The sequence below is a fragment of the Flavobacterium filum DSM 17961 genome (assembly GCF_000425465.1).
GTDB classification, from domain to species: domain Bacteria; phylum Bacteroidota; class Bacteroidia; order Flavobacteriales; family Flavobacteriaceae; genus Flavobacterium; species Flavobacterium filum.
In genome coordinates this window covers 1-54,359 of the sequence record NZ_AUDM01000017.1, presented here as the reverse complement: position 1 = coordinate 54,359, position 54,359 = coordinate 1, and the positions used below count along the sequence as shown (strand labels likewise).

The 54,359-nt window shown below is 33.9% G+C and carries 53 protein-coding genes, 1 tRNA gene and 2 pseudogenes; 50 read left to right on the top strand and 6 right to left on the bottom strand.

The annotated features are described in order from the left end of the window. The 10 genes and pseudogenes from H601_RS15635 to H601_RS0111135 all read left to right on the top strand — a co-directional run. Nucleotides 1–296 (top strand): annotated as a pseudogene (locus H601_RS15635) (hypothetical protein); the annotation flags it as partial. A 198-nt stretch (nt 297–494) separates the two neighbouring features. Next, a complete protein-coding gene (locus H601_RS0111180; protein WP_026711598.1) occupies nt 495–896 on the top strand; it encodes a hypothetical protein in 402 nt (133 codons plus the stop codon). 137 nt (nt 897–1,033) lie between these two features. Next, a complete protein-coding gene (locus H601_RS0111175) occupies nt 1,034–2,194 on the top strand; it encodes an RHS repeat domain-containing protein (RefSeq protein WP_026711597.1) in 1,161 nt (386 codons plus the stop codon). A 2-nt stretch (nt 2,195–2,196) separates the two neighbouring features. After that, nucleotides 2,197–2,739 carry a hypothetical protein gene (locus H601_RS0111170; RefSeq protein WP_026711596.1) on the top strand — a complete coding sequence of 181 codons (543 nt, stop codon included), beginning with the start codon at nt 2,197–2,199 and terminating at the stop codon, nt 2,737–2,739. An 815-nt stretch (nt 2,740–3,554) separates the two neighbouring features. After that, a complete protein-coding gene (locus H601_RS0111160; RefSeq protein WP_026711594.1) occupies nt 3,555–3,986 on the top strand; it encodes a MarR family winged helix-turn-helix transcriptional regulator in 432 nt (143 codons plus the stop codon). A gap of 144 nt (nt 3,987–4,130) precedes the next feature. Then, nucleotides 4,131–6,521, top strand: a complete 2,391-nt coding sequence (locus H601_RS0111155) for a 3-hydroxyacyl-CoA dehydrogenase/enoyl-CoA hydratase family protein (protein ID WP_026711593.1) — start codon at nt 4,131–4,133, stop codon at nt 6,519–6,521. A gap of 7 nt (nt 6,522–6,528) precedes the next feature. Next, nucleotides 6,529–6,750 (top strand): hypothetical protein, encoded by a 222-nt coding sequence (locus H601_RS0111150; protein WP_026711592.1) that lies wholly within the window; start codon nt 6,529–6,531, stop codon nt 6,748–6,750. A 6-nt stretch (nt 6,751–6,756) separates the two neighbouring features. Continuing rightward, the gene (locus tag H601_RS0111145) at nt 6,757–7,941 is read left to right on the top strand and encodes an acetyl-CoA C-acyltransferase (RefSeq protein ID WP_026711591.1); all 1,185 of its coding nucleotides are present in this window, start codon (nt 6,757–6,759) and stop codon (nt 7,939–7,941) included. A 61-nt stretch (nt 7,942–8,002) separates the two neighbouring features. Continuing rightward, complete coding sequence (locus tag H601_RS15630; RefSeq protein ID WP_051220728.1) at nt 8,003–8,404, top strand: four helix bundle protein; 402 nt, start codon at nt 8,003–8,005, stop codon at nt 8,402–8,404. A 131-nt stretch (nt 8,405–8,535) separates the two neighbouring features. Beyond that, nucleotides 8,536–10,326, top strand: a complete 1,791-nt coding sequence (locus tag H601_RS0111135; RefSeq protein WP_026711590.1) for an acyl-CoA dehydrogenase family protein — start codon at nt 8,536–8,538, stop codon at nt 10,324–10,326. Between the two features lie 56 nt (nt 10,327–10,382). On the opposite strand, the gene H601_RS0111130 is transcribed toward H601_RS0111135, so the two are convergent. Continuing rightward, complete coding sequence (locus H601_RS0111130) at nt 10,383–11,111, bottom strand: biotin--[acetyl-CoA-carboxylase] ligase (RefSeq protein ID WP_026711589.1); 729 nt, start codon at nt 11,109–11,111, stop codon at nt 10,383–10,385. 89 nt (nt 11,112–11,200) lie between these two features. Between H601_RS0111130 and rsfS the strand changes: the two genes are divergently transcribed. The 7 genes from rsfS to H601_RS0111095 all read left to right on the top strand — a co-directional run bounded on the left by rsfS (nt 11,201) and on the right by H601_RS0111095 (nt 16,777). Next, nucleotides 11,201–11,572 carry a ribosome silencing factor gene (rsfS, locus tag H601_RS0111125; RefSeq protein ID WP_026711588.1) on the top strand — a complete coding sequence of 124 codons (372 nt, stop codon included), beginning with the start codon at nt 11,201–11,203 and terminating at the stop codon, nt 11,570–11,572. A 26-nt stretch (nt 11,573–11,598) separates the two neighbouring features. Then, the gene (gene ftsH, locus H601_RS0111120; RefSeq protein ID WP_026711587.1) at nt 11,599–13,551 is read left to right on the top strand and encodes an ATP-dependent zinc metalloprotease FtsH; all 1,953 of its coding nucleotides are present in this window, start codon (nt 11,599–11,601) and stop codon (nt 13,549–13,551) included. Between the two features lie 115 nt (nt 13,552–13,666). Beyond that, a complete protein-coding gene (locus H601_RS0111115) occupies nt 13,667–14,269 on the top strand; it encodes an LUD domain-containing protein (protein ID WP_026711586.1) in 603 nt (200 codons plus the stop codon). 1 nt (nt 14,270) lies between these two features. Further along, nucleotides 14,271–15,077 (top strand): phosphatidate cytidylyltransferase, encoded by an 807-nt coding sequence (locus tag H601_RS0111110; protein ID WP_026711585.1) that lies wholly within the window; start codon nt 14,271–14,273, stop codon nt 15,075–15,077. Next, nucleotides 15,067–15,717, top strand: coding sequence for a phosphatidylserine decarboxylase family protein (locus H601_RS0111105; RefSeq protein WP_026711584.1), 651 nt, complete (start codon nt 15,067–15,069; stop codon nt 15,715–15,717). Before H601_RS0111110 ends, H601_RS0111105 begins: the two co-directional genes overlap by 11 nt. Nucleotides 15,718–15,720: 3 nt before the next feature. Then, nucleotides 15,721–15,993: an acyl-CoA-binding protein gene (locus H601_RS0111100; protein WP_026711583.1), complete on the top strand. Its 273-nt coding sequence runs from the start codon at nt 15,721–15,723 to the stop codon at nt 15,991–15,993. Nucleotides 15,994–16,117: 124 nt separating this feature from the next. Then, a complete protein-coding gene (locus tag H601_RS0111095) occupies nt 16,118–16,777 on the top strand; it encodes a superoxide dismutase (RefSeq protein ID WP_051220730.1) in 660 nt (219 codons plus the stop codon). Between the two features lie 48 nt (nt 16,778–16,825). On the opposite strand, the gene H601_RS0111090 is transcribed toward H601_RS0111095, so the two are convergent. After that, on the bottom strand, nt 16,826–19,459 hold the full coding sequence (locus H601_RS0111090; RefSeq protein WP_026711581.1) for a valine--tRNA ligase: 2,634 nt from the start codon (nt 19,457–19,459) through the stop codon (nt 16,826–16,828). A gap of 156 nt (nt 19,460–19,615) precedes the next feature. On the opposite strand from H601_RS0111090, the gene H601_RS0111085 reads away from it, so the two are divergent. The 4 genes from H601_RS0111085 to H601_RS0111070 all read left to right on the top strand — a co-directional run bounded on the left by H601_RS0111085 (nt 19,616) and on the right by H601_RS0111070 (nt 23,218). Continuing rightward, the gene (locus H601_RS0111085; RefSeq protein WP_026711580.1) at nt 19,616–20,047 is read left to right on the top strand and encodes a DUF1573 domain-containing protein; all 432 of its coding nucleotides are present in this window, start codon (nt 19,616–19,618) and stop codon (nt 20,045–20,047) included. 1 nt (nt 20,048) lies between these two features. Next, nucleotides 20,049–21,761 (top strand): PNGase F N-terminal domain-containing protein, encoded by a 1,713-nt coding sequence (locus H601_RS0111080; RefSeq protein ID WP_245571649.1) that lies wholly within the window; start codon nt 20,049–20,051, stop codon nt 21,759–21,761. 92 nt (nt 21,762–21,853) lie between these two features. Further along, complete coding sequence (locus H601_RS0111075) at nt 21,854–22,987, top strand: TlpA disulfide reductase family protein (protein WP_026711578.1); 1,134 nt, start codon at nt 21,854–21,856, stop codon at nt 22,985–22,987. A gap of 150 nt (nt 22,988–23,137) precedes the next feature. Further along, nucleotides 23,138–23,218, top strand: a tRNA-Tyr gene (locus H601_RS0111070). A 117-nt stretch (nt 23,219–23,335) separates the two neighbouring features. Here the strand turns inward: H601_RS0111070 and H601_RS0111065 are convergent. Next, a complete protein-coding gene (locus tag H601_RS0111065) occupies nt 23,336–24,166 on the bottom strand; it encodes a hypothetical protein (RefSeq protein ID WP_026711577.1) in 831 nt (276 codons plus the stop codon). A 228-nt stretch (nt 24,167–24,394) separates the two neighbouring features. Here H601_RS0111065 and rplS point away from each other — a divergent pair, with 228 nt between their 5' ends. The 6 genes from rplS to H601_RS0111030 all read left to right on the top strand — a co-directional run bounded on the left by rplS (nt 24,395) and on the right by H601_RS0111030 (nt 32,054). Then, entirely contained in the window at nt 24,395–24,745 is a 351-nt protein-coding gene (gene rplS / locus H601_RS0111055; protein WP_026711576.1) for a 50S ribosomal protein L19, read from the top strand. 453 nt (nt 24,746–25,198) lie between these two features. Beyond that, entirely contained in the window at nt 25,199–27,421 is a 2,223-nt protein-coding gene (locus H601_RS0111050) for an NADP-dependent isocitrate dehydrogenase (protein WP_026711575.1), read from the top strand. Nucleotides 27,422–27,591: 170 nt separating this feature from the next. Next, the gene (locus H601_RS0111045; protein ID WP_026711574.1) at nt 27,592–29,970 is read left to right on the top strand and encodes a TonB-dependent receptor; all 2,379 of its coding nucleotides are present in this window, start codon (nt 27,592–27,594) and stop codon (nt 29,968–29,970) included. A gap of 4 nt (nt 29,971–29,974) precedes the next feature. Beyond that, nucleotides 29,975–30,796, top strand: a complete 822-nt coding sequence (locus H601_RS0111040; RefSeq protein WP_026711573.1) for a DUF4249 family protein — start codon at nt 29,975–29,977, stop codon at nt 30,794–30,796. A 159-nt stretch (nt 30,797–30,955) separates the two neighbouring features. Further along, nucleotides 30,956–31,333: a GxxExxY protein gene (locus H601_RS0111035; RefSeq protein ID WP_026711572.1), complete on the top strand. Its 378-nt coding sequence runs from the start codon at nt 30,956–30,958 to the stop codon at nt 31,331–31,333. A gap of 58 nt (nt 31,334–31,391) precedes the next feature. Then, entirely contained in the window at nt 31,392–32,054 is a 663-nt protein-coding gene (locus tag H601_RS0111030) for a thiamine diphosphokinase (RefSeq protein ID WP_026711571.1), read from the top strand. A gap of 53 nt (nt 32,055–32,107) precedes the next feature. Here the strand turns inward: H601_RS0111030 and H601_RS0111025 are convergent, their stop codons facing one another. Continuing rightward, a complete protein-coding gene (locus H601_RS0111025) occupies nt 32,108–33,553 on the bottom strand; it encodes a hypothetical protein (protein ID WP_026711570.1) in 1,446 nt (481 codons plus the stop codon). A gap of 185 nt (nt 33,554–33,738) precedes the next feature. On the opposite strand from H601_RS0111025, the gene rlmF reads away from it, so the two are divergent. The 12 genes from rlmF to H601_RS16170 all read left to right on the top strand — a co-directional run bounded on the left by rlmF (nt 33,739) and on the right by H601_RS16170 (nt 46,390). Next, a complete protein-coding gene (rlmF, locus tag H601_RS0111020; protein ID WP_026711569.1) occupies nt 33,739–34,692 on the top strand; it encodes a 23S rRNA (adenine(1618)-N(6))-methyltransferase RlmF in 954 nt (317 codons plus the stop codon). A gap of 42 nt (nt 34,693–34,734) precedes the next feature. Beyond that, nucleotides 34,735–34,965, top strand: coding sequence for a hypothetical protein (locus H601_RS0111015; RefSeq protein WP_026711568.1), 231 nt, complete (start codon nt 34,735–34,737; stop codon nt 34,963–34,965). Continuing rightward, nucleotides 34,950–35,246, top strand: a complete 297-nt coding sequence (locus H601_RS0111010) for a type II toxin-antitoxin system RelE/ParE family toxin (RefSeq protein WP_026711567.1) — start codon at nt 34,950–34,952, stop codon at nt 35,244–35,246. Before H601_RS0111015 ends, H601_RS0111010 begins: the two co-directional genes overlap by 16 nt. 23 nt (nt 35,247–35,269) lie before the next feature. Continuing rightward, complete coding sequence (gene uvrB, locus H601_RS0111005; RefSeq protein WP_026711566.1) at nt 35,270–37,258, top strand: excinuclease ABC subunit UvrB; 1,989 nt, start codon at nt 35,270–35,272, stop codon at nt 37,256–37,258. 377 nt (nt 37,259–37,635) lie between these two features. Then, entirely contained in the window at nt 37,636–38,538 is a 903-nt protein-coding gene (locus H601_RS0110995) for a DUF1963 domain-containing protein (RefSeq protein WP_026711565.1), read from the top strand. Nucleotides 38,539–38,781: 243 nt separating this feature from the next. Further along, nucleotides 38,782–39,366: an ATPase gene (locus tag H601_RS0110990; RefSeq protein WP_026711564.1), complete on the top strand. Its 585-nt coding sequence runs from the start codon at nt 38,782–38,784 to the stop codon at nt 39,364–39,366. Continuing rightward, complete coding sequence (locus H601_RS16660; RefSeq protein ID WP_169628268.1) at nt 39,353–39,505, top strand: hypothetical protein; 153 nt, start codon at nt 39,353–39,355, stop codon at nt 39,503–39,505. The genes H601_RS0110990 and H601_RS16660 overlap by 14 nt, the downstream gene beginning before the upstream one ends. Before the next feature lie 276 nt (nt 39,506–39,781). Next, the gene (locus tag H601_RS0110980; protein ID WP_026711563.1) at nt 39,782–40,912 is read left to right on the top strand and encodes an ATP-binding protein; all 1,131 of its coding nucleotides are present in this window, start codon (nt 39,782–39,784) and stop codon (nt 40,910–40,912) included. A gap of 25 nt (nt 40,913–40,937) precedes the next feature. Then, nucleotides 40,938–41,411: a DinB family protein gene (locus H601_RS0110975; RefSeq protein ID WP_026711562.1), complete on the top strand. Its 474-nt coding sequence runs from the start codon at nt 40,938–40,940 to the stop codon at nt 41,409–41,411. A gap of 403 nt (nt 41,412–41,814) precedes the next feature. Next, entirely contained in the window at nt 41,815–44,706 is a 2,892-nt protein-coding gene (locus tag H601_RS16175; RefSeq protein ID WP_026711561.1) for a hybrid sensor histidine kinase/response regulator transcription factor, read from the top strand. A 128-nt stretch (nt 44,707–44,834) separates the two neighbouring features. Continuing rightward, nucleotides 44,835–44,993 carry a hypothetical protein gene (locus H601_RS16655; protein WP_169628267.1) on the top strand — a complete coding sequence of 53 codons (159 nt, stop codon included), beginning with the start codon at nt 44,835–44,837 and terminating at the stop codon, nt 44,991–44,993. 2 nt (nt 44,994–44,995) lie between these two features. Next, nucleotides 44,996–46,390 (top strand): hypothetical protein, encoded by a 1,395-nt coding sequence (locus H601_RS16170; protein ID WP_026711560.1) that lies wholly within the window; start codon nt 44,996–44,998, stop codon nt 46,388–46,390. A gap of 30 nt (nt 46,391–46,420) precedes the next feature. On the opposite strand, the gene H601_RS0110955 is transcribed toward H601_RS16170, so the two are convergent. After that, a complete protein-coding gene (locus H601_RS0110955) occupies nt 46,421–46,855 on the bottom strand; it encodes an Hsp20/alpha crystallin family protein (protein WP_026711559.1) in 435 nt (144 codons plus the stop codon). A 476-nt stretch (nt 46,856–47,331) separates the two neighbouring features. On the opposite strand from H601_RS0110955, the gene H601_RS15610 reads away from it, so the two are divergent. The 11 genes from H601_RS15610 (at nt 47,332) to H601_RS0110900 (ending at nt 54,027) form a co-directional block, all read left to right on the top strand. Next, nucleotides 47,332–47,568, top strand: a complete 237-nt coding sequence (locus H601_RS15610; RefSeq protein WP_035655871.1) for a tyrosine-type recombinase/integrase — start codon at nt 47,332–47,334, stop codon at nt 47,566–47,568. Nucleotides 47,569–47,761: 193 nt separating this feature from the next. Beyond that, the gene (locus H601_RS16385) at nt 47,762–47,983 is read left to right on the top strand and encodes a beta propeller repeat protein (RefSeq protein WP_245571648.1); all 222 of its coding nucleotides are present in this window, start codon (nt 47,762–47,764) and stop codon (nt 47,981–47,983) included. A gap of 78 nt (nt 47,984–48,061) precedes the next feature. Further along, nucleotides 48,062–49,105, top strand: a complete 1,044-nt coding sequence (locus H601_RS0110940) for a hypothetical protein (protein WP_245571647.1) — start codon at nt 48,062–48,064, stop codon at nt 49,103–49,105. A 218-nt stretch (nt 49,106–49,323) separates the two neighbouring features. After that, nucleotides 49,324–50,136: a restriction endonuclease gene (locus H601_RS0110935; RefSeq protein WP_211223548.1), complete on the top strand. Its 813-nt coding sequence runs from the start codon at nt 49,324–49,326 to the stop codon at nt 50,134–50,136. A 527-nt stretch (nt 50,137–50,663) separates the two neighbouring features. Beyond that, complete coding sequence (locus H601_RS0110930) at nt 50,664–50,897, top strand: hypothetical protein (RefSeq protein ID WP_026711556.1); 234 nt, start codon at nt 50,664–50,666, stop codon at nt 50,895–50,897. 81 nt (nt 50,898–50,978) lie between these two features. Further along, nucleotides 50,979–51,716: a hypothetical protein gene (locus H601_RS0110925; RefSeq protein WP_026711555.1), complete on the top strand. Its 738-nt coding sequence runs from the start codon at nt 50,979–50,981 to the stop codon at nt 51,714–51,716. A 144-nt stretch (nt 51,717–51,860) separates the two neighbouring features. Next, complete coding sequence (locus H601_RS0110920; RefSeq protein ID WP_026711554.1) at nt 51,861–52,124, top strand: DUF2024 family protein; 264 nt, start codon at nt 51,861–51,863, stop codon at nt 52,122–52,124. Further along, nucleotides 52,121–52,477, top strand: a complete 357-nt coding sequence (locus H601_RS0110915) for a gamma-glutamylcyclotransferase family protein (protein WP_026711553.1) — start codon at nt 52,121–52,123, stop codon at nt 52,475–52,477. The genes H601_RS0110920 and H601_RS0110915 overlap by 4 nt, the downstream gene beginning before the upstream one ends. Beyond that, nucleotides 52,474–53,079: a MarR family winged helix-turn-helix transcriptional regulator gene (locus H601_RS0110910; RefSeq protein ID WP_026711552.1), complete on the top strand. Its 606-nt coding sequence runs from the start codon at nt 52,474–52,476 to the stop codon at nt 53,077–53,079. The genes H601_RS0110915 and H601_RS0110910 overlap by 4 nt, the downstream gene beginning before the upstream one ends. Then, nucleotides 53,076–53,810 (top strand): YggS family pyridoxal phosphate-dependent enzyme, encoded by a 735-nt coding sequence (locus H601_RS0110905; RefSeq protein WP_026711551.1) that lies wholly within the window; start codon nt 53,076–53,078, stop codon nt 53,808–53,810. The genes H601_RS0110910 and H601_RS0110905 overlap by 4 nt, the downstream gene beginning before the upstream one ends. A gap of 25 nt (nt 53,811–53,835) precedes the next feature. Beyond that, nucleotides 53,836–54,027 (top strand): hypothetical protein, encoded by a 192-nt coding sequence (locus tag H601_RS0110900; RefSeq protein WP_026711550.1) that lies wholly within the window; start codon nt 53,836–53,838, stop codon nt 54,025–54,027. Nucleotides 54,028–54,089: 62 nt separating this feature from the next. Here the strand turns inward: H601_RS0110900 and H601_RS16380 are convergent. After that, a pseudogene (locus tag H601_RS16380) lies at nt 54,090–54,359 on the bottom strand (group II intron reverse transcriptase/maturase); the annotation flags it as partial.

Below are 54,359 nucleotides of genomic sequence, written 5' to 3'. Positions count from 1 at the left end.
CAGCAGTCAGTTGCAAAGAAAAACCTTTTTTAAACTTATACAATAGAACCTTTGAAAAGCATGGAGTAAAGATGAAAAGCTACGTTGCTGTTCAAAAAAAATTATTGATAATTATTTACTCTCTTTGGAAAAACAATCAAGAATATAATCCTCAAATTTATAATATTCAAGAAAAGGAACAAGAACTTTCTTCTGTGCTTACCTTTGAAAAAAACATAAAAAATAGCCCCAAACAAGTTGAGGCTATACAAGGTAAACATCCAGTGAAAGATCACAGTGTGCTTCCTCTATGCTAATACAAATTTAATAAAAAAAAGATCTAATAAAATTTGGTTTTGAAGATAGTACCTCCCGACTTTGCGGATTTTTTTTAACATTTATTGCCATCTAATATATAACAACATAAATGAGATTGATGCTTTCTTATAGTTTTACACTACTCCTAAAACCTCCTCCAACTCATCATTGCCAATACCTATGACGAACTGGGTCAATTGATTTCAAAACAAGTGGGTGGACCAGACGTTCAAAATGAAATTGGTTATCAAAAAATTGATTATCGTTACAACATCAGAGGATGGCTAACCCACATCAACAATATTGAAGATTTAAGAGAAAACGGAGCTTTAAATCATGATTTATTTGCATTTAAAATCAATTACAATGAAGTGACTGAATCGGACAATGGAGATATCAACGTTGTTCAATCCACTTTTGGTAACACCGTAAAACCACTCTTTAACGGTAACATAGCCGAAACCTATTGGAAAACCAGAACCGATGATATCCTGCGAAAATACAGTTACAGCTACGATGATTTGAACCGATTAAAGAAAGCCTATTTTCAGAAACCGCTCCCGCCCGAATCCTTTCGGGTGGTTCTAGCAAATAATTAAAAGTTTTTATTACTTTTGAAATAAAGTAAAAGTCAGATCAATTAGTTTTATTTTTTGCAGGCGTTAAAGTAGGCAAAACAGTTTACCAAGGCAGTGAAGACCCGGTTGTAACCGATTATTTAGGCGGTTTTCAATATGTGAAGAATGAATTACAATTCTTCCCTCACCCGGAAGGATATGTAAGTGTGGTAAAATTTGGAACGGAAACCTTAGTAATTAACTATGCGTATCAGTACAAAGACCACCTTGGCAACATCCGCTTAAACTATGGAAAAGACCCTGAAACCAACGTTCTTAAAGTATTGGAAGAAAACCACTATTACCCTTTTGGTTTAAAACACCAAAATTACAACACGGGTAGAAAGCAATACGGCAAAAAAGAAGACGAACTTACAGCTTTGCAAATACCCGGTTTAGTATTGCCAACGGAGGAAAAACCGATGGTGTATAAGTATAAGTATAAGTATAATGGGAAGGAGTGGCAAGACGAGCTAGGGCTTAACATGTACGATTACCATGCACGAAATTATGACCCTGCAATTGGTAGATGGATGAATATTGACCCGTTGGCTGAAAATAGCAGAAGGTGGACACCATATAATAACGCTTACAATAATCCATTAGTTTTTGTAGATCCAGATGGTATGCAAGCAAAATGGTATGATGAGAAATCTGAAAAAACTGCACAAAAAATAGAAAAGAAAATTGATGCAAAAATAATGGATTTAGAAAAAAAACTTAATTCTATAACAAAAAAAAATGGTGATATTGGGGATACAAATGATAGAATCAAAGAATTAAAGAAGTCGAAAGAAGATTTAACTAGTATGAGAGATAATCCAAATATTGAATTTAAATATGAAGCTACTAAAGAAGGAGAAGCTAAAACCTCAGCAAGTGCAGACGGTAAAACTGTAACAATGAAAATTACTAATAAAACTGATATTCATGAGACGAGACATGGCGGACAATATAGTAGAAATGAAATTCGACAACAAGGTGACTTTCCACATGGTTATGGTGTATCAAAAGAAGTTGATGCATATCGTGCTCAGTATGCATTTGATGGTGTGCTAAATTATGTTTCTGCTAATACAACAAATAGAGAAGGCCAACTTAATCAAATGTCCTTTATGGGAGGTATCCCTTTTAATTCCTTACCATATAAAAATACTATTAGCAATATAAATCAAATTAATGCAAATGTCATTAATGATATTGGAACATTTTCAAACAATGGTATTATAAATGCTTATCCCCCAATCGGAATTGAAGAAACATATTTTAACAACAATTGAAAATGAGATTTTTAATATATTTATTGATTGTTTTTATAATTTCTTGTAAAAGTTCAAACTTCAAAGAAAAAGGCAAGTACATATTTGAAAATGATTTTATAACAAGAGAAATACATTTTATTAATGATACTATTTGTGAATTTAAGCAAGTGTATAAATGTGAAGATTTAAATAAAAATTTTAAAGAGTTTAAAACTATTTATAGATATTTTTATAATGATACAACCATTATTACTTCTGAAAACAAAAAATTAAATCTTAAACTATTACATTTAAAAAAACCAAATTTAGAAAGTTATAATTTTATAGGGTTTAAATATATTGAAATACCAATTCAAAATTCTAAATGTTATTTTTTGAATGATAAATCAAGAGAGGAGTTGACTGAAAATATTACTTATGAAAAAACTTTAAAAATTAAAAGAAAAATGACAATCTATGAATCAACAAATAGAATATATGATATAGATGCTTTTTCTTTATTAATTAAATCTAAAAATAAATTGAAATTCAATAATGAAGTTTACATTTTATCCTTGAAATGATTTGTAAAACATCCGCTCCGCATTCTATGATAAAAAACAACTAAAAATTGTTAAAATTATGATGCAAACCAAACTCCGCAAAGTATTCAGAACAAATACCCTATGAAAAGCTCCGCAAACGTCTTCAGACTTTGCGGAATTTTTTTTATATTTTAAATAACAATAGTAATGGTTTTTTATCATAGAATGCTGAGCTTTGCTACTAAGCAGACTTTGCTTAGCAAGGAAGTAAAAATTTTCCATACCTCTGATAATATCAAATGATACTATCATGTCAAAACCCCGATCCTGCATTCTATGACAAAAAACAATTAAAAATATCCAATTAATACTATTCTATAATATAAAGTTCACAAAAAAATCAATCAAAAAATAAATTCACAAGAGAGATTATAAACGATGAAATTATTTTAAATTTGTTCTGAAAACCGTTTACAGAAATTAGCACTAAAAAAATAAATTTGTACCTCGCTTGTATCTCATTTCTTTTAAGCCCTTTAAAATAAATATTTTTAATTTCTGTATCGGGAAGTAAAATTTCATTTTTTTTGAATTTACATTCTATCTATTTTTTGTACATATAATAATTCTCAATTGGTTTGAAAATCATGTGGATTAATCATTTTTATTTTAATCAACACTAAATTATTTATAATACCTATTCATTTTTACCAATTCAAATTGCTTTTCACAATTATATTTCCTTCTCGTCTCTACTTTTAATACCATTACAATTTTACAAAAATGTTAAATTTTAAAAAATACTATGCGTGCATAATAAATTTTTATTATCTTTGAAAACGTTTGCGTAAAATATGAAAGATAAAACGATAGATTATATTCTTCGAGCGACTTGGCAATCGGTTGCTAGAATGTACAACGAAGAAGCATCAAAATTCGATGGTTCAATGGCAATTGGATTTGCGTTGCTTAGCATTGACAAAGAAGAAGGAACACCTTCCTCCTACATCAGTAACCGAATGGGAATGGAAGCAACCAGTTTAACCCGAACGCTAAAAACATTAGAAGAAAAAGGACTAATCATTCGCAAAAAAAATCCGGATGATGGTCGTGGGGTTCTTATTTATTTGACTGAATTAGGCAAAGAAAAAAGAGAATTATCCAGAAATACCGTATTGAAATTTAATGAAGTCATTCGTCAAAACGTTTCCGATGAAAAATTACAGAATTTTATTGAAGTCGCAGAGGTCATTACGGAATTGATAAATGAGAAGAAGATTTTTTAGAAAGAAAATAGAACAAAGAGAAAAGAAAATAGACAGTTATGTTTATATTTTTCTAATTTTTAAAACTGTTTAAAAAAAATAAAACAAACAAAACCAGCGGAAATTCGTAACTCGTAATCCGAAACCCGCAATAAGAAATAAAAAATGAAAAGAACAATCAAAAAAGTGGCAGTCATCGGTTCCGGAATCATGGGCTCCGGTATTGCGTGTCATTTTGCCAACATTGGTGTTGAAGTACTTTTGTTAGACATCATTCCAAATGCGTTAACAGAACCGGAAGAGAAAAAAGGGCTCACTTTAGAAAGTAAAGTAGTTCGCAACCGCATCGTAAATGACAGTTTAACGAATGCTCTAAAGTCCAACCCCTCGCCTATTTACAGTCAGAAATTCGCCAACCGAATTACTACCGGAAATACTACGGATGATATGCCGAAAATTACCAATGTAGATTGGATTATCGAAGTGGTCGTAGAACGTTTAGATATAAAAAAACTTGTTTTTGAGCAAGTTGATAAATATAGAAAACCGGGAACATTGGTAACTTCAAACACTTCTGGAATTCCGATTCAATTTATGAGCGAAGGTCGTTCTGATGATTTCCAACAGCATTTTTGCGGAACGCATTTCTTCAATCCGGCTCGTTATTTAAAATTATTTGAAATCATTCCGGGACCAAAAACGAGTCAATCCGTTTTAGATTTCCTAACCAATTACGGTTCTCAATTTTTAGGAAAAACATCGGTCGTTGCCAAAGATACTCCGGCCTTCATCGGTAACCGAATTGGAATTTTCGGTATCATGAGTCTGTTTCACCAAGTGAAAGAAATGGGCCTAACCATTGAAGAAGTTGATAAATTAACCGGTCCGGTAATTGGTCGTCCAAAATCGGCAACCTTTAGAACGGTTGATGTGGTTGGTTTAGATACCTTGGTTCACGTAGCTAACGGAATTTACCAAAACTGTCCAAATGATGAAGCTCACAATTTATTCAAATTGCCTGCTTTCATCGACAAAATGATGGAGAACAAATGGTTGGGAAGCAAAACCAAGCAAGGATTTTATAAAAAAGTAGATAAGGATATTTTATCGTTGGATTTGGATACGATGGAATATCGCCCAAATAAAAAAGCGTCTTTTGCTACTTTAGAATTAACGAAAACTATCGACAAACCAATTGATCGTTTCCGTGTTTTGGTGAAAGGAAAAGACAAAGCCGGTGATTTTTACAGGAAAAATTTTGCCGCCATGTTTGCCTATTGTTCCAACAGAATTCCTGAAATATCCGACGAATTATATAAAATTGATGATGCCATGAAAGCCGGATTCGGTTGGGAAAATGGTCCGTTTGAAATTTGGGATAGCATTGGTGTCGCCAAAGGAATTGAAATGATGCGTGCAGAAGGCTATGAACCGGCCACTTGGGTCACTGAAATGGTGAAATCTGAAAACGCTTCTTTCTATACCGTAAAAAATGGAGCAACCTATTTTTATAACATCCCAACAAAATCACAAGAAAAAATTCCGGGTCAAGATGCATTTATCATCTTAGATAATATTAGAGAGAGTCAAAAAGTATGGGCTAATTCAGATGCCACGATTCATCATTTAGGTGACGGAATTTTGAATTTAGAATTCCATTCTAAAATGAATACCATTGGTGGTGGCGTTTTACAAGGCATCAACAAAGCCATCGATTTGGCGGAAAAAGAATACAATGGTTTAGTCATTGGTAACCAAGGAGCAAATTTTTCTGTGGGAGCCAACATCGGAATGATTTTCATGATGGCTGTTGAACAAGAATATGATGAATTGAACATGGCTATCAAAATGTTCCAAGACACAATGATGCGTTGCCGCTACTCCTCTATTCCGGTTGTCGTTGCTCCACATGGAATGACCTTGGGTGGTGGTTGCGAAATGACGATGCATGCTGACCGCGTAGTAGCTGCCGCAGAAACTTACATTGGTCTTGTTGAATTTGGAGTTGGTGTAATTCCAGGTGGTGGTGGTTCTAAAGAAATGACCTTGCGTGCCGCTGATTTATTCCGTAAAAACGATGTAGAATTAAATGTGTTGCAAGAATATTTCCTTACCATCGGAATGGCTAAAGTAGCTACTTCTGCTTATGAAGCTTTTGATTTCGGTATTCTTCAAAAAGGAAAAGATATTGTGGTGGTGAATCGTGACAGACAAATTGCGGTGGCCAAACAAATTGCTTTGCAAATGGCAGAACAAGGTTACACACAACCAATTCAACGCAAAGACATTAAAGTTTTAGGTAAACAAGCGTTGGGAATGTTCTTAGTGGGAACTGACCAAATGCAAGCCGGAAAATACATTTCGGAACACGATAGAAAAATTGCCAACAAACTAGCGTATGTAATGGCTGGTGGTGATTTATCAGAACCAACATTGGTGACTGAGCAGTATCTGTTGGATATTGAACGAGAAGCATTTTTGAGTTTATGTACTGAGAGAAAAACTTTAGAGAGAATTCAATTTATGTTGACAAAAGGGAAGCCTCTGAGAAATTAAATTAATAATGGCTCAAGTAACTATGAAGAGTTGGAGATATGGAATGAAAAAAATATCTCTAACAAAATTACAGACAGAATTATTAAATATTTCTTTAAAAGAGGCCCATGAAAATGTGACTAAGCTTCTCGATAATATTGAGGTAATATTAGATATTGAAGACCTGAATTTAGCTTTAAATTTTATAAAAAGAGCAGAAGAAATTGGAGTTAATTGTATTTTAAATTAAGATAAAATGAACAAAACAGCATACATCGTAAAAGCATACAGAACCGCAGTCGGAAAAGCACCAAAAGGAGTATTCCGTTTTAAAAGACCAGATGAATTGGCGGCAGAAACTATTCAGTTCATGATGAACGAATTACCCGATTTCGACAAAAAACGCATCGACGACGTAATGGTCGGCAACGCTATGCCCGAAGCTGAACAAGGACTAAACGTAGGTCGCCTAATTTCCTTAATGGGATTAAAAGTGACTGATGTTCCGGGTGTAACGGTGAATCGTTATTGTGCTTCAGGTTTGGAAACAATTGGAATGGCAACTGCCAAAATTCAATCGGGAATGGCCGATTGCATCATCGCCGGTGGTGCCGAAAGCATGAGTTTTATTCCGATGGGTGGCTACAAACCTACTCCGGATTATTCCGTTGCGGCAAATGGAAATGAAGATTATTACTGGGGAATGGGTTTAACGGCGGAAGCAGTAGCGAAACAATTCAACGTGTCGCGTGAAGACCAAGATGAGTTTGCATTTCATTCCCACCAAAAAGCTTTAAAAGCTCAAGCAGAAGGAAAATTTGACAAACAAATCGTACCGATTACTGTTGAGCAAACCTTTTTGAATGAAAACGGAAAAAAAGAAACCAAATCCTATACCGTTACTAGAGACGAAGGACCACGTGCGGATACCAACAAAGAAGCATTAAGCAGATTGAAACCTGTATTTGCTGCTGATGGTTCAGTTACAGCAGGAAATTCATCTCAAATGAGTGATGGTGCGGCTTTCGTATTAATTATGAGCGAAGAATTAGTAACCGAATTAGGCATCAAACCTATTGCTCGCTTAGTCAATTTCGCATCAGCTGGAGTTGAACCCAGAATAATGGGAATCGGTCCGGTAAAAGCCATTCCGAAAGCCTTAAAACAAGCAGGATTAACTTTAAATGATATTGATTTAATTGAATTGAATGAAGCTTTTGCATCACAATCTTTGGCTGTAGTTCGTGAATTAGGTTTAAATCCTGACATCGTAAACGTGAATGGTGGAGCCATTGCATTGGGTCATCCACTTGGTTGTACGGGTGCAAAATTATCCGTTCAATTGTTCGATGAAATGCGATTAAGAGGAAGTAAATACGGAATTGTGAGTATGTGTGTGGGAACTGGTCAAGGAAGTGCTGGAATTTTTGAATTGTTATAAAAAGAGAATAGAATATAGAGAATAGAATATAGACTTTGAAAAGAACTTAAATGGAAGATTAATGAGGCATAATTATAAAAATTTGAAAGTTTGGCAACTAGGTATTGAGATTGCTAATGATGTTTCGGATATTTTATTAGAATTTCCCAAACATGAACGATATGATTTGAGTTCACAAATGAGTCGATGTTCAGTTTCTATTCCAAGTAACATAGCAGAAGGTTCATCAAGAACTGATAAATCTTTTAGTCATTTTGTTGACATTGCACTTGGTTCTTCTTTTGAATTAATTACACAACTTATTGTTGCAAAACACAGAAACTGTATAAATGAAGAAAAGTTTGATAAAATGGAAAAGAAAATTGAAGAATTTCAAAGAATGACGATGTCTTTTCAAAATGGATTAAAGAAAAATATATTTTCATTTATACCTCCTTTTTTCTATAACCTATTCACTTTTTAATAACCGGAAAAATCTATTCTAAAAACTCTATTTTCTATTCTCTATATTCTATTTTCTATATTCTATTTTCTATTCTCTATATTCTATTTTCTATTCTCTATATTCTAAAAAAACTATAAAAACATAAAATAATGAACGACATAACAAGAGGAGGACAATTCCTAGTAAAAGAAACCAAATGTGAAAATGTATTCACACCCGAAGATTTCTCAGAAGAGCAAATCATGATGCGTGATTCGGTACAAGAATTTGTGGACAAAGAAATTTGGGCCAACAAAGACCGATTTGAAAAGAAAGATTATGCATTTACAGAAGAAATGATGCGTAAAGCCGGAGAAATGGGCTTTTTAAGCGTTGCAGTTCCCGAAGCGTATGGCGGAATGGGAATGGGATTTGTGGATACCTGTTTAGTATGCGATTACATTTCGGGGGCAACCGGTTCATTTTCAACCGCTTTTGGTGCTCACACCGGAATTGGAACCATGCCAATTACTTTATACGGAACCGAAGAACAAAAGAAAAAATACGTCCCAAAATTAGCCTCAGGTGAATGGTTTGGAGCGTATTGTTTGACTGAACCGGGAGCTGGTTCTGATGCGAATTCAGGAAAAACAAAAGCTGTTTTATCTGAAGACGGAACACATTACAAAATCACCGGACAAAAAATGTGGATTTCCAATGCCGGTTTTTGTTCGCTATTTATTGTTTTTGCTCGCATTGAAGATGATAAAAATATCACTGGTTTCATTGTAGAAAATGATCCATCCAATGGAATCACGATGAACGAAGAAGAACATAAATTAGGTATTCGTGCTTCTTCTACACGTCAAGTTTTCTTTTCTGACACCAAAGTTCCGGTTGAAAATATGTTGGCCGCTCGTGGTGAAGGTTTCAAAATTGCTATGAATGCATTGAATGTAGGCCGAATCAAATTGGCAGCCGCTTGTTTGGATGCTCAACGCCGTGTGACTTCAAACGCAATCAATTATGCCAATGAAAGAATTCAGTTTAACACGCCAATTTCACAATTTGGAGCTATTCGTTATAAATTAGCGGAAATGGCAACTTCTGCCTATGCCGGTGAAAGTGCAACTTATCGTGCAGCAAAAGACATCGAAAACCGAATTAAAATCCGCGAAGCTGAAGGTGCATCGCATCAGGAAGCAGAATTAAAAGGTGTGGAAGAATTTGCTATCGAATGTTCTATTTTGAAAGTTGCCGTTTCGGAAGATGTTCAAAATTGTGCCGATGAAGGAATTCAAATTTATGGCGGAATGGGATTCTCAGAAGACACTCCGATGGAAAGTGCTTGGAGAGATGCCCGTATTGCCAGAATTTATGAAGGTACAAACGAAATTAACCGTATGCTTTCGGTAGGAATGTTAATCAAAAAAGCCATGAAAGGTCATGTGGATTTATTAGGTCCGGCCATGAAAGTGCAAGAAGAATTAATGGGAATTCCATCGTTTGACACACCGGATTATTCTGAATTATTTTCTGAAGAAAAAGAAATGGTGGCCAAATTGAAAAAAGCCTTTTTAATGGTTGCCGGAGCTGCCGTTCAAAAATACGGAATGGATTTGGATGCTCACCAACAATTATTGATGGCTGCAGCCGATATGTTGATTGAAATTTACATGGCAGAAAGTACCGTTTTACGAACTGAAAAATTAGCTAAAAAAGTAGGCGAAGAAAAAGCTACAGAACAAATTGCAATGGCCAAATTGTATTTATACAAAGCCGTTGACGTTGTATCTCAAAAAGGAAAAGAAAGCATCATTTCTTTTGCCGAAGGCGATGAGCAACGCATGATGTTAATGGGCTTACGTCGCTTCACCAAATACACCAACATGCCAAACATTGTTGGTTTAAGAGAAACCATTACGGCCAAATTAGTAGCTGAAAACAGTTACTGTTTTTAATAAATTTTAGTTTAGTTGTTGATGAAAGAACCACGTTTGAAAAAGCGTGGTTTTTTTTAATACAATAATTTCACTTCTTTCACATCAAAATGCACCAACTCATCATTTTCTTGTAAAAGTTCTAATCGACCATCAGGAGTAACTTTTTGAATAATCGCCATAAATTTTTCTCCGTTAGGTTTTTCAAACGGAGTCGGAACACCTATTTTAAATAATTTTTGATGATACATTTTCCAGATAGAAGGTGAATCGGTTCGCATTTGAGCCAAATAATACTGAAGCGATTGTAAAATTTTGTTTAACAGCACTTCTAAATCATATTCTTTTCCCATTATTTTAGCCAAAGAAGAAGCATTTGGAATATTTTCAAAAGAAAGTTGATTTACATTTAAGCCAATTCCCACCACAGAATAAACTTCTCCGTTGGATTTAAAACTGTTTTCAATTAATATTCCGCCAATTTTTGAATGACCTGACATAATGTCGTTTGGCCATTTTATGGTTAATTTTGGAATTTTTATTTGTTCTAAAGTTGAAAAAACGGCTAATGAAACAACGATATTTAACGTAAATAATTGATGAACATCTACAATCAAATCTTTAATTAAAATACTAAAAGTCAAATTCTTACCTTCTTCAACTTCCCAAGTAGAACCCATTTGTCCTTTTCCTAATGTTTGATGTTTTGCCCAAACAACCGTTAGATTAGAAACAACCTGTTGTGCCATCAATTGTTTTAGGTGTTCATTTGTTGAAGATATGGCATTGAGTTTGATGATATTCATTCAAATAAAAATAAAAAGAATCTAAAGTTGTGTTAAGGCTCAAAAATAAACACAAAATTTGATAACTTTGCGAAAATATTTAACAATTAATGGCGAAAAAAAAAGTAAGTAATGACGAGTTGTTAGTAACTATCATCAAAGGAATTGAAGAAGTTAAGGGAAATGATATCGACATTTTAGATTTAAGAGAGATTGAAAATACAGTTTGTGATTATTTTATCATTTGCAACGGAAATTCAAATACACAAGTGAATGCCATTGTCAATTCAGTTCAAAAATTAGTATCGCGAGAATTAAAAGATAAACCTTGGCATGTTGAAGGAACAGACAATGCTGAATGGGTTTTGATGGATTATATTGACATTGTGGTACATGTTTTTCAGAAACACGTTCGTGAATTTTACAATATAGAAGGTTTATGGGGTGATGCTAAAATCACAACCATTCCAAATAAAAATTAAAAAATTGCTAAAGAAGAAAAAAACTAATGGCTAAAGAAAATAATTCTACTCCAAATCCAAACAAGTTCAAATTTAATCCCTGGCTCATTTATTTTATAGTAGCGGGAATTTTTGTTTTTATAAGTGTTATTTCCGGAGGAAGTTCTTTTCAGGAACCCGGAAAATTATCCATTTCTAAATTCAATGAGTATTTAGAAAATGGTGAAATTGAGAAAGTTTTAGTGTATAATAAAGGTGAAAACGTAAGCGAAGCTGAAATTTACATTAAAAAAGATGCCCTTAAAGATGCCAAGCACAAAGCAGTAGTAAAAGATGTTTTAGGCCGTGATAATTCTGGTGCTCATTATCTTTTACCCAGTATTGGTGAAGAAAAATTATTCCAAGAAAAGTTGGAAAATGCTAAAAAGGAAAACAAAATCAATGATTATAACTTTTTGGTTAAAAACAATTGGTCAGGTATTTTCCTAAATTTATTACCCATCATTTTAATCGTTGTCATTTGGATTATCATCATGCGAAGAATGTCGGGTGGTGGTGCCGGAGGTGGCGGTGGACAAATTTTCAACATTGGAAAATCAAGAGCAAAACTTTTTGATGAAAAAACGGATGTTAAAGTAACGTTTAAAGATGTTGCCGGTTTAGAAGGTGCCAAAGAAGAAGTGCAAGAGATTGTAGAATTCTTGAAAAACCCAGAAAAATATACCAGTTTAGGTGGAAAAATACCAAAAGGAGCCTTATTAGTTGGCCCTCCCGGAACTGGAAAAACCTTGTTAGCTAAAGCGGTTGCCGGAGAAGCTAAAGTGCCTTTTTTCTCATTATCCGGTTCTGATTTTGTGGAAATGTTTGTTGGTGTTGGAGCTTCTCGTGTAAGAGATTTATTCAAACAAGCTAAAGACAAATCACCCTCAATCATATTTATTGACGAAATTGATGCAGTGGGTCGTGCGAGAGGAAAAAATAATTTCTCTGGTTCTAATGACGAAAGAGAAAATACGCTGAATCAATTATTAACAGAAATGGACGGATTTGGCACCAATACAAACGTGATTGTTTTAGCTGCTACTAACCGTGCTGATGTATTAGATAAAGCATTAATGCGTGCCGGCCGTTTTGACAGACAGATTTATGTTGACTTACCGGATATTAGAGAACGTAAAGAAATTTTTGAGGTACATTTAGGTCCTTTGAAAAAAGAAGAAGGTTTGGATACCGACTTTTTAGCGAAACAAACCCCGGGTTTTTCCGGTGCAGATATTGCAAATGTTTGTAATGAAGCAGCCTTAATCGCAGCTAGAAACAACAAGAAAGCAGTTGACAAACAAGATTTTCTTGATGCAGTTGATCGAATTGTAGGTGGTTTAGAAAAGAAAAATAAAATAGTTACTCCAGATGAGAAAAGAGCTATTGCCACGCATGAAGCCGGCCATGCAACAGTAAGTTGGATGTTGGAACATGCTGCTCCTTTAGTAAAAGTTACAATTGTTCCTCGTGGACAAAGTTTAGGTGCTGCTTGGTATTTACCGGAAGAACGATTAATTGTTCGCCCGGAGCAAATGTTGGATGAAATGTGTGCAACTATGGGAGGAAGAGCTGCTGAAAAAGTAATTTTCAACAAAATTTCTACAGGAGCATTAAGTGATTTAGAAAAGGTAACTAAGCAAGCTAGAGCTATGGTTACCATCTACGGTCTGAATGACAAGCTGGGCAATATCACTTATTATGATTCAACTGGACAAAGTGAGTATAATTTCTCGAAACCCTATTCTGAAGAAACAGCCATCACTATTGATAAAGAAATTTCAACTTTGATTGAAAGTCAGTATCAACGAGCTATACAATTATTAGAAGATAACAAAGACAAATTAATTCGCTTAGCGGATATTTTAATTGAAAAAGAAGTGATTTTCAAAGACGATTTAGAGATGATTTTCGGAAAACGTCCATTTGAAAATGAAGCTCATGTTTCTGTTGGCGAATAAAAACATCAGAAGATTTTTAAAAAAATCAAAAAAACTCCTTTCATTATGATTTTGAAAGGAGTTTTTTTTATCTTTGAACGATTTCCATAACATAAGAAGAATTGTTCAAAACTATATGAGTCTTTTCAAAAAGCTGTTTGGGTCAGGAAATGACGCTTCTGATGACAAAAAAGAGAAAGAAGCGAGTCCGTTTAATCCCGAAATTAAAATTCCGGTAGATGAGTTATTCACTTTCAATTTTAAAAAAAATGGAGGTAAATTTCTTTATTGCGAGAATTTAGAGGAAGTAAATGAACAATTGTTAAATATTTTAGAAGAAAACGATTGGTTTGAATGTGAAGCCGTATGTTATGAACCAAAGCTATTTCATTTTTTAGATGATAACAAACTAACTTATAAAAATGTTACCTCTCCAAAATTTTTATTGGCCAGTTGTGAAAATTTAATTGCAGACGAAGGTTCCGTTTTATTAACTTCAAATCAAATAAAACAAAATAAACCAAACGAATTGCCAGCCAATATTGTTGTTTTTGCAACTACCAGTCAAATATTAGAAAGTAAAAGCGACGGTTTAAGAGAAATCAAAAAACGTTACGAAAAAGATTATCCTACTAACATTACTACCATAAAATATTTTGAAAAGGCAAAAGAAGAAGACTTTCTTCATTATGGTAGTGCAGCCAAAAACCTATACTTATTGCTTTTAGAAGATCTTTAAGATGAATGAAACGCTTACAAGAGCATTATCGGGAGCAGTTTACATTCTTTTACTATTAAGCTGTATATTATTTTCTGAAACTACCTTTTTATGGTTATTTGGACTTTTTATGGCCATTGGTGTATTAGAATTTTGTAAATTGGTAAAACTACATTTCATCATTCCTTTAATATTGGCAATTGTTGGATTTTCTATCTTTTATAAATCAAATTTTAAACCTGTTTACGACAGTATATTAACATTTTGTTGTTTTTTTGTTTCTGTCAAATTACTGTTTTTTTTATTTTACAAAAAAGAAAAAAAAATATCTTCTCTTGAAAAATGGATATATTTAATTGGGTATATCATTATTCCATTTATTATCATCACAAAAATTCCTATTGGAGTAAAAGGCTATAATCCCAAAATATTAATTGGTATTTTTGTATTGATCTGGACCAACGATACCTTTGCTTATGTGGTTGGAAAATCATTTGGAAAACATAAATTATTTGAGCGAATTTCTCCCAAAAAAACAATAGAAGGATTTTTTGGCGGACTTCTTTTTAGTGTTGGCATGAGTTTTTTAATTGCTATACACTATATTGAAACTTCAAATGTAAATATTTGGATAGGAATAGCCATATTAGTTAGTATATTTGCAACATTGGGTGATTTAATTCAATCTAAATTCAAGAGAATTGCCGGGGTAAAAGACAGTGGCAAAATTATGCCAGGACACGGTGGCCTTTTGGATCGCTTGGATAGCATCATTTATGTAGCCCCTTACATTTTTTTATATTATCAAATTTTAAAGTATGTTTCATAAAGAAGGAGCAAAAATTATTTTAGGCACTACCGTTTTTGTAGCAGCCCTAGTTTTATTGGCAGATGAATTTATTGGTTTAACTTGGTTAAGAATGACCGTTCAAATTATTGGACTGGTCCTTCTAATTTTGGTTTTACAATTTTTTAGAAATCCGAAAAGATATACCCAAAACGATGACAATCATGTAATTGCACCGGTAGATGGAAAAGTGGTTGTTATTGAAGAAGTTTTTGAATCAGAATATTTTAATGACAAACGTCTTCAGGTTTCCATTTTTATGTCACCAATAAATGTTCATGTTACTCGATATGCCGTAAACGGAAAAATCAACTTTAGTAAATATCATCCGGGAAAATATTTAGTAGCTTGGCATCCAAAAGCGAGTACTGAAAATGAAAGAACAACTGTGGTTATAGAAAATAGAATATTTGGCGAAATTTTATATCGTCAAATTGCAGGTGCTTTAGCTCGAAGAATTGTGAATTACGCAAAAGTTGGCACGCACGTAAAGCAAGGACATGATGCCGGTTTTATAAAATTTGGTTCTAGAGTAGATTTATATTTACCTTTGGGAACAGAACTTAATGTATCGCTTAATCAAGTGGTGAAAGGTGGTGAAACTGTCCTAGCCAAAAAATAAAGCATGAGTGAAAAAGATTTAGATAGTCGTTTTCAAGAAGCATTTGAAAATGCTTCAAATATGACGGAGCAACTTCCTCAAGATGTGATGTTGCGAATCTATGCTTTTTACAAACAAGCCACACAAGGCACTTTTCAATTTAGACATTTAAATAATAACGATTTGCGTAATGCTTTTAAAACAAATGCATGGATGCAAATTAGCCATTTAACTGAAGAAGAAGCAAAAGAAAAATACATTGAAATGATTAATAAATTGTTAACTAAAAAAAAATAATAAAATGAAAAAGTATATTGCTGCCATTTGTTTAATGGCTCTATTCGCAAGTTGTAATAATTCTAAAAAATTAGAAGAAGTTGTTGAAGTTCCGCTACCGGAAAAAGAGGAAGTGATTGTTGAAATGGGGAATCCATCGGATGTAAAAGTTGACGAAGGCGGTGCTTTCCAAATGATTGCACTACCCTATGCTTATAATGCTTTAGAACCTCATATTGATGCCAAAACAATGGAAATTCATTATTCCAAACATCATTTAGGTTATGCCAATAATTTGAACAAAGCAATTGCCGGAACAGAAATGGCAAATATGTCTATTGAAGATATTTTGAAAAAATTAGATCCAGAAAATAAAGCCGTTAGAAATAATGGTGGTGGTTATTATAATCACAATTTCTTTTGGGAAATAATGGGTGCTAACAAAGGTGGTGAACCAACAGGAGATTTAGCTGCAGCAATCAATAAAGACTTTGGAAGTTTTGCCGATTTTAAAACACAACTGGTTGAAGCCGGAATGAAACAATTTGGTTCAGGTTGGGCTTGGTTAATTTTAGATAAAACAGGGAAATTAAGCATTGTAACTACTGCTAATCAAGATAATCCTTTAATGACAAAAGTTGGAAACACAGGAACACCAATTTTAGCGGTTGATGTTTGGGAACACGCCTATTACTTAAAACACCAAAACAAAAGAAAAGATTACTTAGAAGGATTTTTTAATGTTGTTAATTGGGATAAAGTTGCCGAAAAATATGCAGCAGCTGTTACACCTGCAGTAAAATAATAGTAACCAGATACAAATGAAAAGTCCCTCAAAAATGAGGGACTTTTTTTATTTCAAAGCGGTTAAACTTTCTTCGATTGTAGCGATTTTAGCTAACGCATCAGCTTCTTTTTTGCGTTCCATTTCGATTACTTTTTCCGGAGCTCCAGATACAAATTTTTCATTTGACAACTTATTTTGTACTGAGGCCAAAAAACCTTTTATGTAAACTAACTCGCTCTCTAGTTTTTCAATTTCCTCTGAAACATTAACAGATCCGGCAATAGGAATAAAATACTCGTTTGATTTTACTCTAAAAGTTAAGGCTCCATTCACTTTATCAGTTACTTCATCAATTCCTGACAAGTTCCCTAATTTAATAATAACCGCATCAAAACGATTCGATACTTTTTCTTTGTTGATTACTTTTACATCTAAAACATCTTTAAAAGTGATGTTTTTTTCTTTTCGAATGGTACGAATTCCAGCAATCACTTCTTTTGTAAATTCAAATTCGTCAACCAAACCTTGATTTGTATTAGAAACCGTTGGCCATTCAGAAACAATTAAGGCTTCATCAGTAGAACGAGTAGCGATATGTTGCCAAATTTCTTCCGTTAAGAAAGGCATAAATGGATGTAACAATTTTAAATTTGCTTCCAAAAATGAAATAGCTTTTTGATAAGTTACACTATCAATTGGTTGTTGATAACCCGGTTTAATCATTTCTAAAAACCATGAACAAAAATCATCCCAAACTAATTTATAAATGGCCATTAGAGCATCTGACAAACGATATTTTTCAAAATGATCTTCAATTTCGTTCAATGTTTTTTCTAATTTGGCTTCATACCAATCAATTGCAATAGACGAACTTTCGGGTTGTTTGATTTCATCACTTACCTTCCAGCCGTTAACTAATTTGAAAGCATTCCAAATTTTATTTGCAAATGCTTTCCCGTTACTACAAAGTTCTTCATCAAACATAATATCATTTCCGGCAGAGGCACTTAACAATAAGCCTACCCTAACTCCATCTGCACCATATTTGTCAATCAAGTCTAATGGATCAGGTGAATTACCTAACGATTTAGACATTTTTCTTCTTTGCTTATCGCGAACCAAACCGGTTAAATATACATTTGAAAACGGTTTCTTTCCGGTATATTCATATCCGGCAAAAATCATCCGAGCCACCCAGAAAAACAAAATATCCGGGCCGGTTACCAAATCATTAGTTGGATAATAATACTTAAAGTCTTTGTTTTCCGGGTCTAAAATACCACCAAAAACAGCCATTGGCCACAACCATGAAGAAAACCAAGTATCTAAAGCATCTTCATCTTGTCGCAAATCTTCCATCTTTAAATTGGCATTTCCGGATTGCTGTTGAGCAAGAACTAGAGCTTTTTCTTTGGTTTCGGCTACAACAAATTTTTCCTTTCCTTCTTCATAATAAAAGGCCGGAATTTGTTGTCCCCACCAAAGCTGTCTGGAAATATTCCAATCTCTGATATTTTCTAACCAATGTCTGTACGTATTGTTAAAACGGTTGGGATATAATTTGATTTCTTCGGTTTCCAATACGGCTTTTAAGGCCGGCTTCACCATTTCATCCATTTTCAAAAACCACTGATCAGAAAGTCGCGGTTCAATAACTGCCTTTGTTCTTTCTGAAGTACCTACTTTATTGATATGGTTTTCAATTTTAAGCATGTGACCTAATTGTTCTAGCTCTTTGGCTATTTCGTCACGTACAACAAATCTATCTTTTCCGGAATAATGCATTCCATGATGATTCAAAGTTGCATTTTCGTTAAAAATATCAATTACCTCCAACTGATGTTTTTCGCCTAATTCTTTGTCATTTACATCATGAGCAGGTGTTACTTTTAAACATCCTGTTCCAAATTCCATGTCCACATACTCATCAAAAATAATCGGAACAACACGATTACAAATAGGAACAATCGCTTTTTTACCTTTTAAATGTGAATAACGCTCATCATTTGGATTAATACAGATGGCAGTATCGCCCAAAATGGTCTCCGGTCTGGTGGTAGCAATTGTTACGAACTCATTTGAATCCTCAATTTTATATTGAAGAAAATATAATTTTCCTTGACGTTCTTCATAATTTACTTCTTCATCAGAAAGGGTTGTTTTGGCTTCAGGATCCCAATTCACCATTCGATAACCTCTATAAATCATTCCTTTGTTGTATAAATCAACAAACGATTTGATTACCGAAGCACTCATATCATCATCCATCGTAAACTTAGTTCGACTCCAATCACAGGAACAACCAAGTTTCTTTAACTGCTCTAAAATAATTCCTCCATGTTTATCGGTCCATTCCCATGCATGTTTCAAAAATTCTTCACGAGATAAACTATCTTTTGAAATGCCTTCCGCTTTTAATTTCGCTACAACTTTTGCTTCTGTTGCAATAGAAGCATGATCTGTTCCCGGTACCCAACAAGCATTTAATCCTTTTAATCGAGCTCTTCTAATTAATACATCTTGGATGGTGTTATTTAACATGTGGCCCATGTGCAAGACTCCAGTCACGTTTGGTGGTGGAATTACAATTGTATAAGGCGTTCGATGATCTGGAGTAGAATAAAAATAGTTATTCTTCATCCAGTAATCATACCACTTTTTTTCGGCTTCTTTGGCATCAAATTGAGCAGGAATAGACATGTATCGAAAATTAAAAAGTTAACAATTTTATTACAATTGGTCTGATTTTTGTAATAATGGACAAAAGTAAGCATTTCGAGAGAGTATTAAAAATGATTTTACTATTTGTATTTTGATTAAAAAAAAGTAATTTTACAACACCCAAAAACTAAAACCATGAAAAAAGTAGTTACCCTTTTCCTATTATTCTTTTGCTTCGTCAGTTTTGCCCAAAAAGGTCCAAAAATTGAATTCAAAGCAAAAGACAACACCATCGATTATGGCAAAGTATATAAAGACCAAGACAATGGTGTTCGCGTATTTGAATTTACCAATACCGGTGATGCACCGTTAATTGTGACCAATGTTCAATCTACTTGCGGTTGTACCGTTCCTTCCAAACCAAAAGAACCCATCATGCCCGGAAAATCAGACAAGATTGAAGTAAAATACAATATGGCCACAGGTCCCATCCGAAAAAGTATTACCGTTGAAACCAATGCGGTGAATGTAGAAGGAGGAAAAGTACACTTAAAAATCAAAGGCGAAGTATTGGAAAGAGTTGAAAACAATGTTTTAGAAAAGAAAAAAGTAGGTCCAATGCAATAATATGCAAAGCTCTTCCCAACGGAGAGCTTTTTTTATGATGATGAAAAACACTATAACCATCCTTCTTATTTTCGTAACCAATCTTTTTTGGTCACAAACCTATCAGATTACCTATCAAAAATACTATCACGATCAGCTAACTGAACCTGAAAATCCAATTGTACTTTTCACATCAGCTTCGGAAACGATTTTAACGACTAAATTGACGTTGGAAAAAAAAGCTGCTTTTCCCTTCGAACAAGCGATTATAAATCGAAAACAGAATCACGTCACACAACTCGCTTTTTTAAAAGATAAACGTATCATTCAAACCATTGATAGTACTTCAATAAATAATCAAAAATTTGAGTTGATAAATGAATTCAAAACGATATTAGGCTATTCCTGTCAAAAAGCAAAAACCATCATTAATTCCAATACCATTGAAGTTTGGTTTACAAAAAACCCAACAGTAAAGGGAGCCCCAACATTATTGGGTCAAGATTTAGGACTGGTATTAGAAATGAATCGAAACGGAAATTTTATCATCAAAGCTGAAAAAATGGAAAAAATTAAAAAAATTCCATTTGATGTTACACTTCCATCCATACCTCAGTTTAATGCTATTGATTACAAAGATTTACTTTGGAAAAGTCGCTTTTTAACTTTTTCCATTTTTGAAAACGAGACCATTCGATTTGCAGATAATGCCGTTTCTAACGACAGTATTTTACGTTTTGCCAATGGAACCGTTATTCTGAAAAAGATTAAATTTCCGTTGTTAGACATAAATAGCAATGTATTTATTCAACTCAAAACTCATTCTAATGGTGATGCGTATGACCGAACCGGTTCTGTTTTTCTTGTGCCCAATGATGGAAAAAAATCATTCTTAAAAGGGTTTATAGAAGGCGTATCCACATTACCTATTTTTGAAAACGGTAACGGTAAGAAATACCAAGGCATTCGATTAGAAAAAGATTTTCTACCCATTACAGAGTTGATGCGGTTTTTCACTCCATTTGGCATTCAACAATACAATCATATTGTTTTAAAAGATAAAAACTGGCTTAATGAAGTCGTTTATCGTCAAGACATTACCGATTTACTTTCCACTTTTAACAATCAAGAAGTGTGGATAGGAACATTTATTGGCAATTATGATAAAGGCGGACACAAAGTTGCATTAGAAATCACTGCTCATTCAGGGGAAAATAGTGCTAAAATTGCTTCAAATCAATTTGCTTTACCATTATTCAATACAACAAACGTATTAGAAATGGCCGGTCAAGAATATGGCACATTGTTTTCTGACCCAAAAGGATTGACTGTTCATTTTACTCTGGATAAGCCACTTCAAAATGCAAAACTTCGTTACATCACCACCGGTCATGGTGGTTGGGAAAACGGTGATGAATTTGTTCCCAAAAAAAATACCATTTCCATAGATGGCAAAGAATGGTTTTCCTTTGTGCCATGGCGACAAGATTGTGGTTCATATCGCTTATATAATCCGGCATCAGGTAATTTTGCAAACGGACTTTCTTCATCTGATTACAGTCGCTCTAATTGGTGTCCGGGCACGGTTACCAATCCTGTAAATATTGATTTAGGTAACTTAGAAGCCGGAAATCACACTATAACGATTCAAATTCCGCAAGGTTTACCGGAAGGAACAAGCTTTAGTGCTTGGAATGTTTCCGGAATTTTATTGGGTGAAAGTAAAATAGAATAAATCACTCAAATATTAAATTAAAAAATTACGTTAACACACCTTTGTTAACTTGTATTTTTTAATACTTTTGCACCCAATTAATTAATAGAAAAATGAAAAAAATAATTGGATTTTTACTTGTATTGGTATTTTTTACTGCTTGTAATCAATTAGCAGACAACGAATTTATTATTGAAGGAACAATTGAAGGAATTGAAAATGGAAAAAAAGCAGTTTTAGAAACCCAAGATGAAACCGGAATGGGATTAAAAGCTACAGATTCTGTTGTAATTAAAGATGGTAAATTCACCTTTAAAGGAACCGTTGAAGAACCGGAATTACGTTTTGTTCAAGTGGAAGGTGTAAACGGAAAAGCGGTTTTTGTTTTGGAAAATGGTGAAATCAACATGAAAATTTTCAAAGACAGTGTAAACAAAACGATTATTGGAGGTACTTTCAATAACGAACAGTTTGCAAAATACAACCTTGAACAAGGCAAAATCCAGAAAAAAATAATGGATTATCGAAAAGTAAACATGGAAAAAATGCAAACTGCATTAAAAGATAAAGATTCTTTAACCATTAATGCTTTACGCGACGGTTTTACTAACTTACAAAAAGAATTAAACGAGTATAACATTACTTTTTCTGAAAAAAATCCGAAAGCATTCATCAGTGTATTGATGTTAGAAAACATGTTTTATCAACCGGATTTAGACATTGAGAAAATCAAAAAAATATACAATAACCTAGATAAATCAATTCAAGCAACCAAACCGGGTAAAAAAATTGGCGATATGATTGCCAATCATAATGCGGCTGAAGTTGGTAAAAAAGCTCCGGATTTTTCAGGACCAACGCCAGACGGAAAAACTGTTTCGCTAAAAGAGGTAATGGGTAAAGTTACTATAATTGATTTTTGGGCTTCTTGGTGTGGACCATGCAGAAAAGAAAACCCAAATGTTGTAGCATTATACAATGAATATCACGAGAAAGGCTTAAATATTATTGGTGTATCTTTAGATAAAGAAGGAAATGGAGATAAATGGAAACAAGCAATTGAAGCAGACAAATTAACGTGGCCTCAAGTTTCTAATTTAAAATACTGGAATGATCCTATTGCCAAAAAATACAATATTCAATCTATTCCGGCTACTTATATATTAGATGCTAATGGAATTATTGTGGCAAAAGATTTAAGAGGTGAACAATTAAAAGCAAAAGTGATTGAATTATTAGGTGTTTAATTCCTATAATAAAGCTAAAATGAGAAATCCCCTATTTGGGGATTTTTTTATTACATTCATTACCAAATAATTACTATTTATTTTCATTTATCTACAAAAAAAGGTTGTTTCAAAGTAAAAACAATTCTATATTTGCACCGCATTACGCGGGGGGAGATACTCAAGCGGCCAACGAGGACGGACTGTAAATCCGTTGGGAAACCTTCGCAGGTTCGAATCCTGCTCTCCCCACAAAAACATCTCGATTTTTTCGGGATGTTTTTTTTTAAATCTAAAAATCGTTTATCCCATTTTTCATAAAAAAAGACCCAATTTAAATTGAGTCTTTTTGAAAATTTCACTTCCTCTTTATAATAAGACAATGTTGTAAACATTACCGTTACTATGTGTGTAAGTGGCAAGCTTATCACATGTATTATCTCCATAGTCAATTACACCATCTAAAACAGTACCTTGAACGCCTAGTTTTCCTTGAGAAATATTAGTACAACTGTATTTTTTGATAAGAGGCTCAACTACTGATAAAGTAAGGGTTGTTCCTCCAACTTTTGTAATTGTATGCGTACCGGAAGTAATTTCGTAAACATTATCAATCAGTACTAAAGTATTTACACCTTCTGTTTGCTTTACTGATCTGGTTCCGTTGTGCGTAAAAACTCTTCCGTCTTGATGTGTTACTTTTCCATTGGTAATCGTTCTGTTCCATTGAGGCGTAGTTGCAGAAACCGTTGTGTTTTGATAGGTTACAGTTCCTTCTACTTTCATACCATTTACATAATAATTATATCCTCTAACAATTGTGGTCATACTTCCTGAATTCATTACATAATCTGTCAAAGTAATCATTACACTTCCTGATCGAGTAATTCCGTTATGCGTGCATCCACTTCCAAAATTTAGTGTAAACGTTTTGGGGAAAATTCCAGGTTCATTGTTATCAACAGTAACTGATGCACATGGAGCAATACTTGATGTTGCTTGTACACTTCTATCGGTTAAAGCGTTGTTATCCGAAGAAACATCAATAGCTGCATTAAAATCCAACTCAGTTGTAAAGTCAATTTCAGTTGAACTTTTAACTAATTCTCTGTCTAATGCAACATCTTCTTCACGGTTACATGATGCAAACACTACACTCAACAATACAAACAAAACTTTACTTAAACGTACTTTTTTCATGGTTCTATTTTTTAAATTTTTCTATTTGACTAGGTAAAGATAAAAAGGTTTAATTTAACACTTCCAGTAATTGTGTTTCATTCCTCATTTGAATATAAAAAATCACAAACTTTTTGTATAAATTGATGTAATTTAAAAATAAATTGTAAATTTGCACCCACATTTGGACCAACCTCTGACGAAAATCGTGTATGTTGCTCTGATAATCACTATTTTAACTTAAATGTTATGGCAGATTTAATGAAATTCGTTCAAGACGAATTTATTACAAAAAAAGACTTTCCAGAATTTGGAGCAGGTGATACTATCACTGTTTATTATGAAATTAAAGAGGGTGAAAAAACTAGAACTCAGTTCTTCAAAGGAGTTGTAATCCAAAGAAGAGGTACTGGTGCTACTGAAACATTCACTATCCGTAAAATGTCAGGAGCTGTTGGTGTAGAAAGAATTTTCCCAATCAACATGCCTGCTTTACAAAAAATTGAATTGAACCAAAGAGGTAAAGTTAGAAGAGCTCGTATTTTCTACTTCAGAGACCTTACCGGTAAAAAAGCAAAAATCAAAGAAAGAAGAAAATAATCAACTTTCTATTCATAAAGAATCCCGTTTTGAAGTTCAGAACGGGATTTTTTATTGGTTTCAAATAATAATTTAAAACTATGCACTTTATGTGTAATCCCTTTCAGGTTCTAAAAAATTTGCCACGAATTACACTAATTTTCACAAATTGATTCGTGAAAATTAGTGTAATTCGTGGCAAAAAAATAAGTTAAGCAACAATCCCGACATTTAGTCTGCTAAACCAAATTTATGGATTTCCAGCCCAGCGTGATTTAGTTTATCAATTTTAAAAACTCACTCAATTTTTAATTCGTTTTTTGTCAAATTACTAATTTTTATAGTTCAGATTATCATATCCATAATTCAATCGTTTTCGTTTGAAGAATCTACCTAAATTCTGCTTCGTTTTTCTTATCTTTGTCATCCTGATTTTTCAGGAATCGTTACAAACAAACACAAACAAATACAACCATTATGTCAAAATCCAAAATTATTTATACAATTACGGATGAAGCTCCTATGCTTGCCACTCACTCACTTCTTCCGATTGTAAAAGCTTTTACAGCTCCCGCACAAATTGAAGTTGAAACCAGAGATATTTCATTAGCCGGAAGAATCATCGCTAATTTTCCGGAATATATAACCGAAAGTCAACGCCTAAATAATGATTTGGCAGAACTTGGTCAATTAGCCACAACTCCAGAAGCTAACATTATAAAATTACCAAATATTTCCGCTTCTGTTCCTCAGTTAAAAGAAGCAATTGCAGAATTACAAAAATTAGGCTATGCCATTCCAAATTTTGTTGAAAATCCACAAACCGAAGAAGAAAAAACCATCAAAGCTAAATTTGCTAAAGTACTAGGTTCAGCCGTAAATCCCGTTTTACGTGAAGGAAATTCCGATCGTCGTGCTCCAAAAGCGGTGAAAAATTATGCCAAAAACAATCCGCATAGCATGGGTGCTTGGTCAAGTGATTCTAAAACGCATGTAGCTCACATGAACGGTGGCGATTTTTATGGCAGTGAACAATCGGTTGCCATTCCGGAAGCTACAACATTCAAAATTGTTTTTGAAGCCAAAGATGGAACAACAAAAGTTTTAAAAGATACAACACCTTTAAAAGCAGGTGAAATTATAGATAGTTCGGTAATGAACTTAAAATCATTAAAACAATTCATTGCTAACGAAATTGAAGATGCAAAGGCAAAAAACGTATTGTTTTCTGTCCATTTAAAAGCAACAATGATGAAGGTTTCCGACCCAATTATATTTGGTGCTATTGTAGATGTTTTCTTTGCTGATGTATTTGAGAAATATGCTGATTTGTTCAACGAATTAGGTGTGAATACCAAAAACGGATTAGGTGATGTTTATGCCAAAATTGCCGGTCATCCTAAACAAGCTGAAGTAGAAGCTGCCTTAAGCGAAGCAATGGCTAAAGGACCTGCGATTGCAATGGTCAACTCGGAAAAAGGTATTACTAACCTTCACGTTCCTTCGGATGTAATTGTGGATGCTTCGATGCCAGCAATGATTCGAACTTCCGGACAAATGTGGAATGCTGAAGGAAAACAACAAGATACAAAAGCCATAATTCCGGACAGATGTTATGCAGGAATTTATACCGCTACGATTGATTTTTGTAAAAAACACGGAGCATTCGACCCAAAAACAATGGGAAGCGTTCCTAATGTTGGTTTGATGGCTCAAGCTGCGGAAGAATATGGTTCGCACGACAAAACTTTCCAAATGGATCAGGAGGGTGTGGTAAAGGTTATAGATGCCAACGAGACCATTTTAATGCAACAAAATGTTGAAAAAGGCGATATTTTCAGAATGTGTCAAGTAAAAGATGCTCCTGTTCAAGATTGGGTAAAACTAGCCGTAAACCGTGCGAGATTATCCAACACGCCAGCTGTTTTTTGGTTGGATGATAATCGAGCTCACGACAGAAAAATCATAGAAAAAGTAAATGTATATCTAAAAAATCACGACACAAACGGATTGGATATTCGTATTCTAAATCCGGTTGATGCCACTACGTTCACCTTAGAGAGAATCATCAAAGGTTTAGATACCATTTCTGTAACCGGAAACGTGTTGCGTGATTACTTAACCGATTTATTCCCTATTTTAGAATTAGGAACATCGGCCAAAATGTTGTCTATCGTTCCGTTAATGAATGGTGGTGGATTATTTGAAACCGGTGCCGGTGGTTCTGCTCCAAAACATGTAGAACAATTTATCGAAGAAGGTTATTTGCGTTGGGATTCATTGGGTGAATTTTTAGCTCTTGGCGTTTCGTTAGAACATTTAGGTCAAACATTGAATAATGCTAAAGCGTTGGTTTTATCTGAAACCATAGATACTGCTACCGAAAAATTCTTAGAAACGGACAAATCTCCTGCCAGAAAAGTGGGTCAGATTGACAACAGAGGTTCACATTTTTATTTGGCTTTCTATTGGGCTCAAGCGTTAGCAGAACAAAATAAAGATGCTGAATTAAAAGCACTCTTCACTCCTATTGCTCAAGAATTAACAGAAAACGAAGCCAAAATCAATGAAGAATTGATTGGTTCGCAAGGCAAAAAACAAGAAATTGGTGGTTATTACAAACCTGATTTTAAATTGTTGGAAAAAGCAATGCGTCCGAGTAAAACATTAAATGCTGTTTTGGCGAAGTTGAATTAAACTCAAATGACACTATTCTAATAAAGTATTATTTTTTGGAATTATATCTTCAACTGTTTATAAACAAAAAAGACAATCTTAACAGGTTGTCTTTTTTATTAACCCTACTTTAACAACTGATGTATAAAATTTCTAAAAAAAATTCATCAATTTTGTTAAAAAAATTACTCATGTCGTTAAACAAAATTATATTGACATTGTTGATGACTCTTGGAATATTATTTTCATCAACCGCACAAGAGAAATTCACAATCAGCGGAACCATTTCCGACCAAAACAGCAACGAAACACTTTATGGTGTAAATATCATTGCAACCGAAACAAAAACCGGTTCAACCACCAATGAATATGGCTTTTATTCGATTTCTTTGCCCAAAGGAACTTACTTAATTCAAATTAGTTATGTTGGTTATCAAACCATTGAAGAAACTATTGTTTTAGACAAAAACATTCGAAAAAACTTTTCTTTATTCGAATCGAGTCAACAATTAAAGGAAGTTGTGGTAAGCGACCGAAAAGTAAAGGCGGAAATTCGCAAACCAGAAATGAGTGTAAACAAACTTTCCATTCAGGAAATCAAAGAAATGCCGGTAATTTTAGGAGAAGTAGACATTGTGAAGTCATTGCTTACGCTACCGGGTGTGACCAATGCCGGTGAAGGTCAATCCGGATTTAACGTTCGTGGTGGTGGAGCCGATCAAAATTTAATCTTGTTGGATGAAGCGACAATTTACAATTCATCGCATTTATTTGGATTGTTTTCTGTTTTTAATCCGGATGCTATTAAAGATTTGAAATTATACAAAGGCGGAATTCCTGCTCGTTACGGCGGAAGACTTTCATCTGTTTTAGATATTTATCAGAAAGAAGGAAATAGTAAAGAATTTCACATGAACGGAGGAATCGGGCTTATTTCCAGTCGTTTAATGGCGGAAGGACCAATTGTAAAAGACCGAGGTTCTTATTTAGTAGCCGGAAGAGGTTCTTATGCTCATTTGTTCTTAAAACTAACCGATAATGATAACTCCGCTTATTTTTATGATTTAAATACTAAGATCAGCTACAAGCTGAACGAAAATAATAATCTTTATTTTTCGGGATATTTTGGAAGAGATGTTTTTTCACTCAACGAAACGTTTGTAAATACGTATGGAAATAGTGTTTTGAATCTTCGATGGAATCATTTGTTTTCTGACAAACTCTTTAGCAATATGTCATTTATCTATTCTGATTATTATTATGGATTAGAACTGGATTTTGTTGGTTTTTTATGGAATAGTGGCATCAAAAATTACAATTTTAGATATGATTTTAAACATTATTTGTCAGACAAACTAAAATTAACGTATGGTGCAAATGCCATTTACTACAGTTTTAATCCCGGAAAAATTGAACCAAGCCGATCAGATTCAGGAATCAATGCTGATCAATTGGATAAAAAATATGCATTTGAATCCGCTTTTTATATTGATGCAGAACATCAACTAACCGAAAAACTTACTGTTTCGTATGGAGTTCGCTACAGCAACTTTTTGCGATTAGGTGAACAAACCTTGAATGTTTATGAAAACAATCAGCCTGTAACGTTCAATTCCGCTTTCCAAATATATGAGAGTGCGGAACCAATCGGAACTGTAAGCTATGGAAAAAATGAAACCATTGCTCAATTTGACAATTTTGAACCCCGTCTTAGTGTAGCATATGCATTAAATGACAATCAATCTGTCAAAGCCAGTTATAATCGAATGTCACAATATTTGCATTTGATTTCCAATACACAATCGCCTACTCCATTGGATGTTTGGGCTCCAAGTGATCAATTTTTAAAACCTCAACTTTTGGATCAATATGCCATTGGCTATTTTCAAAATTTTAAAGATGATAACTATTCATTAGAAATAGAATCGTATTACAAAACCATTAAAGACCGAGTTGATTATATTGATGGTGCTAATTTAATTGCCAATGAAGCTATAGAACGAGTTGTATTAAACGGCAGAGGTCGAGCGTATGGAATTGAATTTTTGCTCAGAAAAAATAGCGGCAGAATTACCGGATGGCTTGCTTATACTTTAGCAAGAACGGAACAACAAGTAGCAGGAAGAACGCCAGATGAACCGGGTATCAACAACGGCAATTGGTATAAAACCGGTTTTGATAAACTGCATGATTTATCTGTGGTGGGTAATTATAAATTAAATGAAAAATGGCGTTTTGGTGCCACATTTGCTTTTCAAACCGGTCAACCTGTGACGTATCCTAATGGTCAATATGAATATTTAGGCATCACCATTCCTAATTTTAGTTCGAGAAATGATAGTCGCCTTCCAGCCTATCATCATTTGGATTTAGCTGCTACTTTGACTCCTTCAAAAAACAAAGACAGAAAATGGTTTGCCGAGTGGGTTTTTGGAATTTACAATGTCTATAATCGACAAAATGCAGCTTCAATTACGTTCAGACAAAATGATGAAACCGCAAAAAACGAAGCCATTCGCCTTTCTATTTTCGGAATTGTTCCAAGTGTTACGTATAATTTCAAATTCTAAACGCATGAAAAAGTTACATATTTTAACCTTGCTCTTATCGTTATTCCTTTTTACAAATTGTGAAAAAGTAATAGATGTTGATTTAGATACAGCTCCACCTCGATTGGTAGTTGAAGCATCCATCAATTGGGTAAAAGATACTCCGGGTAATCTTCAATTCATTAGATTGAGTACAACAACAGGGTATTTTTCAACAGAAATCCCGAAAGTAACCACAGCAATTGTAACAGTTACCAATAGTGATGGAACCATTTTTAATTTTGAACAAATTAGTGAACCCGGAATTTATGTTTGTTCCAATTTTGTTCCGGTCTTAAATGAATCGTATGTGCTTACCATACTTTATGAAGGAGAAATTTATACTTCAACAGAAAAATTACTTGCAACACCTGATGTTAAACGCGTTGAACAACGCAATGATGCCGGTGTTTTAGGTGATGCAACTGAGGTTAAATTTTTCTTTGATGATATTCCAAACGAAACAAATTTTTACTTTTTAGGAATATTTGATCCATACAAAGTAATCCCGGAATATGGCGTTTTAGAAGACCGCTTTTTTCAAAATAATGAAATGTTTGGTTTGTATTTTAGTGATAAATTTAAAACAGGTGATACACTTACTTTTACAATGAATGGTGTTTCACAACAATATTTTAATTATACCAATATTTTGTTAGCACAAGCAGGAATTACAAGTGCCGGTCCTTTTAGTACACCCACAACAACAGTTCGTGGAAATATTATTAACCAAACCGATTTTAATAATTTTGCGTTGGGGTATTTTAGATTAAGTGAAACGGTGGTTGAGGAGTATGTAATTGAGTGATTTCTCTCTTGAAATTTCTCACAGAAAACACAGAAAACACTGAAATTGATTTTGTGACTTTTGATTGTTTATAAAAAATATTAATATAGTCTATGTTTAATTTTATAAGGTTAATTCATACATTTTTTATATTTTTGAAATTATAAAAATATATGAAGAATGGAAAATAATGAATTAACTTATGAAATAAGAAGTGCTATATTTGAAGTGTTTAAAGAATTAGGACCGGGTTTATTAGAAAGTATATACGAAGCAGCATTGTGCTATGAATTGGAAGTAAGAGGATTTGAAGTAAAATGTCAACTTAATTTACCTGTAATTTATAAAAACAAAGATTTAGGCTTAGGATATCGATTAGATGTATTAGTAAATGATAGCATTATAATTGAAATAAAATCAGTTGAAGAAGTAAAAAATGTGCATAAAAAACAACTTTTAACTTATTTGAAATTAACAAACAAAAAATTAGGTCTTTTGGTTAACTTCAATGCTGATTATCTAAAAGATAAAGAAAGTATCATTAGAATTATTAATTAGAAACAAAAGATTCACAAAACGTTTTCTGTGTTTTCAGTGTTTTCTGTGAGAAAAAGAAATGTCATCACACCACATAGTCAAAGACGATCAAGAACCAGCTTTAATCATTGCCAACGGAGCTTCATGTAGTGAAGAACTTCTTGGGCAATTATTAGAATGGTCGCCCATTGTTATTGTTTTAGATTCAGCGATTAGTCGTGTGATGGAATTAGGCATCAAAGTAGATGTTTTGTTAGGTGACTTTGATCGCGATTTTGATGCAAATTATTATAAAGAAATTCAATATCCGCTTGAAATTGTTCATACTCCGGACCAAGACAAAACGGATTTAGAAAAAGCTTTTGATTATTTAGTCGAACGGAACATTCTCGCTGTAAACGTGGTTTGGGCAACCGGAAAAAGAGCCGATCATACGATTACCAATATTACTTCCATTGTAAAGTTTAGAGATAAATTGAAAATCGTTTTGTTTGATGACCATTCGAAAATCTTTCTTCTTCCCAAAAAATATGAAAAATGGTATCCTAAAAATACGGTTATTTCATTAATTCCGATTGGAGCGGTTCATGGCATTCATTCTCAAAATTTATTTTATCCGTTAGCTAACGATTCCCTTACTATTGGCTACCGAACCGGAAGCAGCAATCATGTTGCTGAGGATGGAATCATATCGATAGAACATGAAGAAGGCGATTTAATTCTAATGGAATGTTGGGATTAAAAAAAATGCCCGTTTAACCAACGAGCATTTTAGTATGACAAATAATCTTTCAACTATTTACATTCATTAAACTCTTTCACAATATTGATTAAATTATCTTGAATTTTCAAATCAAAAGCTCCGCTAATTATCTCATCTGATAAATGTTTACAAGCACTCAAGTATTCTGCTAATTCTTTAGAAAGATTTTTATTGTTTCGCTTATCAATCATTTGACCCACATTTTGATTTTTCAATTTTATCACAAAAACTTCTTCATCAACCGGATCAATAAAAACAGAATTTCCTTTTTCTGTAAAAACTTCTTTATAAAAATAAGCATTGTTAAAGCCTAAAGACATTGCGTTTGATATTTTTTTAGCGGCATCGCCTTTCACTTTCATTCCTTTATAACCGGTTTCTGAACCATCACTATTTTTTACAAAAAATGTAACATTATCTTTGGCAGAAAGTGTAATAATACGTTCTTTCCCTTTTTCGTTTAAATATTTTATGGTTACATTTTTACCATAATTATCAATCGCATCCACTACTTCTGTATTTCCGGTTTGGTGTACATCTAATTTTTCAAATTGAGCCGTTAATGTTCCATCATATTTTACACCTTTTTCATCAATAGCATAACCACGAACATTGTACACATTTACACTTCTCTCTTTGGCTAATTTTATTTTTTCTTTTAACAAATCAGCTTTATATTGCTTAGCCTGACGACCTAATGTGATGTCACGATAAACTAATTCGCCCATTAACTCTACAAAAAAACTGGTATTATCAGGACCACTGTATCTTTTTTCTGCTGAATAAGTAAATTTACTATCGTTAAACAAAGTTACTTCTACATCATTATTCACATTTCCTGTAATTTTTGCTGAAGCAACTTTTATATTATCTAAATCAAATACATCGGCAAAATTGTTATTTCCAAAAGCTGTGTAAGGACTTCCAATTACTTTTCCAACAATATTAGTTCCGGCTGTTCCACCAAACATTACTGTTCCGTCTGTTTTTACAAAAGGACGGTATTTTGCAATCTTAGCTTCTTTTTCTTTTTTTGTGGCTATAACATCAATTTTTGCTTGTAAGGATTTGTCGCCAATGCTTTCACGTTCTGTAGCAAAAAATGCATCAATTTTTGCTTGGTTAAATCCGTTAGCATCAAACAATTCATATTTAGCAGACAACAAATGCATGATAACTCGAGAAGAATTAAACGAAGTAATTAAAACTTCATATGGAATTTCAGTTTTCTTAGTGCCATCAGCATTGGTAACCACCAACCATTGATTGATGATAGTCTGGCCTTCCATTAGCGATTTGTATTCGGCTGTAAATTGTTTAGTATTGTTTAAATCAAAAAACACGCATTGATCACGCACTTTATCATTAAAAATAGCAACCTCCTTTTCGTCAATTAAAATTCTGTCTTTTTTGGTTTTAATTTTCTGAGCAAAAGAGAAAAAAGGAACCAGTAGTAATAAGTAAAAAATTGTTTTCATATTATTTTTTTAGAGTGCAAATATACAATTCTAAAACTGAACTCCTTTAGAATCAAATCATTTTCATCTTATTTTCAAGAAGTTATTCATTAAATCAGTTGATTTTATCAAAAACTAATCAATGTATAACTATATCATTTTAAAAAAGTAAATTTGTATTTATTGAATTACAGAAATTTTTTCCATTGAAAAATAATCCAATTATAGAAAAATCATCATTACATCCACGAAACAAACACCGTTCTCGTTATGATTTTGGTGTTTTATTGCATAAAACTCCCGAATTAAAATCGTTTATTTTTACCAACGAATACGGAATTGAAACCATCGATTTCAATAATCCGTTGGCTGTAAAAACGTTAAACAAAGCCTTACTTAAAACCTATTACGGTATTTTAGATTGGAATTTGCCCGAAGATTATCTTTGTCCGCCTATTCCCGGAAGAGCCGATTATATTCATCAAATTGCTGATTTGTTGGCAGAAGAAAATCAGAACATGATTCCAACAGGAGAAGCCATCATGGGTATAGATATTGGTGTAGGTGCCAATTGCATCTACCCTATTTTAGGAAATTCCGAATACGGCTGGAGTTTTGTGGCGACCGATATTGATGCAACAGCTCTGGAAAACTGTGTTTCCATTATTGAAAAAAATCCGCACTTAAGTGAAGTAATCAGTTTACAACAACAAGTCAATTCTCGCTTTATTTTTAAAGATATTATTCAACCCGAAGATAAATTTGCTTTTACCATTTGCAATCCGCCTTTTCATGATTCTAAAGAAGAAGCAGCCAAAAGTGCATCTCGAAAAGTGTCGAATTTAACCAATCAAAAAACAGCCAATCCAATATTAAATTTCGGTGGACAAAACAACGAACTCTGGTGCGAAGGCGGCGAGCTCGCTTTTATCAATCAAATGATTTACGAAAGTGTTAAATATCCCAAACAATGTTTCTGGTTTACCACGTTAGTTTCAAAAAAAGACAATCTGAAAAGCATTTATAAAACCCTAAACAAAGTAGAAGCTGCCGCCATTAAAACCATCGAAATGAATCAAGGACAAAAAATCAGTCGCCTAGTTGCTTGGACTTTTTTAAGCGAAAATCAACAAAAAGATTGGAAGTTTACCTCAGAATAAAACAAAACGTTTTTTTCGTAACTTTGTAAAAAGCATTGAATTATGAATACAGCTGAACTAAAAAATATTTTAAAGTTAAGAATCGATTTTATAAACGATAAAAAATTCTTATCAGCCTTGAATACGTTGATTGAGTCTAAAACAGAAAACATTATTGTTTTGACTAAAGAACAAAAGCAAATTATCAATCAATCACAAAAAGAATATTCCGAAGGTAATTTTTCTACTAATGATGTTGTAAATGAAGAAATGGAGAAATGGTTGAAAGAGTAATTGTATGGACATCTACAGCTAAGTTAGAATTGAAATTAATTTTTGATTTTTTCAACGCAAGAAACAAAAGCAAAACCTATTCGTTAAAACTTCACAGAAAAATTCAAACAGAATTAAATTTACTTATTAAGCAACCTTACATAGGAAAGAAGACCAATGAAATAAATGTTCGTGGGATACTAGTTGAAAACTACATTTTATTCTATGAACTAAATGATAATGTAATCGTTATTCTATCTGTTTGGGATACAAGACAAAATCCTGATAAATTAATGTTTTAACTCAGCTCCTCAGCCCCTCTCAAATGAAATTCCAAGTCATCTCAGAATACCAACCCACCGGCGATCAACCACAAGCCATTGACAAATTAGCCAACGGAATCTTGAATGGCGAAAAATACCAAACCCTGTTGGGTGTCACCGGTTCAGGAAAGACATTTACAATGGCTAACGTAATTGAAAAAGTAGAAAAACCAACGCTTGTTTTAGCTCACAACAAAACACTTGCCGCTCAATTGTATTCGGAATTCAAGCAATTTTTTCCGAATAATTCCGTGCAGTATTTTGTTTCGTATTACGATTATTATCAACCCGAAGCCTACATTCCGGTTACGGGAACCTATATTGAAAAAGATTTGTCCATTAACGATGAACTCGAAAAACTGCGTCTTAGCACCACCTCTGCCCTACTTTCCGGCCGAAGAGATGTGTTGGTCGTGGCTTCTGTTTCGTGTTTGTATGGTATCGGAAATCCGGTGGAATTTCAAAAGAATGTCATTTCCATTGACCGTGGACAAATCATATCCCGAACGAAATTATTGCATCGTTTAGTACAAAGTTTATATTCCAGAACGGAAACAGAGTTTACTCCCGGCACCTTTCGCATTAAAGGCGATACGGTGGAAATTTTCCCAAGCTATGCTGATGAACCGTTTCGCGTTCATTTTTTTGGCGATGAAATCGAAGAAATTGAAGCCTTTGATGTCAAAACCACAAAAGTAATTGAACGCTATTCCAAACTCAATATTTATCCGGCGAATATGTTTGTGACTTCTCCTGATGTCTTGCAAAATGCCATTTGGGAAATTCAACAAGACTTGGTCAAACAAGTGGATTATTTCAAAGAAATCGGTAAACATTTAGAAGCCAAGCGTTTGGAAGAACGAACGAATTTCGATTTAGAAATGATTCGAGAACTCGGCTATTGTTCCGGTATCGAAAACTATTCGCGTTATTTAGATGGTCGTCAACCCGGCACACGACCGTTCTGTTTGTTGGATTATTTTCCGGATGATTTTTTAATGGTGGTGGATGAAAGTCACGTGACCATTTCGCAAGTACATGCCATGTATGGTGGCGACCGCAGCCGAAAAGAAAACCTCGTTGAATTCGGATTCCGACTTCCCGCGGCGATGGACAACCGTCCGTTAAAGTTTGAAGAATTTGAAGCCTTGCAAAACCAAGTGGTTTATGTTTCCGCCACTCCGGCCGATTACGAATTACAAAAAAGCGAAGGCATCTTTGTTGAGCAAGTCATTCGTCCCACCGGATTATTAGATCCAATCATCGAAATTCGTCCGAGTTTAAACCAAATCGACGATTTAATCGAAGAAATTCAACTCCGTTGCGAAGCCGACGAACGTGTTTTAGTCACCACGTTAACCAAACGCATGGCAGAAGAACTCACCAAATATTTAACCAAAGTTTCCATTCGTTGTCGATATATTCACTCCGATGTCGATACGTTGGAACGCGTAGAAATCATGCAAGATTTACGCAAAGGCTTGTTTGATGTTTTGATTGGTGTCAACTTACTCCGTGAAGGGTTGGATTTACCCGAAGTTTCGCTCGTAGCCATTCTCGATGCCGACAAAGAAGGTTTTCTTCGCAGTCATCGTTCGCTCACCCAAACCGTGGGTCGAGCCGCCCGAAACGTGAACGGAAAAGCCATTATGTATGCCGATAAAATCACGGCTTCCATGCAAAAAACCATCGACGAAACCAATTACCGTCGCGAAAAACAAATTGCCTACAACACCCAACACAATTTGCAACCCAAAGCATTGAACAAAAGTTTAAACAATGCCTTGAGCAACAATTCCGTTTCTACCCAATATTACGAAGACAAAGTCTTAAAAGCCGCCGAACCCGAAAGCTTGTACCTCACCAAACCCGAAATCGAAAAGAAAATCCGCGACCTCCGAAAAATGATGGAAAAAGCCGCCAAAGAACTCAATTTTATCGATGCAGCCAAATTGCGTGATGAAATAAAAAGTTTGCAGGAGAAGATGTGATTTTTTTAGAAGCTATTCCCGCTTTCCGCTACAAGCTTTTGCTCAAAAACCTTTTTTTCTAAGGTTCATCCCGATTGCTATCGGGACTTCCCAAGGTTGCTCTGCCAAACCAAGAAAAAATAGGTTTTCTTCCCAAAAGGCTTTCCGCTGCAATCGGGGCTAGGAGATTGTGCAAAAAAAGAAATTATTTTGGAAATTCAGTATTTTAAGAAATTTATTAAGAAATTATTGAGGTGTGGATGTTTTTTGTATTTTAGTAGAATAATACAATTGAGCATATAACTACCAATTTGGGTAGATTTGCTCAATAGAATATATAAAAACTGAGTATATTTACTAGTTGTACACAATATTAAAAAAACATAACATCAAAAGAAATGTTTAGTTTCAAAAGAAATAATTTAGAAAAATTAAAATCATTCATTCGGAATTCAGAAGAAATCCAAATTGAAAAAGAAGATAAAGAAAAACTAATCAAAATGATTAGACCGACAGTTGGAATTAAAACAAAATCGAATGATGATAACAAAATAAAAATAGGAAAATCCAAAATTGGCGGAAAACCTGATTTACCAAAAGGTTTTGAATGGCCAAGAGCGAATGATATTCCGATGTTATTTTGTGCTCAATACAATCTATCTGAGTTAGCTAAATACGATAAAGAAAATAAATTACCAAAAAATGGTTTTTTCTATATTTTTTTAAGTCTTGACCAAGAATGGAATGAATTTAATGGAGTAAACCAACCTTTTGAATTTATTTATAGCGAATCTGAAAATATTGTCCGAACAGAATTTCCAAAAGACCTTCAAGAAAACCAAAAATTCAAGACAGCTTTAATAGAATATTTTGAGTATTATTCACTCCCAGACGATGAAAATTATAAATTGTTCGAGTTTGAGAAAAAATATAATAATGAGTTATATTTCTATTTTTATCAACCAACCGAAGAATATATAAGGGAAGAACTTTATCAAGATTATGATAGTATGCATCAAATTCTTGGGCACGACAGGTCTATTCAATCAAGTGTGGTTTATGATTTTGCTTCTAAAGAATTGGGGCTTTATGGTGCGGAAAGTTCCGAGTATCAAAAACGATGGAATGATATTTTAGAATTATCTAAAACATACGAACTATTACTGCAATTAGATTGTTATGACACAAATACTGATTTAACAAAGTTTGGCGGAAGCGGAACTTATTATTTCGGAATTTCTAAAAACGATTTAGAAAATAAGAACTTTAATAACATCAAAATGTCGTTTCAAATGACATAAATACTCCTGCTCTCCGAACGTCTCTGACTTTGCCGTTTCTAAATTCATTCAATTATTATTATATTTGGATAACAAATTAGCACAGAACATTAACACCGATGCTCTGCGAAGGTCTCTGACTTCGCAGCAAAAAATTTTAAACTACCACAAGAATCATTATATATGTGCTTTTGTAAATCCAACCTCATTTCACAAAGATTTCAAAAATAGAAACCAAAGAAATTAATTTGTAAATTTGCGAATATGACTGATAAAAAGCTTTACATCATAGCAGGTTGCAATGGAGCAGGAAAAACAACTGCATCGTTTACGATTTTGCCTGAAATTTTGGATTGTAAAGAGTTTGTTAATGCTGATGAAATCGCAAAAGGATTATCTCCTTTTCAACCCGAAAAAGTATCTTTTGAAGCGGGAAGAATTATGCTTCATAGAATTGATGAGCTTCTTGCTGAAAACGAAAGTTTTGCTTTTGAAACAACATTAGCAACAAAAAGCTATCAAAACAAAATAATTGAAGCTAAAGAAAAAGGTTATCGAGTAACACTTTTATTTTTTTGGCTTCAAAGTATTGAATTAGCAAAAGAGCGTGTAAAAACAAGAGTTTCAGAAGGCGGACATAACATTGAACCTGAAATTATAGAAAGACGATACACTAGAGGAATTAAAAATTTATTTGACATTTATCTTTCAATTGTTGATGGAGCTTTGCTTTTTGACAATTCTGAAGGACAACATGAACTATTTGCTGACAAACAAATTGACGGTTTACTAAACATTGTAAATCAAGAAAAATTCAACCTTTTAAAAAATCACTATGACAACAATTGAAATTCAAATAGAAGAAAAAAATAAAATTCTAAAAGGACTTGAAAAAGTGTATGAAAAACTTATAGAATTTAAGAAAATGAAAAACAGTGAATTGGTTGTTTTGCGTGACAACAAAATTGTAAAAATTAAGCCTGAATAAAAGTTCATTTTCATATAAGATAACATTTCCCCTGCTGCCCCGCTCCCGCACAAACCCTTCCTGTGGCATTTAAATAAACCACTACGCTTACCTCACAAATTCAATTAATAAAATTAAAAAATCTCGCAAAGTCGCAAATTTCAACCCTTAACCCACTCTTCAAAACTGTTACATAAAATTAATCGTTAAAAGGAAAACAGTGAAAAACTCCTATTTTTTAGAATCAAATCCAAAAAAAAGTAGTAATTTTGCGATTACATTCTAAAATTTACGACAATGATTGGAATTGAAAGACAAATTTTTCAAGATTTGAAGAACGATTTTTTTAAAGGAAAAGTCATTGTGCTTCTAGGTGCTCGACAAGTTGGAAAAAGTACATTAATAAAAATGTTAATTGAATCTACAAAGGAAGATGTTCTGTGGTTGGATGGAGAAAATACAGATGTACAACTTTTATTAAAAAATCACAATAGTGAGCGATTACTTCAAATTGCCGGGAAAAATAAAATAGTTGTGATAGATGAAGCTCAAAAGATTGAGAATATTGGAAGTATTTTAAAATTATATGCAGATTATCACAAAGGAATTCAAGTCATTGCCAGCGGTTCTAGTGCATTTGAATTAAGAAACAGTTTAAACGAACCATTGACAGGTAGAAAATTTGTGTTTAATTTATACCCAATATCCTTTCAAGAAATGGTGAATCACACCAATTTACTCAATGAAATTCGACAGCTACCTCAACGAATGATTTATGGTTACTATCCGGAAATTGTAACACAGGTAGGTGAAGAAGAAAGATTACTTAAATTTTTATCCGAAAGTTATCTTTACAAAGATATTTTCTTGTTTAAAGGAATAAAAAAGCCGGAAAAGATTCTTGAATTATTAAAACTCTTAGCGTGGCAAATAGGGAGCGAAGTGAATTATAACGAATTATCAAATTTACTAAAAATTGACAATCAAACGGTTGAAAGTTATATTGCTATGCTGGAACAATCATTTGTGATTTATAAGTTGAATTCTTTCCATACCAATCAACGAAATGAATTAAAAAAATCTAAAAAGATATATTTCAACGATTTAGGCATAAGAAATGCGTTGATAAATGATTTTAGACCCGTTGAAATACGAAATGACGTGGGCAATATATTTGAGAATTTTGTGATCAATGAAATGAGAAAACAAAATGAATACAAACAGATGTATGGCAATTTTTATTTTTGGAGAAGTACAGAACAAAAAGAAATTGATTTAATAATAGAAAAAAATAATCATCTATCGACCTTTGAAATTAAATGGAATCCGAGTAAAAAAGCTCAATTGACCAAGAGTTTTAGTAATACCTATTCTAATTATACCTTTAATTTTATTCACAAGGAAAACTTCTTTGAGTTTATTACTTAAATTTGATTTATTATTTTAAACTACTATGTCAACATCAATTGCTCTCGCCACCCGCTTTCGTGAAGTCATCCTAAACGGCACATGGATAGCCAACACCAATTTCAAAGCTCAATTGGATAATACGAATTGGGAAATGGTCACCCAAAAAGTAAGCAACCTCAACACCATTGCCCTTTTAGCCCAACATATTCATTATTACATCAACGGCATCAATCAGGTGTTTGCCGGTGGAACATTAGACATCAAAGACAAATACAGTTTTGACTTTCCTCCCATTACTACTCAAGAGCAATGGGAAGCCTTTTTACAACGGTTTTGGAAAGACGCCGAAACATTCGCTCAATACGTTGAACAACTCACCGATGAACAATTAAATGCCGATTTTACCAATCCAAATTATGGTAGTTATTATCGAAACATCGATGGCATGATTGAACACAGTTATTATCATTTGGGACAAATTTCGTTGATAAAAAAGATGATTCTTTCTTCAAAATAACGGTGTTTAGTAAGATTCTGTTATAAATCTCAAACTTTCGCTTTGGTTTTGTGTATCAATTTAGTTTACACGTTCAGAAAACACAAACGTTCAGAAAGAAGATAAATTTCTTGACGTTTTACCTTTATATTCCACCTTTATCTTTTCATATTTTGTTTAAAAAGAAATCTTAACACATTATCATTCTATTCAATTTCAAAATCAGTTTTGCGTTTTCCTTTAGCATCTAATTACACAAAAAACAATTGGAATAGTATTGTTCATTTATTTCATACCTCTCCTCAAACATTTAAATTATAGCACTTTACCTAGATAATTCTTTTTAACGTAACATCAAAATTGTTACATTTGTTAAAATGCCTTTCATTTTGAATGACTACTTTGGAATCATAAATCGAACGCAATGAAAAAAATAGTATTCCTTTTGCTTTTGTTTCCTTTTCTTTCTTTTTCGCAAATGGAGAAAAGAATAGACTCACTTCAAAAAATAGCAAAAAATGCAAAAGACATTGATGATATAGGTAATGCCTATGCAGAACTTGCATTGATTTACATGGATAATGATGTTGAAAAAACACAAGCAACTATAGACAAATTAAAAGCACTAAATGTCAACAGTTCTTGTTACAAATGTGAAGGTTATGGATGGCTTTATGAGGGAATGTTGAAAGTTAGAAGCGGTGACCACCAAAAAGCACTTGAAAAGTTCAAAAAAACGGCAACTATTGCCAAGAAAAATGATGACCAGTATTTATATATTCAAGGTGTTGCCAACGAAGCTCAAACATTAATGGATTTAAATAAAAATAAAGAGTCTGAAAAACTATTACTCTCTTTTATTGAAGAATCTAAAAAATTTCCTGATGAATTTGGAATGGAAAGTATTCACTTTCTCCTAGGATTTCTCAATCAAGATAATGGTTTTTATAATTCTGCTTTGGAGTATTTTATTAAAACCGATAAACTAATTCGTGACGATGACCCAAGTGCTTTAGATTTTAAAATTGCTGTATTAGGTCAAATTGCAGATGTTTATAAAGAATTGGATAATCAAGATAAAGCAAATGAAACTTTAAGCAGAGCATTGAAAATAGCACGTGTTAATGACACTCCTTTATTCTTAAATGAAATCTTTTTGGGTCAAGGTTTGGTAGAATTACACTTTAATAACCCTAGTAGTGCAATCACCCATCTTAAAAAAGCATACAATTATTTTCAATCTATAAATTTTAAGTTGAAAGTTGCTAATTCTGCTTTAGCATTAGGTGAATGTTATATTAAGTTAAAAGATTATTCTAAATCAATATCTTATTTAAAAGAAGCTGAAATATTGTTTAAAGAATTTAACGATGAAAACAAATTATTAATTATCAATTTATTACTTTCTGAAAACTATATTGAAACCAATAAAATTGATTTAGCAAAAACAATACTTAATAATATAACTTCCTCTTTAGAAAAAAATAAAATATCTAAAAATTACATTACATACCTAAATATTAAAATTAAGCTGAATTCTAATACTCAAAATTTTAATGAGGCTTTACAATTAATTGAAAAAAGGGATTCAATACAAAATTTAATAAATTTAAAAGTAAATAAAATAAATTTTCAAGATTTAGAAACTAAACACCAAACTGAAAAAAAAGAACAAGAAATCAAATTACTTTCTGCTGAAAATGAACTAGCAACACGACAAAAATATATTTACATTGGTTTAATTGGGCTTCTAGTTTTACTCGGATTAAGTATATTTTATCTGTACCGAAATAAAATCAAAACCGCTAACAAAATCAGTGAACTAAACGAAATGAAATCGCGGTTTTTTGCTAATATCTCGCATGAATTTCGCACTCCGCTAACACTGATTAAAAGTCCGGTGCAACAATTGCAAGCATCCGCCACAAATGAAAAGCAGAAAAGTCAACTGCATTTGGTTGATAAAAATGCCGATCGAATGCTTGAACTGGTCGATCAGTTATTAGAACTTTCTAAACTCGATAGCGGTGCTTTTAAACTCATTTTAAAAGAAGGAAATCTTTCTGATTTTTTAAAATCAATCGCAGAACCGTTTATTTTTCAAGCGAAGGAAAACAAATTATTGTTACATACAAACATTGAAACGAGTAACGAAAATCACTTTTTTGATAGAGATGTGATTCAAAAAATTGTTTCAAATCTGCTTTCCAATGCCTTAAAATATACACCTGAAAATCACACTATTGATTTTTCAACTGAAATAAAAAATGAAAATGTACTCCTTTCTGTAACTAACTCAGGGGTGCAATTGAATAAAGATGATCTTCCAAAACTTTTTCAACGCTTTTATCAAAAAACAGATACGCAAAATGGTGTTGGCATTGGCTTAGCCCTTGTAAAAGAACTTGTGGATATATACCAAGGAACGATTACAACTACTTTAGAAAATGACAAACTAACATTTGTACTATCGTTGCCACTGACCACAACAAACGATAAAAATATCCTCATCGCAACCGAAAAAATAGAATTGATTAAGCATGATAATGAAGTATCGGAAGAATTACCAATCCTATTAGTTGTAGATGACAATGCTCAAATTAGAAGTGTTTTACACGACCTTTTGTCTAATGAATTTAAAATTATTGAAGCAGAAGATGGTGAAGCTGCCTTTAATTTAGCACAAAAGGAAATTCCTGATTGTATCATATCCGATGTCATGATGCCAAAATTAGATGGATTTGCTTTTACTAAAGCAATTAAATCCAATGAATTGACCTCATTTGTCCCAGTAATTCTTCTCACGGCAAAAACATCCGAAGAAGCTCATTTAGAAGCATTAAAAAGCACAGCCGATGCCTTTTTAACAAAACCGTTTAACCACAACATTGTTAGGGCAACCGTTCAACAACTCATTTCCGAACGTAAAAAACTGCAACAACGTTATAGTCAAGAACTCATTTTAAAACCGGTGGATATTGTTATTAACTCGGTAGATGAAAAGTTTTTGCAAAAATTACAAACTATTTTAGATACCCAATTAGCAAATGCTGATTTTACAGCTGAAGAATTTGCTACAAAAATTGGTATCAGTCGCATGCAGTTACACCGTAAATTAAAATCACTTTTAGGTGTTTCGGCAACAGAGTTCATTCGAAATGAACGTTTGAAAAACGCTGCCGAATTACTCAAAAAAGGCAACGGAAATATATCTGAAATTGCCTATTCCGTTGGGTTTAATGAACTATCGTATTTTTCAAGATCATTCAAAGATTACTTTGGTTGTTCGCCTTCTGAATATGCAGAAAAAAAATAATTATTCTCTAAGAGCCTTATTTTATTGAGGTTTTTAAGAATGTTACATAATTACAAATCCCTGTTACATCTGTGACAGGGATTTTTTTTGGTTTGAAATAATTTTATCTAAAACAAAATTCAACCCAAATGCAAAAGAAAAATCGGCAACCCTATGAAGCAAAAATCGAGAAGCTTCCCGATAAAATAATTTACTTAAACATCAACCATTTAGAAAAAGGAGATTATGAACTTAACATCATTCATCAAAAGAAAATAATTAAAAAGACAAACTTTAATAAAAAATAAACATGAAAAACCTAATCTTACTACTTCTACTCTTCCCTTTTGCCGCCCTGTCACAAGTAGGTGTAAACACCACCAACCCCAATGCCATGATGGACATAACCTCAACCAATAATGGATTGTTAATTCCACGTGTTGCTCTACTTTCCGCCATCGATAATACAACTGTAGTAAACCCGCAAGGCGGAGCATTAGTAACATCCACGTTGGTTTACAACACCACTCCAGCCGGAGTGAGTCCTGATAATGTAATTGCCGGATTTTACTATTGGAATGGCTCTCGCTGGGTAGCCGTTGGTTCTGATGGCAGAGATTGGTCCACTTCGGGAAATAGCGGAACCAATCCAACAAATAATTTTATCGGTTCTATTGATGATGTTGATTTTAGAGTTCGCACGAACAATAACCCTCGTTTTAACTTTTCCAACAACGGTAGATTAAGAGCCTATGATAATGGAATTGTTACGCAACCCACCTACTCCTGGATGGGTGATGAAGACACCGGAATGTGGCGACCCGCTGCCAACACATTGGATTTGGCCACCACCGGTGTTTCAAGAATTAGAGTGAACAGTGATGGTAATGTCGGGATTGGTGCAACGGATACCCCAGCGAGATTAACAGTACTTGCCAACAGAAATGTGCCGGCTTTTCCCAATTTAACCAGTAATGGAATACTGCGAATTGCCGTTAATGGTAGTGAAGGTTTGGATATTGGAAAAACAGACGGAACCGGAGGTTTTTCTGCTTGGATTCAATCCGGATTTTCAGGAACAGCGGATCCTCTTAGCCTACAACCGTTGGGCGGAAACGTCGGTATAAATGTGGTAGCTCCTACGAATTCTCTTCATGTAAACGGAACAGTTCGTATAGTAGATGGAACGCAAGCGAACGGAAGAGTACTCACCTCCAATGCAACCGGAGTAGCCAGTTGGCAACCGATATCAATTAATAATGTGGTTGGAAATTTAGTTGGCACAGGAATAAATATTCCTTCTTCCACAACCAATTTTCTACAAACGGGTTCTTCCATTACCCTACCACCCGGAAGATGGGCTGTGAATGTAACGATGCTAATGCGAAGAACAGGCGGAACAGGAGTGGCAACACCCAACGACTCGTCTTATTGGCTTCGTACTTCTTTTTCCACCTCTGCGTTGATAAATCCGGCTATTACAGCAGATATTGTAGGAAGTTATTATGTGAGCGGAAATTATCCGGGTTCGTCATTATATTCATTAGTACAGGGAACGGTGGTAATTAACAATGCAACCGCTGCAAACCGAACCTATTATTACATTGCCGGTGCGGTAGAAGTCATCAACTCCACCAACACATTAGAAAATTTTGGTGGTGCATGGTGGCAAGAAAACACCATTATTGCCTACCGAATAAACTAAAAAAAGGGCTGAAATATCAGCCCTTTCTATTTAACCAATCTCAATCATTCGTTTTGGTTTTGGCAATGCTTCTTCGCGTTTTGGAAGTGTGATGTGCAATACCCCATTTTCATACGTTGCATTGATATCCGATTCGTTTACAATTTCTGGTAGTGAGAACGCTCTTTTAAAAGAAGAGTAGCTAAACTCTTTGCGGGTATATTTTCCATCAGTGTCTTTTTCTTCTTTTTCGTGTTTGGATTCAGAAGAAATGGTCAATACGTTGTCATCCAATTCAATGTTAAAATCTTCTTTGCGTTTTCCGGGAGCAGCTAATTCTACCACAAAAGTGGTTTCGGTTTCTTTAATATTTACTGGCGGAACGGTGTTGTTCATGCGTTCCATACCTCCCATCCAATCGGGTTTGAAAAATTCATCAAATACAGCAGGAAATGGGAAACGATTGGTTGTTTTTACTAGTGTCATAACTTTTTATTTTTTAGGTTAAACATTTTCTTTTGACTTTTAAAAGACAAAGTTTATACCAATTGAATAAAGAAGTCAATTTGACATTTTACTCCCTCAAAAACCGTCAAAATTTCAGATTTACATCTTGATTAACAATGTTTTAACAGACATTTTTTCAGGAAAAGATATTGATTTTATGTTTTTAATAAATCCGCCTCCTTTGATGCTTTATTCATACACTATCCATACACTATCTATATTGTTGTTGGTTGTTGGTTGTTGGTTGTTGGTTGTTGGTTGTCGGTTGTCGGTTGTCGGTTGTCGGTTGTCGGTTGTTTGACTCGACCTAAAATAACTATACGGGGTATTAAATAAATCCTATACTAGCTATACAACTGTTTTTTGTAGTATTCTTTTTCTTTTTTTAAACAGTAAGAAGTTAAGTGTTTTTAAGGTTCATTAAGTAAGCCAAAAGTGTTTAGGAGGTCCTGCGAATGGCTTTACAAAAGTCCGGTTTGGAAAAGAAAGCTACGGTGCATACGTTACGCCATAGTTTTGCCACGCATTTGTTGGAAAACGGAACAGACATTCGGTATATCCAGCAGTTTTTGGGACATTCGAGCATCAAAACGACAACGGTTTACACGCACATTAGTGCGAGTGCGGTGAATAAAATTCAAAGTCCGTTAGATCGGATTGCCGAGCAAAACCATCAGAAAAAACTGGAATAAAAATTGAAAAGTTAAAAAAAGTTACATAAATTTGAAGATATTTACTAGTTACCTGCTATGTTAAAAAAAACGACAGTGCATATAAACAACGACACGTTTTGACGTACTGACATTTTAATTTTGCAGGGAAACGGGGAAGCTGAAAACCGATTAGAGTAAGCACTAACAATTAAATCTATAAAATATGGGACAAATGATTAACAGGGGCAAAGAAATAATCCGTATAAGCCCAAAACAACAAAACAAACTTGAGTATTCCACCAATGACGGTAGGACTTGGAACACTCGTTATTCAGGCAGCTCTTATGGAGACTTCCAAGACTTGACAGACAATGGTAAAGAAATTTTGGCTCAAACAACAAAAGGACTTTACTACTCTACAAATGACGGAAGAACTTGGAACAAGAGAAGCTAAAAGACATTATATAAAAGCGGTGCAAGCACCGCTTTTATATTTTTCATTTTTAAACGGACTAACAAATAAATTAAACAAATGAAGAATAAAAATCTTTGGCTTTACGGAATAATAGCCTTCACGTTCATTTTTATAGCAAGTTCTGTAATATTCAGAATTTTCGATGTTGAGATTTTACCCTCTCAATTTTTTGGTGCTTTAATCGGAGTTGTTATTACCGCAATAATCACAGTCTTTCTTTTAAACGGTCAAACTTCAGCAGAAGAAACCAAAGAGAGAAACGTAAAAGTATTTGAGGAAAAATCCGCTAGATTCAACAACTTCATAAACAAACTTTGGGAAATATGGGATGACAGAGTTGTAGAACTTGAAGAATTGAATGAACTCATAAAATTAGTTTCTCGTGATATTGTGCTTTACACAAAACCTGAAACAGTTGACAAAATTTTATCCAACCTAATAATCATTGCTGAACAGGCAAAGCCAGATAAAACTTCAAAAAAAGATGCGGAGGTTACAAAACTCATTCAACAATGTATTTTTGACATTATAAACGAATTAGCCAAAGAAATTGACCTTGGCGGTGAAATCAAACCCGAAATTAGAAGTAAACTAAATCAACTTGAAGAAAAAGTTGTACCATTTCTAATTCAAAAGGACTTCAAGAAAAATTACATTCAACAATTCAAAGACACAATCGAAAATTCAGAAGAGGAGATTGATTTTTCAAACATTGAATACAAAAATAAATTTTTGTGGTGTCAGGTAAAGGACTCTAATGTATTTTTCAGAGTTGGACCTTTAGAAAGAGAAAAAAATCACGGTGCTATGATTGGGGCTTATGTTGAGTTTTGGAGAAACAGAAATTACCAAAAATTCCGTGATGCTGCAAGAGGTTGGAGAAAGGATTATTTAAGAGGTATGCGTAACCATTTAGGAGCAAAAGATATAATCAATTTTTCTGATTATGAAGTTGTTGAAAAGATGTACTACCAACTAAATAATGACGGTGAGGAAACTCAAAACGAGTTAGCTAAAAAAGTAATTAACCTCTATAAGACTTGGAAAATTGACGGCAAGAACATTGAGGAAATTATTGAAGAATGTAACCCTAAAAAATAAGAATAATGAATTATTGGATTCACAGAATTTCACACATTGCTGAACTTTCATACCCTTTACTTAACAAAGGATTTTTGACAATTGGATTTTCAGATTTTACGAATGATGAAATTATTGACAAAGTCAAAGCAGGCAATTGGGCATATTTCAATGAACAGTTTAGAGAAAAATGGGGGTCAGTTCCTCGTACTCGACACAACTTGTGGAATTTTCTTAGAATGTCAAAAGGTGACATTGTAATTGTTCCAAGTTGGGGTACTTTTTTCGTTTGTGAAATTGAAAGCGAAGTTCCTTTGAAAATTGGCGACACATTTTCAGAAGGTTTAAAAACTTGGGGAGATAAGATTGTTTCAAGAAACGGAAATTTTCTTGTTTCGGAGCAGGGTAAAACTTATGATTTAGGGTTTGCTTGGAAAGTAAAAGTGCTTCACAAAAACATTTCAAGAGACAAGTTTGCAGATGCAAAACTAACCTCAAGAATGAAAATTAGACAGACAAATGCAAATATCAATGACTTGAAATTGAGCGTTGAAAAAAGCATTGAGAATTATTCCATAAACAAGCCAATTCATTTACATTCTATCATAATAGACAAAACGGCAAATTTCGTTTTGGATGCAATTAAAGCTGAGTTGAATCCAGACAAGTTTGAAAAGTTAGTTAAAACTTACTTTTTGACAATTGGGGCAAATTCCGTATCTATTCCAGCAAAAAACGAAAGAGATAAAGAGGGTGACGCAGATATTGTTGCAGTATTTGAGAACATAAAGCTTATTATTTATACTCAAGTCAAATTTCAAAAGGGTCAAATAAGTGAGTGGGGTGCGACACAAATAAATGACTACAAGACAAATAAAGAGAGTTTAGATGATGGTTATAATAAAATAGCTTGGGTAATTACGACAGCAAACACGTTTAATGAAAAAGCTGAAAACTTGGCAAAAGACAATGAAATACAGCTTATTAACGGACAAGAATTTTCAAAAATGCTTCTTAATACAGGAATTAACTTATTGAATACCAACTTATAATGACAAGAAACACAGCAGGTAACAGGCGTTTGGCTCAATGGCGGGTGAAGTGGTTAATTGAGCATTCTACCTCGCATCAACTTTTGTGGTGTATTGACAGTTTTGTGCTCCGAAATCCGCCACTGCGCCAAGCGCCAAAACGTTACCAGCAAGCGTAAAAAACCGACACGAAACCAAACAAACGACCTTAACACGGCAGACTATTTCGCTGTAACTTGACACAAACCGACCTGACTTTACCGACACTCAAGCCGACCCAAATGGGTTTTTAAATTTCCCCACCGCACATTTTTAAAAACAATTTTGGCCAACCGCACATTGGCACATTTGCAAAACCGCACAAGCCGACACACAACCCAAGTTTTGCAAAAGAGCCAATCCTCCCACCCTTATAAGATTTTTATCGCATTGAATATCAATGATGTAAAATATTCTCTAAATAAATCTAAGAAATAATTTGCATTGTTAGGATTCCTTACTATATTTGTAGCGGCAATAATGCCAAACAACAATAAAATCATAAAGAAATGGCAAAATCAATTTTCTATCACGCAGGATGTCCTGTATGTGTGAGCGCAGAGCACGACATCGTTAACCTAATTGGAGCAACTAATGTAGAAATCGTTCACATTGGCGAAGACCGTAACCGAATTGCGGAAGCGGAAAAAGCAGGTGTAAAATCTGTTCCAGCTTTGCTAACACCAAACGGCAATGTATTACACATCAATTTTGGTGCGTCTATGGCTGACGTAAAAGGCTAAAAAAATTTCTCTTTTAAAGTTAGGAGTCCTAATTTTAATTAGGATTTCTAACTTTATTTCAAACAATTAAATTTCAAAAAAATGAAACAAATATTTCTTTTTCTCGGACTTTCTCTTTTCGCAGTTCAAAGCTTTGCTTGCGACAAATGCGGAAACTACAACAATGATGATTTCCAAATCAAAAAAGTAAGCGTAAAACACTCACCTGAAATTGGTGCAACCATTTGGGAAATTACCGTAAAAGGAACGGCAGGAAAAACCACGCCAACACCAGTAGGACAACTCAATGGAGCACCTGTTTTGGGGTACGTTTTTCCAACTTCCTTGAAACCAACTGATGTTGGATTTGGCGATATTGAAGGAATCGTGGCTTTAGCCCTTACTTCACATCCTGATTTTGACGACACTCCTCTTTGGGATGAAAATTCAGACCGCAATTTTGCCAATGACGGAATTGTTTGGCATCCGCATTGGGTAATCTTAACAGAAGATAAGCGAGTTGAAGGTGGCTTAGCTGTAAAACAATTCGACCCAAAAGACACAACAGTCGTTTTACCTCCAACTAACCCTGGTATGCCAATGTATATGGATTCCCCCGGCTTTCAAGTTATCACAAAAGGAAATACAATAAGAGTAGTTGTCCCCAATTATCGAATAAACAACAAAACGGATTTTTCCTTTGACGGTGTTGCAGCCTTTATGCAAGTATATACAGGCGGTGATGGTGGACACGGTGGCGGAGACAAACCAATGCTTGGCGTTTACAAAGTCTATTCGGTAGCTAGTGGTAATTTATCCTTACCATATAAAGTTAAGTAATTTTATTTGCCTTGCAAAGTTAGGAATCCTACCTTTGCAAGGCATTACTTTAAATAAAGTAATAGTAAAATGAGAATTTTAAGTTTATTAATTATGATGCTGTTTGCATTTTCCGCAAACGCACAAAACAATAAAACAAAAACAATGAAAGTAGCAGTTTGGGACACCTATGTAACAAAAAAAGACGGTAGCGTAATGCACTTTGACATTATCGCACCCGAAGAAATTAAAGATACAACCATAATTTACGGATATGGTACAGAATATTTAATATCTAAAAGACAAGAAGGGCAACCCTTAACATCAAAGCAATGCAGGTTTTGCCACATTGAAACTGTGAGACCTGAATGGGAAGCGGAAATCAAGCAAAAAGGTTATTTCATTATCGAAATGGAAAATTGCAAATGAAAGAGAGAATACATTTACTATTCTCCTATGGCACTTTACAGTTGGAGAAAGTACAGATTGAAAATTATGGTCGAATCTTAAAAGGAGTGCGAGACAGATTGATAGGATATAAAATTGAAAATTTACAAATCACCGATTCGACAGTTCTATCTAAAAGTCAACTTGAATATCACCCAATTGCTGTAAAGTCAACAAATAATGATGACTTTATCGAAGGAATGATATTTCAAATTACAGATACTGAACTTGCTGAAACCGATAAATATGAAGTAAGTGAATACCGTAGGATTCTTGAAACTTTTGAGTCGGGAAAAAAGGCTTGGATTTATATTGCTAAAAATTTGACGATATGAAATATTCATCATTCAACTTAAACGAACAAAACCAAAAAATTGAAAGTCGCATTGTTGTGTCTTTGGAACGAATTTCAGAAGCATTCAGGGTATTATTATGGAATGAAAGCAAAGAAAACTCATTAAGCCCAATACAAATTCAAATTTTAATTTTCATCTATTACCATTCCTTGGAGAAATGCAAGGTGGGATATTTGGCAGATGAGTTCAATATGACAAAAGCCACAATAAGCGATAGCGTAAAAGTTTTGCTTTCAAAAGAATTAGTAACAAAGGAAACTGACCCCATTGACACAAGAAGTTTTTCGTTATCACTTACAAACGAAGGAAAAAAAATAGCTAAAAAAGCATCGTTCTTTGCTTCGTCAATAGAACATCCTATTGAAAAACTTACTCAGGAACAAAAAGCAATAATGCTTAATGGATTGCTGAAATTGATTTATGACTTAAACAATTCAGGCATCATAACAATTCAAAGAATGTGTTTTACTTGTTCCAATTACCAAATTGATAATGGTGTTCACTACTGTAAACTTCTAAATAGCAAACTTGCCGAAAACGAATTGAGAGTGGATTGTCCTGAACACGAATTGCGGATATGAGCTTCATAATCGAAAACATAGCAAGCCTTAAGGGTAGAATAAGAGCAGCAGCCGAATTTTCATGCAGAAACCCCAATGAAATCAAACTTCTATTAGCTACAAAAACAGTTTCTGCTACAAATATTATTACTGCCTTGAAAACTGGTGAAACCCTGATTGGAGAAAATAAGGTGCAGGAACTCAAAGAGAAATTTGAAGCACTAAAAGTTATGCAACACCAAACCCATTTCATAGGACATCTTCAAACTAATAAAGTCAAAGAAGTTACGAAATATGCTGACTGCATACAATCTGTTGATAGATTGGAATTAGCTGAAAAATTGCAAAAGAGATTAGAATTTGAAGATAGAACCATAGATGTTTTTATTCAAGTAAACACTTCTTATGAAGCAAGTAAGTTTGGTGTTTCACCCGAAAATGCTTTGACTTTTACTCAACAAGTTAAACAACTTGACCGATTAAACATAAAAGGCTTTATGACTATCGGGCTTTTTTCTGCCGAAACAGAAAAAGTTCGCAAGTGTTTTCAATTGCTCAAAAAAATTCAATTAGAAATGTTAGACAAAGATATACCCGTTCACGAGTTATCTATGGGGATGAGTGGCGACCTTGAAACAGCCATTGAAGAAGGTTCAACGATAATTCGAGTTGGAACTGCAATATTCGGCAAACGACCTTATCCAGACAGCTATTATTGGAATGACAACAAAGAAGCCAACCCACAGTTGTAAGCAAATTTGCAATTCACCCAAGCCAATGCTCAATCCAAAAATTGCAAAAGAGCTTCCACCTTTCCCGACCGAAAAATTATTTTTTAAAATTTCCTTCCCTTCCAAAATTTTTAAAACCGCCAACCCTCAGCCGACACAAAAACAACCCGTCAATGACAGCGAAACTCACAGTAGACACGGACTACAGCAACTCGACAGACAGAACGCCAGCTGGTAATCGAGTAGACTGCCCCACTAGAAACTAGCAGGGAGAGCCTCTCACACCACCGAGCATACGGGTCACGTACTCGGCGGTTCGCAAAGAGATGGGTTGAGTTGAATGTAGACTTCCGTTAAGGATTCGTATCCTTTTTGTTTCAAGCGTTTCAAAGTAATAGTTGTTCCTAAAATCGGACTTTGGGCAATCGCCCATCCCCCTTTTCTCGTTCTGCTCCACATGTAGGCGTGGTCTTGGTCAACCCCCAATTGAATCAGGTTTTTCCTTTTCCTTTCGGGTTTCTTCCAATCGTGCCAGATGCAATACCGCAGTCGGTTGCGTAGCCAACCGTC

Coding starts and splice junctions, on each gene's coding strand:
- H601_RS0111170 (WP_026711596.1), top strand. CDS start 2,197: ATGAGATTTTTAATATATTTATTGATTGTTTTTATAATTTCTTGTAAA.
- H601_RS0111160 (WP_026711594.1), top strand. CDS start 3,555: ATGAAAGATAAAACGATAGATTATATTCTTCGAGCGACTTGGCAATCG.
- H601_RS0111155 (WP_026711593.1), top strand. CDS start 4,131: ATGAAAAGAACAATCAAAAAAGTGGCAGTCATCGGTTCCGGAATCATG.
- H601_RS0111150 (WP_026711592.1), top strand. CDS start 6,529: ATGGCTCAAGTAACTATGAAGAGTTGGAGATATGGAATGAAAAAAATA.
- H601_RS0111145 (WP_026711591.1), top strand. CDS start 6,757: ATGAACAAAACAGCATACATCGTAAAAGCATACAGAACCGCAGTCGGA.
- H601_RS15630 (WP_051220728.1), top strand. CDS start 8,003: ATGAGGCATAATTATAAAAATTTGAAAGTTTGGCAACTAGGTATTGAG.
- H601_RS0111135 (WP_026711590.1), top strand. CDS start 8,536: ATGAACGACATAACAAGAGGAGGACAATTCCTAGTAAAAGAAACCAAA.
- H601_RS0111130 (WP_026711589.1), bottom strand. CDS start 11,111: ATGAATATCATCAAACTCAATGCCATATCTTCAACAAATGAACACCTA.
- rsfS (WP_026711588.1), top strand. CDS start 11,201: ATGGCGAAAAAAAAAGTAAGTAATGACGAGTTGTTAGTAACTATCATC.
- ftsH (WP_026711587.1), top strand. CDS start 11,599: ATGGCTAAAGAAAATAATTCTACTCCAAATCCAAACAAGTTCAAATTT.
- H601_RS0111115 (WP_026711586.1), top strand. CDS start 13,667: ATGAGTCTTTTCAAAAAGCTGTTTGGGTCAGGAAATGACGCTTCTGAT.
- H601_RS0111110 (WP_026711585.1), top strand. CDS start 14,271: ATGAATGAAACGCTTACAAGAGCATTATCGGGAGCAGTTTACATTCTT.
- H601_RS0111105 (WP_026711584.1), top strand. CDS start 15,067: ATGTTTCATAAAGAAGGAGCAAAAATTATTTTAGGCACTACCGTTTTT.
- H601_RS0111100 (WP_026711583.1), top strand. CDS start 15,721: ATGAGTGAAAAAGATTTAGATAGTCGTTTTCAAGAAGCATTTGAAAAT.
- H601_RS0111095 (WP_051220730.1), top strand. CDS start 16,118: ATGGGGAATCCATCGGATGTAAAAGTTGACGAAGGCGGTGCTTTCCAA.
- H601_RS0111090 (WP_026711581.1), bottom strand. CDS start 19,459: ATGTCTATTCCTGCTCAATTTGATGCCAAAGAAGCCGAAAAAAAGTGG.
- H601_RS0111085 (WP_026711580.1), top strand. CDS start 19,616: ATGAAAAAAGTAGTTACCCTTTTCCTATTATTCTTTTGCTTCGTCAGT.
- H601_RS0111080 (WP_245571649.1), top strand. CDS start 20,049: ATGCAAAGCTCTTCCCAACGGAGAGCTTTTTTTATGATGATGAAAAAC.
- H601_RS0111075 (WP_026711578.1), top strand. CDS start 21,854: ATGAAAAAAATAATTGGATTTTTACTTGTATTGGTATTTTTTACTGCT.
- H601_RS0111065 (WP_026711577.1), bottom strand. CDS start 24,166: ATGAAAAAAGTACGTTTAAGTAAAGTTTTGTTTGTATTGTTGAGTGTA.
- rplS (WP_026711576.1), top strand. CDS start 24,395: ATGGCAGATTTAATGAAATTCGTTCAAGACGAATTTATTACAAAAAAA.
- H601_RS0111045 (WP_026711574.1), top strand. CDS start 27,592: ATGTCGTTAAACAAAATTATATTGACATTGTTGATGACTCTTGGAATA.
- H601_RS0111040 (WP_026711573.1), top strand. CDS start 29,975: ATGAAAAAGTTACATATTTTAACCTTGCTCTTATCGTTATTCCTTTTT.
- H601_RS0111035 (WP_026711572.1), top strand. CDS start 30,956: ATGGAAAATAATGAATTAACTTATGAAATAAGAAGTGCTATATTTGAA.
- H601_RS0111030 (WP_026711571.1), top strand. CDS start 31,392: ATGTCATCACACCACATAGTCAAAGACGATCAAGAACCAGCTTTAATC.
- H601_RS0111025 (WP_026711570.1), bottom strand. CDS start 33,553: ATGAAAACAATTTTTTACTTATTACTACTGGTTCCTTTTTTCTCTTTT.
- H601_RS0111015 (WP_026711568.1), top strand. CDS start 34,735: ATGAATACAGCTGAACTAAAAAATATTTTAAAGTTAAGAATCGATTTT.
- H601_RS0111010 (WP_026711567.1), top strand. CDS start 34,950: ATGGTTGAAAGAGTAATTGTATGGACATCTACAGCTAAGTTAGAATTG.
- uvrB (WP_026711566.1), top strand. CDS start 35,270: ATGAAATTCCAAGTCATCTCAGAATACCAACCCACCGGCGATCAACCA.
- H601_RS0110995 (WP_026711565.1), top strand. CDS start 37,636: ATGTTTAGTTTCAAAAGAAATAATTTAGAAAAATTAAAATCATTCATT.
- H601_RS0110990 (WP_026711564.1), top strand. CDS start 38,782: ATGACTGATAAAAAGCTTTACATCATAGCAGGTTGCAATGGAGCAGGA.
- H601_RS16660 (WP_169628268.1), top strand. CDS start 39,353: ATGACAACAATTGAAATTCAAATAGAAGAAAAAAATAAAATTCTAAAA.
- H601_RS0110980 (WP_026711563.1), top strand. CDS start 39,782: ATGATTGGAATTGAAAGACAAATTTTTCAAGATTTGAAGAACGATTTT.
- H601_RS0110975 (WP_026711562.1), top strand. CDS start 40,938: ATGTCAACATCAATTGCTCTCGCCACCCGCTTTCGTGAAGTCATCCTA.
- H601_RS16175 (WP_026711561.1), top strand. CDS start 41,815: ATGAAAAAAATAGTATTCCTTTTGCTTTTGTTTCCTTTTCTTTCTTTT.
- H601_RS16655 (WP_169628267.1), top strand. CDS start 44,835: ATGCAAAAGAAAAATCGGCAACCCTATGAAGCAAAAATCGAGAAGCTT.
- H601_RS16170 (WP_026711560.1), top strand. CDS start 44,996: ATGAAAAACCTAATCTTACTACTTCTACTCTTCCCTTTTGCCGCCCTG.
- H601_RS0110955 (WP_026711559.1), bottom strand. CDS start 46,855: ATGACACTAGTAAAAACAACCAATCGTTTCCCATTTCCTGCTGTATTT.
- H601_RS15610 (WP_035655871.1), top strand. CDS start 47,332: ATGGCTTTACAAAAGTCCGGTTTGGAAAAGAAAGCTACGGTGCATACG.
- H601_RS16385 (WP_245571648.1), top strand. CDS start 47,762: ATGATTAACAGGGGCAAAGAAATAATCCGTATAAGCCCAAAACAACAA.
- H601_RS0110940 (WP_245571647.1), top strand. CDS start 48,062: ATGAAGAATAAAAATCTTTGGCTTTACGGAATAATAGCCTTCACGTTC.
- H601_RS0110935 (WP_211223548.1), top strand. CDS start 49,324: ATGTCAAAAGGTGACATTGTAATTGTTCCAAGTTGGGGTACTTTTTTC.
- H601_RS0110930 (WP_026711556.1), top strand. CDS start 50,664: ATGGCAAAATCAATTTTCTATCACGCAGGATGTCCTGTATGTGTGAGC.
- H601_RS0110925 (WP_026711555.1), top strand. CDS start 50,979: ATGAAACAAATATTTCTTTTTCTCGGACTTTCTCTTTTCGCAGTTCAA.
- H601_RS0110920 (WP_026711554.1), top strand. CDS start 51,861: ATGAAAGTAGCAGTTTGGGACACCTATGTAACAAAAAAAGACGGTAGC.
- H601_RS0110915 (WP_026711553.1), top strand. CDS start 52,121: ATGAAAGAGAGAATACATTTACTATTCTCCTATGGCACTTTACAGTTG.
- H601_RS0110910 (WP_026711552.1), top strand. CDS start 52,474: ATGAAATATTCATCATTCAACTTAAACGAACAAAACCAAAAAATTGAA.
- H601_RS0110905 (WP_026711551.1), top strand. CDS start 53,076: ATGAGCTTCATAATCGAAAACATAGCAAGCCTTAAGGGTAGAATAAGA.
- H601_RS0110900 (WP_026711550.1), top strand. CDS start 53,836: ATGCTCAATCCAAAAATTGCAAAAGAGCTTCCACCTTTCCCGACCGAA.